Source organism: Chryseobacterium suipulveris, from assembly GCF_022811685.1.
Lineage (GTDB): Bacteria > Bacteroidota > Bacteroidia > Flavobacteriales > Weeksellaceae > Kaistella > Kaistella suipulveris.
Genome location: NZ_CP094532.1, coordinates 1,896,630 through 1,954,300 on the forward strand (window position 1 = coordinate 1,896,630; position 57,671 = coordinate 1,954,300).

The 57,671-nt window shown below is 40.1% G+C and carries 51 protein-coding genes (1 of these 51 only partly in view); 35 read left to right on the plus strand and 16 right to left on the minus strand.

The window, feature by feature from the left end; all coding sequences use genetic code 11:
- The 6 genes from MTP09_RS08930 to lysS all read right to left on the minus strand — a co-directional run.
- On the minus strand, positions 1 to 832 hold the 5' portion of the coding sequence (locus tag MTP09_RS08930; protein WP_243548047.1) for a diacylglycerol/lipid kinase family protein. The gene continues 20 nt to the left of window position 1, outside the view; only the first 832 of its 852 coding nucleotides appear in the window; it begins with the start codon at positions 830 to 832; its stop codon lies off the left edge, out of view.
- Between the two features lie 50 nt (positions 833 to 882).
- Positions 883 to 1,551, minus strand: a complete 669-nt coding sequence (locus tag MTP09_RS08935; RefSeq protein ID WP_243548049.1) for an RsiV family protein — start codon at positions 1,549 to 1,551, stop codon at positions 883 to 885.
- Between the two features lie 392 nt (positions 1,552 to 1,943).
- Positions 1,944 to 3,878 (minus strand): DNA topoisomerase (ATP-hydrolyzing) subunit B, encoded by a 1,935-nt coding sequence (gene gyrB / locus MTP09_RS08940; RefSeq protein ID WP_243548050.1) that lies wholly within the window; start codon positions 3,876 to 3,878, stop codon positions 1,944 to 1,946.
- A gap of 351 nt (positions 3,879 to 4,229) precedes the next feature.
- Positions 4,230 to 4,595 carry a helix-turn-helix domain-containing protein gene (locus MTP09_RS08945; protein ID WP_243548052.1) on the minus strand — a complete coding sequence of 122 codons (366 nt, stop codon included), beginning with the start codon at positions 4,593 to 4,595 and terminating at the stop codon, positions 4,230 to 4,232.
- 8 nt (positions 4,596 to 4,603) lie between these two features.
- Positions 4,604 to 4,900 (minus strand): type II toxin-antitoxin system HigB family toxin, encoded by a 297-nt coding sequence (locus tag MTP09_RS08950; RefSeq protein WP_243548053.1) that lies wholly within the window; start codon positions 4,898 to 4,900, stop codon positions 4,604 to 4,606.
- Positions 4,901 to 4,973: 73 nt separating this feature from the next.
- A complete protein-coding gene (gene lysS / locus MTP09_RS08955) occupies positions 4,974 to 6,701 on the minus strand; it encodes a lysine--tRNA ligase (RefSeq protein ID WP_243548055.1) in 1,728 nt (575 codons plus the stop codon).
- Positions 6,702 to 7,225: 524 nt separating this feature from the next.
- On the opposite strand from lysS, the gene MTP09_RS08960 reads away from it, so the two are divergent.
- The 11 genes from MTP09_RS08960 to lipB all read left to right on the plus strand — a co-directional run bounded on the left by MTP09_RS08960 (position 7,226) and on the right by lipB (position 20,091).
- Entirely contained in the window at positions 7,226 to 7,609 is a 384-nt protein-coding gene (locus tag MTP09_RS08960; RefSeq protein ID WP_243548057.1) for a hypothetical protein, read from the plus strand.
- A gap of 134 nt (positions 7,610 to 7,743) precedes the next feature.
- Positions 7,744 to 8,253, plus strand: coding sequence for a hypothetical protein (locus MTP09_RS08965; RefSeq protein WP_243548059.1), 510 nt, complete (start codon positions 7,744 to 7,746; stop codon positions 8,251 to 8,253).
- Positions 8,254 to 8,618: 365 nt separating this feature from the next.
- Complete coding sequence (locus tag MTP09_RS08970) at positions 8,619 to 11,789, plus strand: efflux RND transporter permease subunit (RefSeq protein ID WP_243548061.1); 3,171 nt, start codon at positions 8,619 to 8,621, stop codon at positions 11,787 to 11,789.
- A 172-nt stretch (positions 11,790 to 11,961) separates the two neighbouring features.
- On the plus strand, positions 11,962 to 13,200 hold the full coding sequence (locus MTP09_RS08975) for a TolC family protein (protein ID WP_243548063.1): 1,239 nt from the start codon (positions 11,962 to 11,964) through the stop codon (positions 13,198 to 13,200).
- Positions 13,201 to 13,245: 45 nt separating this feature from the next.
- Positions 13,246 to 14,376: an efflux RND transporter periplasmic adaptor subunit gene (locus MTP09_RS08980; protein WP_243548065.1), complete on the plus strand. Its 1,131-nt coding sequence runs from the start codon at positions 13,246 to 13,248 to the stop codon at positions 14,374 to 14,376.
- A 551-nt stretch (positions 14,377 to 14,927) separates the two neighbouring features.
- Complete coding sequence (locus MTP09_RS08985) at positions 14,928 to 15,848, plus strand: FAD:protein FMN transferase (RefSeq protein WP_243548067.1); 921 nt, start codon at positions 14,928 to 14,930, stop codon at positions 15,846 to 15,848.
- A 434-nt stretch (positions 15,849 to 16,282) separates the two neighbouring features.
- On the plus strand, positions 16,283 to 16,672 hold the full coding sequence (locus MTP09_RS08990; RefSeq protein ID WP_243548069.1) for a hypothetical protein: 390 nt from the start codon (positions 16,283 to 16,285) through the stop codon (positions 16,670 to 16,672).
- An 88-nt stretch (positions 16,673 to 16,760) separates the two neighbouring features.
- A complete protein-coding gene (locus MTP09_RS08995; RefSeq protein ID WP_243548070.1) occupies positions 16,761 to 17,762 on the plus strand; it encodes a cytochrome b/b6 domain-containing protein in 1,002 nt (333 codons plus the stop codon).
- 122 nt (positions 17,763 to 17,884) lie between these two features.
- Positions 17,885 to 18,598: a VIT1/CCC1 transporter family protein gene (locus MTP09_RS09000; RefSeq protein ID WP_243548072.1), complete on the plus strand. Its 714-nt coding sequence runs from the start codon at positions 17,885 to 17,887 to the stop codon at positions 18,596 to 18,598.
- A gap of 108 nt (positions 18,599 to 18,706) precedes the next feature.
- Positions 18,707 to 19,273 carry an anthranilate synthase component II gene (locus MTP09_RS09005; RefSeq protein WP_243548074.1) on the plus strand — a complete coding sequence of 189 codons (567 nt, stop codon included), beginning with the start codon at positions 18,707 to 18,709 and terminating at the stop codon, positions 19,271 to 19,273.
- 95 nt (positions 19,274 to 19,368) lie between these two features.
- On the plus strand, positions 19,369 to 20,091 hold the full coding sequence (gene lipB, locus MTP09_RS09010) for a lipoyl(octanoyl) transferase LipB (RefSeq protein WP_243548076.1): 723 nt from the start codon (positions 19,369 to 19,371) through the stop codon (positions 20,089 to 20,091).
- 1 nt (position 20,092) lies between these two features.
- Here the strand turns inward: lipB and MTP09_RS09015 are convergent, their stop codons facing one another.
- Positions 20,093 to 20,935 (minus strand): aminoglycoside 6-adenylyltransferase, encoded by an 843-nt coding sequence (locus tag MTP09_RS09015; RefSeq protein WP_243548077.1) that lies wholly within the window; start codon positions 20,933 to 20,935, stop codon positions 20,093 to 20,095.
- Between the two features lie 352 nt (positions 20,936 to 21,287).
- Here MTP09_RS09015 and MTP09_RS09020 point away from each other — a divergent pair, with 352 nt between their 5' ends.
- From MTP09_RS09020 to MTP09_RS09075, 12 genes are all read left to right on the plus strand, one after another.
- Positions 21,288 to 22,670, plus strand: coding sequence for a dihydrolipoamide acetyltransferase family protein (locus tag MTP09_RS09020; protein ID WP_243548078.1), 1,383 nt, complete (start codon positions 21,288 to 21,290; stop codon positions 22,668 to 22,670).
- Between the two features lie 240 nt (positions 22,671 to 22,910).
- Complete coding sequence (locus MTP09_RS09025) at positions 22,911 to 23,765, plus strand: carboxypeptidase-like regulatory domain-containing protein (protein WP_243548079.1); 855 nt, start codon at positions 22,911 to 22,913, stop codon at positions 23,763 to 23,765.
- Positions 23,766 to 24,290: 525 nt separating this feature from the next.
- Positions 24,291 to 24,764: a GNAT family N-acetyltransferase gene (locus MTP09_RS09030; protein WP_243548080.1), complete on the plus strand. Its 474-nt coding sequence runs from the start codon at positions 24,291 to 24,293 to the stop codon at positions 24,762 to 24,764.
- 52 nt (positions 24,765 to 24,816) lie between these two features.
- The gene (locus MTP09_RS09035) at positions 24,817 to 25,782 is read left to right on the plus strand and encodes an NAD-dependent epimerase/dehydratase family protein (RefSeq protein ID WP_243548081.1); all 966 of its coding nucleotides are present in this window, start codon (positions 24,817 to 24,819) and stop codon (positions 25,780 to 25,782) included.
- 6 nt (positions 25,783 to 25,788) lie between these two features.
- On the plus strand, positions 25,789 to 26,541 hold the full coding sequence (locus MTP09_RS09040) for a polysaccharide deacetylase family protein (protein WP_243548082.1): 753 nt from the start codon (positions 25,789 to 25,791) through the stop codon (positions 26,539 to 26,541).
- 153 nt (positions 26,542 to 26,694) lie between these two features.
- On the plus strand, positions 26,695 to 27,474 hold the full coding sequence (locus tag MTP09_RS09045) for a hypothetical protein (protein WP_243548083.1): 780 nt from the start codon (positions 26,695 to 26,697) through the stop codon (positions 27,472 to 27,474).
- A complete protein-coding gene (locus MTP09_RS09050; protein ID WP_243548085.1) occupies positions 27,471 to 29,093 on the plus strand; it encodes a T9SS type A sorting domain-containing protein in 1,623 nt (540 codons plus the stop codon). Before MTP09_RS09045 ends, MTP09_RS09050 begins: the two co-directional genes overlap by 4 nt.
- Positions 29,094 to 29,438: 345 nt before the next feature.
- Entirely contained in the window at positions 29,439 to 31,256 is a 1,818-nt protein-coding gene (locus tag MTP09_RS09055; RefSeq protein ID WP_243548087.1) for a GEVED domain-containing protein, read from the plus strand.
- 136 nt (positions 31,257 to 31,392) lie between these two features.
- Positions 31,393 to 31,734, plus strand: a complete 342-nt coding sequence (rpsF, locus tag MTP09_RS09060) for a 30S ribosomal protein S6 (protein WP_243548088.1) — start codon at positions 31,393 to 31,395, stop codon at positions 31,732 to 31,734.
- A 28-nt stretch (positions 31,735 to 31,762) separates the two neighbouring features.
- Positions 31,763 to 32,065, plus strand: a complete 303-nt coding sequence (gene rpsR, locus MTP09_RS09065) for a 30S ribosomal protein S18 (protein WP_034675795.1) — start codon at positions 31,763 to 31,765, stop codon at positions 32,063 to 32,065.
- A 157-nt stretch (positions 32,066 to 32,222) separates the two neighbouring features.
- Positions 32,223 to 32,750, plus strand: coding sequence for a 50S ribosomal protein L9 (gene rplI, locus MTP09_RS09070; RefSeq protein ID WP_243548090.1), 528 nt, complete (start codon positions 32,223 to 32,225; stop codon positions 32,748 to 32,750).
- A gap of 247 nt (positions 32,751 to 32,997) precedes the next feature.
- Positions 32,998 to 34,356, plus strand: a complete 1,359-nt coding sequence (locus MTP09_RS09075; protein ID WP_243548092.1) for a chloride channel protein — start codon at positions 32,998 to 33,000, stop codon at positions 34,354 to 34,356.
- Positions 34,357 to 34,407: 51 nt separating this feature from the next.
- On the opposite strand, the gene MTP09_RS09080 is transcribed toward MTP09_RS09075, so the two are convergent.
- Complete coding sequence (locus MTP09_RS09080) at positions 34,408 to 35,928, minus strand: FMN-binding glutamate synthase family protein (protein ID WP_243548094.1); 1,521 nt, start codon at positions 35,926 to 35,928, stop codon at positions 34,408 to 34,410.
- A gap of 262 nt (positions 35,929 to 36,190) precedes the next feature.
- On the opposite strand from MTP09_RS09080, the gene MTP09_RS09085 reads away from it, so the two are divergent.
- Both MTP09_RS09085 and MTP09_RS09090 read left to right on the plus strand, forming a co-directional pair.
- Entirely contained in the window at positions 36,191 to 36,883 is a 693-nt protein-coding gene (locus tag MTP09_RS09085; RefSeq protein ID WP_243548096.1) for a DUF4197 family protein, read from the plus strand.
- A gap of 70 nt (positions 36,884 to 36,953) precedes the next feature.
- The gene (locus MTP09_RS09090; protein WP_243548098.1) at positions 36,954 to 37,259 is read left to right on the plus strand and encodes a DUF493 domain-containing protein; all 306 of its coding nucleotides are present in this window, start codon (positions 36,954 to 36,956) and stop codon (positions 37,257 to 37,259) included.
- Between the two features lie 23 nt (positions 37,260 to 37,282).
- Here the strand turns inward: MTP09_RS09090 and MTP09_RS09095 are convergent, their stop codons facing one another.
- The 4 genes from MTP09_RS09095 to MTP09_RS09110 all read right to left on the minus strand — a co-directional run bounded on the left by MTP09_RS09095 (position 37,283) and on the right by MTP09_RS09110 (position 40,647).
- Positions 37,283 to 37,630, minus strand: a complete 348-nt coding sequence (locus MTP09_RS09095) for an arsenate reductase family protein (protein ID WP_243548099.1) — start codon at positions 37,628 to 37,630, stop codon at positions 37,283 to 37,285.
- Positions 37,631 to 37,734: 104 nt separating this feature from the next.
- Positions 37,735 to 38,349 (minus strand): deoxynucleoside kinase, encoded by a 615-nt coding sequence (locus MTP09_RS09100; RefSeq protein WP_243548100.1) that lies wholly within the window; start codon positions 38,347 to 38,349, stop codon positions 37,735 to 37,737.
- Between the two features lie 75 nt (positions 38,350 to 38,424).
- Entirely contained in the window at positions 38,425 to 39,198 is a 774-nt protein-coding gene (locus MTP09_RS09105) for a hypothetical protein (protein WP_243548101.1), read from the minus strand.
- 426 nt (positions 39,199 to 39,624) lie between these two features.
- Positions 39,625 to 40,647 (minus strand): glutaminyl-peptide cyclotransferase, encoded by a 1,023-nt coding sequence (locus MTP09_RS09110; RefSeq protein ID WP_243548103.1) that lies wholly within the window; start codon positions 40,645 to 40,647, stop codon positions 39,625 to 39,627.
- A gap of 534 nt (positions 40,648 to 41,181) precedes the next feature.
- Here MTP09_RS09110 and MTP09_RS09115 point away from each other — a divergent pair.
- Positions 41,182 to 42,792 (plus strand): M1 family metallopeptidase, encoded by a 1,611-nt coding sequence (locus tag MTP09_RS09115; protein ID WP_243548105.1) that lies wholly within the window; start codon positions 41,182 to 41,184, stop codon positions 42,790 to 42,792.
- 384 nt (positions 42,793 to 43,176) lie between these two features.
- On the opposite strand, the gene MTP09_RS09120 is transcribed toward MTP09_RS09115, so the two are convergent.
- Positions 43,177 to 44,346, minus strand: coding sequence for a sensor histidine kinase (locus tag MTP09_RS09120; RefSeq protein WP_243548107.1), 1,170 nt, complete (start codon positions 44,344 to 44,346; stop codon positions 43,177 to 43,179).
- A complete protein-coding gene (gene dacB, locus MTP09_RS09125; RefSeq protein WP_396022216.1) occupies positions 44,347 to 45,750 on the minus strand; it encodes a D-alanyl-D-alanine carboxypeptidase/D-alanyl-D-alanine endopeptidase in 1,404 nt (467 codons plus the stop codon). It lies immediately after the preceding gene.
- A 405-nt stretch (positions 45,751 to 46,155) separates the two neighbouring features.
- Here dacB and MTP09_RS09130 point away from each other — a divergent pair, with 405 nt between their 5' ends.
- From MTP09_RS09130 to nhaA, 3 genes are all read left to right on the plus strand, one after another.
- Positions 46,156 to 46,590 carry a DUF5312 domain-containing protein gene (locus MTP09_RS09130; protein ID WP_243548108.1) on the plus strand — a complete coding sequence of 145 codons (435 nt, stop codon included), beginning with the start codon at positions 46,156 to 46,158 and terminating at the stop codon, positions 46,588 to 46,590.
- A gap of 102 nt (positions 46,591 to 46,692) precedes the next feature.
- The gene (locus MTP09_RS09135) at positions 46,693 to 48,897 is read left to right on the plus strand and encodes a RelA/SpoT family protein (RefSeq protein WP_243548109.1); all 2,205 of its coding nucleotides are present in this window, start codon (positions 46,693 to 46,695) and stop codon (positions 48,895 to 48,897) included.
- 550 nt (positions 48,898 to 49,447) lie between these two features.
- Entirely contained in the window at positions 49,448 to 50,626 is a 1,179-nt protein-coding gene (nhaA, locus tag MTP09_RS09140; protein ID WP_243548110.1) for a Na+/H+ antiporter NhaA, read from the plus strand.
- A gap of 333 nt (positions 50,627 to 50,959) precedes the next feature.
- Here nhaA and MTP09_RS09145 read toward each other — a convergent pair whose 3' ends face one another.
- Entirely contained in the window at positions 50,960 to 51,958 is a 999-nt protein-coding gene (locus MTP09_RS09145) for a YihY/virulence factor BrkB family protein (RefSeq protein ID WP_243548111.1), read from the minus strand.
- 30 nt (positions 51,959 to 51,988) lie between these two features.
- Here MTP09_RS09145 and rlmH point away from each other — a divergent pair, with 30 nt between their 5' ends.
- The 4 genes from rlmH to MTP09_RS09165 all read left to right on the plus strand — a co-directional run bounded on the left by rlmH (position 51,989) and on the right by MTP09_RS09165 (position 53,856).
- The gene (rlmH, locus tag MTP09_RS09150) at positions 51,989 to 52,462 is read left to right on the plus strand and encodes a 23S rRNA (pseudouridine(1915)-N(3))-methyltransferase RlmH (RefSeq protein WP_243548112.1); all 474 of its coding nucleotides are present in this window, start codon (positions 51,989 to 51,991) and stop codon (positions 52,460 to 52,462) included.
- Positions 52,463 to 52,767: 305 nt separating this feature from the next.
- Positions 52,768 to 53,061, plus strand: coding sequence for a type II toxin-antitoxin system HigB family toxin (locus MTP09_RS09155; protein ID WP_243548113.1), 294 nt, complete (start codon positions 52,768 to 52,770; stop codon positions 53,059 to 53,061).
- Between the two features lie 5 nt (positions 53,062 to 53,066).
- Entirely contained in the window at positions 53,067 to 53,423 is a 357-nt protein-coding gene (locus MTP09_RS09160; protein WP_243548114.1) for a helix-turn-helix domain-containing protein, read from the plus strand.
- A 205-nt stretch (positions 53,424 to 53,628) separates the two neighbouring features.
- Positions 53,629 to 53,856, plus strand: coding sequence for a hypothetical protein (locus MTP09_RS09165; protein ID WP_243548115.1), 228 nt, complete (start codon positions 53,629 to 53,631; stop codon positions 53,854 to 53,856).
- Between the two features lie 492 nt (positions 53,857 to 54,348).
- Here MTP09_RS09165 and MTP09_RS09170 read toward each other — a convergent pair whose 3' ends face one another.
- Positions 54,349 to 56,007, minus strand: coding sequence for an ABC1 kinase family protein (locus tag MTP09_RS09170; protein ID WP_243548116.1), 1,659 nt, complete (start codon positions 56,005 to 56,007; stop codon positions 54,349 to 54,351).
- A 143-nt stretch (positions 56,008 to 56,150) separates the two neighbouring features.
- Between MTP09_RS09170 and MTP09_RS09175 the strand changes: the two genes are divergently transcribed.
- Entirely contained in the window at positions 56,151 to 56,927 is a 777-nt protein-coding gene (locus tag MTP09_RS09175) for a HipA family kinase (protein ID WP_243548117.1), read from the plus strand.
- Complete coding sequence (locus MTP09_RS09180; RefSeq protein ID WP_243548118.1) at positions 56,914 to 57,297, plus strand: DUF3037 domain-containing protein; 384 nt, start codon at positions 56,914 to 56,916, stop codon at positions 57,295 to 57,297. The genes MTP09_RS09175 and MTP09_RS09180 overlap by 14 nt, the downstream gene beginning before the upstream one ends.
- Positions 57,298 to 57,671: the final 374 nt, after the last annotated feature.

Below are 57,671 nucleotides of genomic sequence, written 5' to 3' on the forward strand. Positions count from 1 at the left end.
TTTTCGGGAGCACTTTTACCTGGATCGGCGACTTTATTTTATTGAATTCCCCGTCAAGGTGCCAGTTTTTTGTGGAAACCTTAAACTCGATTTCCGAAACCGGGAGGTAAGTTACATAGTCGTCGTCCTTTAGTTTTTTGGTAAACATCCTGAACGCGAAAAGTGCAGAATAGTGCAGCGGAAACTTCTTCACCAGAACCAGGTCAACCAGTCCGTCGCTTTTGCTTGCCTTAGGTGCGATATACGCGTTGTTGCCGAATTGGCGCGTGTTGGCGATGTTCAGCATCAGGTATTTTCCGTTGTGCTGCTGGTAATTCTCAGTGATGAATTTCACCTTGATCGGCTTGTAATTGAAGAAAGTCTGGATTGAAACCTTGATATAATTTTTGAAACCACGGTTGGTTTTTTCAAACTCTTTGACCACTTTTCCGTCGAAACCCGTTCCCGAAACATTGATGGACAGCTTTCCGTTAACGGTAAACGTATCGATTTGGCGTGAGTTTCTGGTTTTGATTTTCTGCAGAAGCTCGTCCAGGTTTTTGTGGAAGTTGGTCTCGTTGGAAAATCCGTTTCCTGAACCGGCGGGAAAAATCGCGAGGATTTTCTCGGTATTGATAATTTTTTGCGCCACCGACGAAATCGTGCCATCGCCGCCGATTGCCACAAAAATTTCGGTGTTGTCGAAATGTTCGTCGATGAACTGTTCCGTTCCTTCCACGGAATCCGAAATGTAGTAGGTGGGATTTTCGACCTTTTTCATCAGCGAATCGAGAAACGGCTGATAATTGCGTTTCGCTGAAAAAGGATTGATGATGAATACGACTTTGTCCATGTGGTGCAAAAATAAGAAAAGCAGACCAACCGACCTGCTTTTTGTAGACTTTACTTGATGCCCATTCTTTTCAGCCATTCGGAGTTCAACATCATCTTCACATCCGAAATTGGAATCTTAATGAGGATCGGTCCCGCTGCATACGCTGCAATCTCGTACTGGTTGTAGAGGAAATAGATATTTTCTTGGTCAAAATAAAAGTTGCGGTTTGGCGAAATTTCCTTTACCAGTAGCATTTGGCTCTGATCTTTCCCTAAATCGTTTTTCAGGAAATTGTCCATCAAGGCACGTTTCCAAATACTGGATTCGGGAGTCATTAGAATATCCGAAAGCTGCAATGTTTTGTTATTTTTAAGGTCGAAAACTTTATAATATTCATAATAATAACCATGAGCTCCACCTGAAAATCCATCGCCGGTATATTTTAGCGTGAGGAAATCGTTTTCCCGAGAAAACACGTCCATTTCAGCATGTTCGTTCCAGGTTTGTTCCAGATCGGACGGGAAATCTTTGGTGTTTTCTTTATTCTTGCTGAAGTAATCCTTCATCTTGCTGTTCAGCGCCGATTTCAAGCTTTCTTTGCTGTAATTTTCAAGATGTATGTCGTTGACGCTGTAAATACTGTCGAGCAAAGACTTTTTGGTGATCGTCGGAAATTCCAATATCTTCCATGAGAACTGTGCCGAAATATTCTTATTGAGCTTTGTGGAATCGCTCACTTTAACAGAATCCACGGCAAATACAGCACTCGTTTTAACAGAATCAATAGATTTTTCAACTGAAGAAACTTCGGAGTTCTCATGCTTTTTACAAGAGTAAACCACAATAAATGAGCAAAGTAAGAAAAGGATATTTTTTTTCATTCCTAAAAATAATAAAAATTTGGGTGCAAACAAAAAAACCATCCAAGAAAATTGAATGGTTTTGTCTATTATGAAACTATCTAAATTTTGTTCGAAAAAATATTGTGTCAGAAATTTTCTTTACCCCATCCCTAAAGGGAGGAAAATTTCCTACAAAATAAACCTAAATTTGCACCTTTTAGGGTCGGGATAATCAAATTTAGGTTTTTTTTTGAAATTTAGATAGTATTATCTATGATTTTCTGTTTTTAAACGTCAATCTTTGCATAAATCGCATTTTTCTCTATAAACTCTCTTCGTGGTGGAACTTCGTCACCCATCAACATTGAGAAAGTATTGTCAGCTTCCACCAAACTTTCAATTGTTACCTGCTTCAGGATTCTGTTTTCCGGATTCAGGGTGGTTTCCCAAAGTTGTTCCGGATTCATTTCACCGAGACCTTTGTAGCGCTGCACTTCAACACCTTTTCCGTCCGGAGACATTTCGAGGGTTTTTTCCTCACGCTCTTTCTCGTTGTAGGCGTAGATTTTTCTGTTTCCTTTTTTCAATAAATATAAAGGAGGTTGCGCGATGTAGATGTAACCGTTCTCGATCAGTTCCTTCATATATCTGAAGAAGAAGGTGAGAATCAGTGTTGAAATGTGGGAACCGTCGATATCCGCATCGGTCATGATTACGATTTTGTGGTATCTGAGTTTTGTTAAATTCAACGCTTTGGAATCTTCATCAGTTCCTACAGAAACGCCAAGTGCGGTGTAGATGTTCCGGATTTCCTCGTTGTCGTACACTTTGTGGAGCATCGATTTTTCCACGTTCAGGATTTTACCTCTCAACGGAAGGATCGCCTGGAAGTGTCGGTCACGTCCCTGTTTTGCGGTTCCACCTGCGGAATCTCCCTCTACCAAAAAGATTTCTGAAATTTCAGGGTCTTTTGACGAGCAGTCGGAAAGTTTTCCGGGAAGTCCGCTTCCTCCCATCGGAGATTTTCTCTGAACGAGTTCGCGCGCTTTTTTCGCTGCCTGTCTTGCTTTCGCCGCCAAAACAACTTTTTGTACAATCAGTTTTGCTTCATTTGGGTTTTCCTCCAGAAAGTTCGTCAGCATTTCGCCCACGATTTTATCCACCGCTCCCGAAACTTCGGAGTTTCCGAGTTTGGTTTTGGTTTGCCCTTCAAACTGTGGCTCCATTACTTTTACAGAAATCACGGCAGTCAATCCTTCACGGAAATCGTCGCCGGTTACTTCCACTTTTTCTTTTTGAGGAAGACCAAGCTCGTCTGCAAATTTCTTTAAGGTTCTGGTTAAAGCTCGTCTGAAACCGGCAAGGTGAGTTCCTCCTTCGTGAGTATTGATATTGTTGACGTAGGAATGCAGGTTTTCGTTGTAGGAAGTGTTGTAGCGCATCGCCACTTCTACAGGAATGTCGTCCTTGTTTCCTTCCATGAAGATCACGTTCTGCATGATGCTTTCGCGGTTGCCGTCGATATACTCAACGAATTCCTTCAACCCTCCTTCGGAATGGAAGGTTTCGGTTTTGAAGTTTCCGTTCTCGTCCTTTTGTCTTTGGTCGGTCAAAGTGATCGTGATCCCTTTGTTAAGGAAAGCCAACTCTCTCAATCGTGCCGCCAAAGTATCGTAGTTGTACACCAGCTCCTGGAAAATGCTGTTGTCTGGTTGGAAGAAAACCTTTGTGCCTCGATCCGTCGTTGTTCCGATTTCTGAAACATCGGCTAAAGCGACACCTTTGGAATATTTCTGCTCATACACTTTTCCGTCGCGGTACACGTTTGCGATGAGCGAGGTTGAAAGCGCGTTCACACAGGAAACCCCAACTCCGTGAAGACCACCAGAAACTTTATAGGAATCTTTATCGAATTTTCCCCCTGCTCCGATTTTAGTCATTACTACTTCCAGTGCGGATTTTTTTTCTTTTTCGTGGAAGTCAACCGGGATTCCCCTTCCGTTATCTTTTACAGAAATTCCGTCGCCTTCGTAAATGGTTACATTAATCGTGTCGCAGTGTCCAGCCAATGCCTCGTCAATCGAGTTATCCACCACTTCATAAACCAGGTGGTGAAGACCTCTTGCTCCCACATCACCGATGTACATTGACGGTCTTAACCTAACGTGTTCGATTCCTTCAAGCGCTTGAATGCTGCTCGCTGTATATTGTTTTTGACTCATAATTATTGCTTTCTGCTGTCAGCTTTCCGCATTCAGCAAACTTTAAATTTACGTTTAAAAATTGATTGTTTTTGCGAAATGCAAAGACCAACAAAAATACGGAAAATTGACGAGATATGAAAGTTAAAATGTGTTAGGGATCGGGAAAAGTTATCAACAGAAAACATTACGAATTTTTGTTAAAGCCAATGAATTCCAGAAATCAAAAAAAGCGGGATAAGACCCACTCCTGTGGAATTTTCTGTATTTTTGTCTTTAAAGAATCTCATCAGCAAAACGCCAAGACTTTCTCTACCTTCATCAAATTATTTTTTGTTAAATCTTTCGTCGCCTTGTCTTTTTTGCGTTAAATTATTTTAAGGTATAATTTGCAATCAGCACGTTTGCAGAAATATTCAGTCTTTCAGCAAGGTTGCGAATCATTTCTACGGAAAGTTTTTTCTTTCTGTTCAGTACTTCCGAAGTTTTACTTTTGGAACCAATCATTGGAATTAAATCTTTCTGTTTCAAATCCATTTCTTCCATTCTAATTCTTATGGCTTCAATTGGGTCCGGAGCTTCAATTTTGTAATGCTCATTTTCAAAATTATCTATCAATAATGATAAAATCTCAGCTTCTTCTCCTTCGGCTGAGTTTTCGGGAGCATCAAAAATTTCATCCAACCTGCTCAAAGCTTCATAATATTGCTCGTCGGTTTTTATAGGTTTTATTTTCATTTTTTTTATTAAATTTCGTCAGCATTTATCTTGTCGTAATCAGTATGAGTACCTATAAAACGGATAAACGCCCACTGTTTTTCATAATTAAATTTCACCACCAAACGATAAGAATTTCCCTTAATGTTGAAAACAACTCTGCTGTTTTTCAAAATATTTGCATTAGCAAAAGATTGCTTTACATCATTAGGCGATTGCCAATTAGAATTTTTAGCGATATCACACCAGGTTTTCAAATATTGTTCCGCATCAGAATGGAGTTCCCAAAACTCTTTCAGCGTTCGCTTTGCGATCATTCTTTTCATTCAGTACAAATATAAAAAAAGTTCCCGAATTAGGAACTTTTTAATAACATTTTTTAAATAACAATTTCTTATTTTACACCAACTTCATCATCAAATTCTCGCCAATTTTTTCAACCCTCATCATATTATTCTTCGATAAATTTTTCGTCGCCTTATCCCATTTTTTCCCGGAAAGTTGGCTGCGTTCTTTCACTTCTGACAAACCCATCGGCTCTTCCTGGGAATTCAGAATTTCCAAAATGATTTTTTCGTCTTCTGTCAAATCTGCGATAGCAATGACATCTTCGGACTTCAGACCTCGGACTTCCGACTTCTCCGGTTTCATCTGCGGAAAGAAAAGCACTTCCTGAATCGACGCATTATCCGTTAAAAACATGATCAGACGATCCATTCCGATTCCTAATCCTGAAGTTGGCGGCATTCCGTATTCCAAAGCGCGAAGAAAATCGTTATCGATGAACATCGCCTCGTCATCACCTCTTTCCGAAAGTGCCAACTGCGCCTCGAAACGCTCTCTTTGGTCAATCGGGTCGTTCAGTTCCGAATAAGCGTTGGCGATTTCTTTACCGCAAACCATCAGTTCGAAACGTTCGGTGAGGCCTTCTTTGCTTCTGTGTTTCTTGGTTAATGGCGACATCTCGATCGGATAATCCGTGATGAAAGTCGGCTGAATGAAGTTTCCTTCACATTTTTCGCCAAAAATTTCGTCGATGAGTTTTCCTTTGCCCATCGTGTCATCTACTTCAATACCGATGGATTTAGCAAAATCAAACAATTCCTGTTCAGTTTTTCCTGTAATATCAAATCCCGTAAATTTCTGAATCGCTTCTGTCATCGAAACTCGTGGATACGGCGCTTTCCAGTTGATGGTATGTTCGCCGAATTTGGATTCTGTGGTTCCATTCACCTGAATCGCTGTGAATTCCAAAAGTTTTTCAGTGAAATCCATCATCCAGTTGTAGTCTTTGTAGGCAACATAGATTTCCATTGCCGTAAATTCAGGATTATGGGTTCTGTCCATCCCTTCGTTTCTGAAGTTTTTCGAGAATTCATAAACCCCGTCGAAACCGCCTACAATTAGCCTTTTCAGATAAAGCTCGTTGGCAATTCTTAAATATAAAGGAATGTCCAAAGCATTGTGATGGGTGATGAAAGGTCTCGCTGCTGCACCTCCCGGAATCGACTGAAGGATCGGAGTTTCTACCTCAAAATATCCCGCATCATTGAAGAAAGTACGCATCGCGTTGAACATTTTGGTTCTTTTCACAAAAACTTCCTTCACCTGCGGATTTACGGTTAAATCTACATAACGCTGTCTGTATCGCAATTCTGGGTCGGTAAATCCATCGAAGATATTTCCGTCGGCATCCACTTTTGGTAACGGGAGTGGACGGAGCGTTTTAGTTAAGAGTGTGAAATTCTTAACCATCACCGTCATTTCACCAACCTGGGTTTTAAACAGTTCGCCTTCAACACCGATGATGTCGCCGATGTCTAAAAGGTGTTTGTAAACTTCGTTGTAGAGCTCTTTGTCGTCGTCGGGACAGATTTCATCTCGGTTAAAATAAACCTGGATCTTACCTTCGGAATCCTGCAGTTCGGCAAAACTTGCCTTTCCCTGAATTCTTCTCGACATAAGTCGTCCTGCGATCTGCACCTTTTTATTTTCCTCAAAATTTTCTTTGATGGTTTTGGTGGTATCGGTGATTTTATATTCTGCAGCGGGGAATGCGTCGATTCCCATTGCGGTAAGTTTCTGTAATTTTTCGCGGCGGATCAATTCCTGTTCTGATAACGACATTTTTCGTGTTCTTTTTAGAATGTGCAAAAATAGTGAATTTTTGAGAAATTTTTATTTCCGGTTTTTTTACTTTTTAGGAGTTTACCCTTTTACTTTTTAGGAGTTTAACTATTTACTTTTTAGGAATTTGATTCCTTTTTAGGTAAAAAATAAAACTATCTTTGTAAAAAATTTTAAAGACTATTCCCGCACAAATTTTCTACTGGCGAAGCATCAGCGGAATTGAGATCGGTCTCATCACGGAAGAAAATTTCACCAATACCGGTATCGAAATAAAGTCGGGGAAAACTTACCATCAAACCTGGTGGAAAAACATTTTGAAGTGGAAGGAGTTTAGCGCTCAAAACAGCAACGGTGCAGTTGTATATGCTGGAAACGAAGAGATGAAATACAGCGACAACCGCTATTTGATTTCCGTCAATAACCTGTTTAGTAAATTCTCATAAAAAACTCTCTTTATTTATAATTAATATAAATTTTAAACAGTTGATTAAGCAAAGGAATTTTCTTCATAATTTTGTATTGTGAAAAAGTGGATTTCATATTTGCTCATCTGCACCTATCTTCTGACATTCCCGGAAGCAAGGCAGATTTTGAAATTCCCGACCTTCGTGGAGCATTTCATCTCGCACAAGCTTACCGATCCCGCAACCACGATTTATTCCTTCATCAAAATGCATTATCTGGATGCGCCGGTGAAAGATGCGGATTACGCGCAGGATCAGAAACTGCCTTTCAAAACCCACGATATTTCGGTGTCTGCTTTCAGTATTACCACGCCACCGAAAAAAGTCGAATTTAATTTCGAACACAAGTGTCCTAATATAGAGGAGCAGCATACCTTTGCTTACTCCGAAAGTTTCTACCCATCTGTTTTCCAGAAAATTTGGCAACCGCCTAAGATTTAATTTTCAAAAATTTCAAAGACTAAATCATGTCGATTCCGTAATGGTATGGACTTCATTTACAATTAGGTTGTGTGAAATAAACACAGGTATTCACGCAGTTTAACAAGTCTAATTTTTTTTAAAGTTAAATCAAAATGAACAACGCACATCTGCATTTGGTAGTCAACCATTGGCCAATCATATTTCCCGTTGTGGGAGTCATCGTCCTGTTAATCGGTATTTTCACAAAATCCGAAGTTTCCAAGCGAAATGCATACATCATCTTCATACTCGGAGCTTTGAGCTCTGTTCTTGCAATGGCGACCGGCGAAGGCGCTGAAGAAGCCGTGGAAAACCTTCCCGGAGTTGCAGAAAGTTTAATTAAAACACACGAGGAAGCCGCAGAACTGTTTGCCGGATTGTCTTATGTTCTGGGTGGTGCAGCGCTTTTGTCGCTTGTTTCAAGTTTTCGGGAGTTTGCCATCAACAAATTCATGCCTTTCGTAGTATTGATCATTGCTGCGGGAGCTTTGTATTTTGCGACTGAAGCCGGAAGAACCGGTGGTGAAATCCGACATACCGAAATCCGCAGCGGAGCAACAATCCAAAATGGCAACAACAGCGGTGATTCTGAAAACACAAAAAATGGAGAAAGCGACGACTGATTTTCCTGAGAAATGACAGTTGTCAACAAACAGCAAATGCCCAGCTTCAATATTGTTTCCAGGTATTTTACTTCGTAACTTTATGGTAGTGGAGTTTACGCTGTGACCATTACACACGATGAAAAAATTTACAAAACTTTGCAGGATCCCATTTCGCAAATCACCAGATTAATGACAGTCTCTTTTATGACCGGTTTTCTGAAATTAGTAACGATCATTGTTAATTTCAATGAAATCATATCGGAAACTGTCAACAAAGTAGGTATTGCTTCAACAATCAATTGGTGGGGAATTAAATTCCGTTTAAATTTATGAGCTGAGTTCCGAAAGGGATTTCGCTTCAAACTAATGAACCTTTAATTATTATGCTAAATAAGATCATAGAATTTTCTATTAAGAACAAACTGATCATCATCTTGATGACGCTCGGTTTGGTAATTTACGGACTATTTGAACTCAAAAAACTGCCGATCGACGCAGTACCCGATATTACCGACAATCAGGTGCAGATCATCACCGTTTCCCCAAGTTTGGGCGCGACCGATGTGGAGCGTTTCATCACGTTTCCGTTGGAGCAGGTCAATAACAATATTCAGGGAATCAAGCAGATGCGGAGTTTCTCGCGTTTCGGTTTGTCGGTGATTACCATTGTTTTCAAAGAAGATGTCAATCTGTATCTTGCCCGTCAACAAGTTGCGGAACGTTTGCAGCAAGTCGATATTCCGACCAGTTTGGGAACTCCCGCGATGGCGCCGATTTCTACTGGTTTGGGCGAAATTTACCAATACATTCTCCGTCCGAAAAAAGGATACGAACACCGTTACAATGCGATGCAGTTGCGAACAATTCAGGATTGGGTGGTTCGACGACAGCTCCTCGGAACCGAAGGTGTTGCAGATGTTGCCAGTTTTGGCGGCGATCTGAAACAGTATGAAGTAGCGATAAATCCAGCAACACTCAAATCGATGGGTGTTACGATGACTGAGGTTTTCGACGCGCTCCAGAAAAATAACCAGAACACCGGTGGTGCCTATATCGAAAAAGGACCGAGCGTTCTTTTCATCAGAACAGAAGGTTTGATGGGGAAAATTCCGGACATCGAAAATACGGTCGTGAAAAATCTTCCCGACGGAACACCGATTCTTGTTAAAAACATCGGAACAGTACAGTACGGAAAAGCAATCCGTTACGGAGCTATGACTTACAACGGTGAAGGCGAAGTTGCGGGAGCTGTTGTAATGATGATGAAAGGCGCAAACTCGAACCAGGTCACCGCGAAAGTAAAAGACAGAATCGCCGAAATCGAGAAAACCTTACCAGAAGGCGTGAAACTTGATCCGTTCCTTGACCGGACAAAAATGGTAAACAACGCCATTTCCACCGTTTCTAAAAACCTGATTGAAGGTGCACTGATCGTGATTTTCGTATTGGTTTTATTCCTCGGAAATATGCGCGCCGGATTTTTGGTGGCGTCTGTAATTCCGCTCTCCATGCTGTTTGCGATCATTATGATGAATATTTTCGGGGTCTCCGGAAACCTCATGAGTTTGGGGGCGCTCGATTTCGGGCTGATTGTGGATGGTGCGGTGATTATTGTGGAAGCGGTTCTGCACCGGATTCCTCACTTGAAAAACTTCCAAAGCAAGAAGGTTTCCCAGTCGTTTATGGATGATGAAGTTTATACTTCCGCGAGCAAAATGATGAACTCCGCAGTTTTCGGACAAATCATCATCCTCATCGTTTACCTTCCGATTTTATCGTTGCAGGGTGTGGAAGGAAAAATGTTCAAACCAATGGCGCAGACTGTGATCTTTGCACTTTTGGGAGCATTCATCCTTTCATTGACCTATATTCCGATGATGAGTTCGTTGGTGCTTTCTAAAAAAATTGAAAACAAGAAAACCTTCTCCGAGAAAATGATGGAGAAGCTCGAAAATTTCTACGACAAGACTTTGACTCAGGTTATCAAAATCCACAACCTTGCGTTTTTCAGTGTGGTCGCGTTATTCTTTTTTGCCATGTTTATCATGTCGAGATTGGGTGGCGAGTTTATCCCGTCACTTCCGGAAGGCGACTTCGCGGTCGATACAAGAGTTTTGCCGGGAAGTAACCTGAAAACATCAACCGACGCGGTACTAAAATCTCAACAGATTTTATTAAAAAAATTCCCGGAAATTGAAAAAATCGTTGGGAAAACCGGTAGTTCAGAAATCCCTACCGATCCGATGCCGATTGATGCAAGTGATATGATGATTATCCTAAAACCCCGTAAAGAATGGACTTCCGCAAAAACTTACGACGACCTCGCTGAAAAAATGTCAGCCGAACTGAAGAAAAACATCATCGGTGTGACTTATTCTTTCCAATATCCGGTGGCGATGCGTTTTAATGAATTAATGACGGGAGCAAGACAGGATGTGGTGATTAAAATCTTTGGCGAAAACCTCGATACACTTAAAGTTTATGCCGAAAAAATGGGCGAAATTTCCAAGAAAATCCAAGGAGCGCAAAATATCTATGTGGAACCTGTTTCGGGAATGCCACAGATTATCATCACTTATCATCGGGAAGCGCTTTCGCAATATGGTTTGAATGTGAATGATGTGAACAATATCGTGAATACGGCATTTGCAGGACAAGCGACAGGTTCCGTTTTTGAGGGTGAGAAAAAATTCGATTTGGTAGTTCGTTTAAGCGGCGATAAAAGAAAAAATGTGGAAGACGTAAACAACCTCTTAATCCCTACACCAATCGGGGTCGAAATTCCGCTAAGTGCGGTCGCAAGTGTGGAACTGAAAGAAAGTGTAAACCAGATTCAGCGTGAAAATGCACAGCGAAGGATTATCGTAGGTTTCAACGTTCGTGAACGCGACATCCAGTCAACCGTGGAAGATTTGCAGGCGAAAGTTGAGAAGGAAATGAAACTTCCAGCCGGCTATTCTGTGAAGTATGGCGGAACTTTTGAAAATCTTCAGCAGGCAAAATCTCGACTTGCCATCGCGGTACCGGTCAGTTTACTTTTGATCTTGCTGATGCTCTATTTTGCGTTCAATTCCGTGAAGTATGGTTTGCTTATTTTCTCGGCAATTCCACTTTCAGCGATTGGGGGAATTCTCTCGCTTTGGATGCGGGATATGAATTTCAGTATTTCTGCAGGTGTCGGTTTTATCGCATTATTCGGGGTTGCTGTATTAAATGGTATCGTGCTCGTCGCAGAATTCAACCGGCAAAAACATACCCATTCCGATTTGCGTGAAGTGGTAAAAATTGGTGGGAAAACCAGATTACGACCGGTTCTGATGACTGCTTTCGTGGCATCTTTAGGTTTCTTACCGATGGCGACTTCCACAGGTGAAGGCGCAGAAGTTCAAAGACCTTTGGCAACGGTAGTAATCGGCGGATTACTCTTGGCAACGCTGCTTACGCTTTATTTATTGCCGATTATGTACATGTGGTTTGAAAAACATTTGCCAGACAGAAGACGAAAACTTCATAAAATGCAGGATAGTGAGGATGGTTATGAGTTGGAAGCGTGAGTGTTGGAGAGTTGGTGTGTTGGAGAGTGAACTCTAAACAGTCCTATTTAATTTAAGAATTAATAAAAACTTTTGTGTAACCTTTTGTGGTTAATTTTAAAGAAGTAAAAAAACCAGAAGTATTTAATGTTAATAGCCGTTGTTGAAACCATCGGAACCAAAATTTGAAACAATGAATAAATTAAGAACCATAATAATTTCAATTGCAATTTGCCCCTTTTTCATTCTTTTTGGAATGGGAGGAATTTTTGCGCAAACTCCAATTTCGCTGGAAACGGCTCTTCAGAAAGCGGCGGATAAGAATTTGAATTTGAAGTCGGGCCAGCTTCGGATTGACTATTACGACAAAATGCAAAAATCCTACGCTACAATCGATCCGCTGAACATTACCGGTGAAATCGGACAAATGAATTCAACCTATGTTGACAATGCGATCGGAGTAAATCAAACGTTGCGGCTTCCCGCTTTTTACAGGGCACAGAAACAGGTTTTGATTGAGGAATGGAAAAATTCCGTCCTGAACCTCGATGTTCAAAAATGGCAGCTGAAAAGGGAAATGTCACTTCTTTACAACAAACTGAATTATTTGGATGAGAAACAGAAACTTCTGAAAAAAACAGACAGCATTTATTCCAATTATTACAAAAGAGCGGAGCTGCGGCTGAAAGCGGGAGAAAGCAATATCCTGGAAAAAACTACCGCCGAAAACTACCGAAGTCAAGCAGAAATTCAGCTTCAAAGTTTATTAAAAGATCGCGACATCACACTGTACCAGTTCAATTATTTGATCAACGATTCCGAGATTTATACCAATCAGAAAGATGGGTTTTTTAATACTGAACTTCTCGGCGATGAAAGTTTTTCGGGGAATACCATTGTTTTAAAACAACTCGAGCAACAGCGAAATATCGAAAATGCACGATTGGAATCCGAAAAAAAGAAACTGTTGCCAAGCTTCAATGTTGGGATTCGTTCGATGACGATGAAAGGAATGGGTGCCGATGACAAAACTTACGACGGGTTGCACCGTTTTCAGCAAGGAAGTGTCGGTGTGGGTTTACCGATTTTTAATACCGCACAAAAATCGGTGATCGAAGGTCAGAAAGTTAACCAAATGATTGCCGAGAACAATTACCAATTGGGTTTGCGCAATATGAAAAACCTGTATGCAAAAACCTACGGCGAATACCAGAAACTGAAATCCGAAATTGATTATTACAAAACAACGGGTCTTAAAAACGCAGACAAAATCCTCTTCACCGCAAATCTTTTACTGAAGGAAGGTGAAATGAATTACCTTGAATATACGCTGCTCGTCAATCAGTCGCTGGAAATTCAGAACAAATATATCGAGGCACAAAAACTGTTAAACGAAAAAATCATCGAGCTGAATAATTTGAGAAGTGAATAGCGAATTTTTAAAAAAGTATTTGAATACAAAATGATAAAAATAAATATGAAAAAATCAATCATCATAATTGTTTCCGGGGTTTTGATGTTTTCCTGCTCAAAGAAAGAGGAAAACACCGCAACCGAACATTTCGCAACTTCCGGAGACCAGATTACGCTCACCGATCTGCAGAAAAAAAATGCCGGCGTTGAAACTGCAATGCTTGGAAGCGAAAACATTGCCAACAAGATTATGCTAACCGGACAAATCGATGTGCCACCAACGGGAATGGCGGGAGTTTCTTCGTCATCTGGCGGAATTATCAAGGTTGCGCGTTTCCTTCCGGGAAATTATGTTTCGCGCGGACAAACTTTAGCGGTTGTTGAAAACCCCCAAATGTCGCGGCTTCAGCAGGAATATCTTCAGGCAAAATCCAACCTCGGTTATGCGCAGAAAGATTACGAAAGACAAAAATATCTTAACAAGTTTCAGGCAAGCTCCGACAAAGTGACGCAGAGAGCAGCTAATGAAGCTCAGTCTCAAAGCGCCGCAGTACGCGGAATCGAATCCCAACTCCGAACCTACGGAATCAGTCCGGGAAGTGTGAGTACCGGAAATATCCAAAAGTCAATTTCGGTGATCGCGCCGATTTCGGGCTATATTTCAAGGGTAAACGCAACTATAGGTCAACACGTGTCTCCTGCTGATGTACTTTATGAAATTGTCAATAACGGTCAGGTTCATCTCGCGCTGAAAGTTTTTGAAAAAGACTTGAGCAAAATTTCTCTCGGACAGCCGGTTTATGCATACACCAACCAGAATCCGCAGAAGAAATATTCCGCGGTAGTAAAGCTCATCGGAAAAGATTTCGGACCCGACAGAAGCGTGATGATCCATTGCGAACTAATCGATAAAGATGAGTCGCTCATCCCCGGAACTTTCATGAACGCGGAAGTGGAGATCAATATGAACCAGGGATTCACCATTCCCGACGACGCGATTGTAACCTGGGATCACAAACAGTACATTTTTGAAGAAGTAAAACCTAAAACCTACAAGATGTTTCCGGTGGCAATCGGTAATTCAGAAAACGGTTTGACAGAAATTGTCAATAATACAAGCGACTTCCAAAATAAGAAGTTTGTAACCAAAGGCGCTTATCACTTGTTGATGGCTTTGAAAAACGTGGAAGAATAAAGAGTTTGAAGTCGGGAGACCGAAATCTGAAGATTAAAAAATCTCAAAAACTCTCAAACACTACCACTCTCAAACAATAATTTGGAGCCGGGAACCTGCTTTTGCTACTCGCTTTTTTTCGGCGGCGGCTTTGCCGCCGCCGAAAAAAGAGCTCAAACACGCCGCTCAATCAGGGCTAGTTACGAGCAGGAATTTTTAGAAAAGTTTGTCATAAAAAAACGAAGTTTTTTTCCAACGACCTAGGAGTTTTTTGCGTTAAGAAATTTGAAAATGTTTTCGTAAAAAATTTCCACTGTTTGAGCGAGGCAAAAAATTAGTTTGAAGAACAAATCTCGTTTCCGAGCGAGTTTGGAAATTTTAGAAAACATTTTTCAAATTTTAGCAAAAAAATCCAAGTCTTGAACTTTTGGTTCTTTTGTTTCAAGACAAAAGAACAAATAACAAATATTAATGGAGATTAGAAAAAAAATAAGGTTTTGAAATTTTAGTTCTTTTGTTTGGCTACGCACAATCTTCGATTTCAAGACAAAAGAACAGAAAAAAATAAAAAAATGCAGAAAAAAACAACCCAACTCTTAATGGGAAACCGCTTTGAGATTACTTTAGAAGCAAAAACAGAAAAAGAAGTCGATTTTTTTCTAAAACATGCGGTGGAAGAAATTCAAAGAATTGAAGAATTGCTTTCAACCTTTAAACCAAACAGCCAAACCAATCTCATCAATGAAAATGCAGGAGTAAAACCCGTAAAAGTAAGCGATGAAACCTTTTCTTTGATTGAAAGAAGCAAGAAAATTTCAAAAATAACTGATGGATATTTTGATATTACTTATGGTTCTATCGACAAGAAATTTTGGAATTTCGATACTTCAATGACGGAACTTCCCGATGAAGATTTGGCGCGAAAAAGCATTGCTTTAATCAATTACAAAAACATGGAATTGGATGCCGAAAAGAAAACCGTTTTCCTGAAAAATAAAGGAATGAGAATTGGTTTTGGCGGAATTGGAAAAGGTTATGCCGCCGAAAAAACCAAAATATTAATGAAAAGTTTGGGCGTAAAAGCAGGGATTATCAATGCTTCGGGAGATATGTCTTGTTGGGGAATTCCCGAAAACGGAAAACCTTGGACGATAGGAATTGCGCATCCCGATTTCGCAGATATGCCTTTTTCAACTTTAGAAACCACGGATTTGGCAGTCGCAACTTCAGGAAATTATGAAAAATTTGTAATGATTGGCGGTAAAAAATATTCGCACACCATCAATCCAAAAACGGGTTTTCCGATTACAGGTCTCAAAAGCGTCACGATTTTAAGTCCGAACGCGGAAATTTCTGATGCACTTGCAACACCGATTTCCATTATGGGAATTCAGGACGGACTTGCTTTAATAAACAAATTGAAAGACATTGAATGCATTATTATCGATGATGAAAATGCGGTTCATTATTCTGATAATATCAATTTTGAATAATAGTTTATTTCTCGCAGATTTAGCAAATAGCGCAGATTTCCTAAAATGAAATCTGCTACATCCGCAAAATCAGCGAGATGGTATAAAAATTAAAATTATGAACTTAAAAAAAACCAAATCATCAATACATAAGCCTTTGTTTATCGCTATTTGGACTAATTACAAATCACATAAAACGATTAACTTTTGAACAATTTTTGTATCTAATTATTAAACAAAATCGTTTTAAATATAGACAATAAAATTAACCACAAAAGACACAAAAATTATGTCATCTAAAATCTGTGTAATCAGTATATTAGAAGAACACAAAAATGAAAATCAAAGATTTTCAACTTTTGTGCGCTAAAAAGTTTAAGATTTTGAAATTAAGCATTTTAACCTAAAGAAATTCTTTTGTGCTTTTTGTGGTTTAAATTTAGAAAGTTTTTAAAGTGAAAAAATACATTTCCATATTGCTTCTTACCGTTTATCTGTTTTCTTTTCAGGAATTCAGACAGGTTTTGAAGTTGCCGACTTTGGTGGAACATTTTGTAAAACACACTTTAACAGACCCTAATTTTTCTGTTACAAATTTTATTGAGCACCATTATTTAAGTGGAAATGTTGTAGATAACGACTTTGAACAGGATATGAAATTACCATTTAAAACAATGGATTTCAGCACTTCATCTTCTATTTTTATTTTAAACAAACCCATTATCGAAAATATTGAACAGCCCAAAAAACTGTTCACCGAAAGAAAATCGAATTTTTCCTATAAAAAAGATTTCATCTCCGAATTTCAATTTTCCATTTTTCAGCCTCCTGAATTTTTAATGTAATTAATCGGTTCTAAAAAATTGTTTAATCAAAAACGATTTGATTTACAATGCTTTATCAATTAAAATTTACATTAAAAATTTCTTTAAAATGAAAACAAAAGTTTGGTCTTTAGCGACCCGAATCTCACATTGGCTTTTGGCTTTGGGGTTCACAATTGCCTATACTACAGGTGAAAATGAGTGGCAAATGAATTTGCATTACGCTTTCGGAGCGTTGGTTGGCGGAATTTTGCTGATGAGAATTATTTACGGATTTATCGGTCCAAAATATTCCAATTTCCGAGATTTCCCGATGGGAATTTCAAGTCAAATTAGTTTTATCAAAAATTATTTTTCTAAAAATACCTACGTTGGACACAATCCTATGGCTTCTCTAGTGATGTTTTCGATGATGATTGTCGGGATTTTAACGGCTTTGACAGGGTATTTTTGGGCAAATGAAACTTCCCAATTTTTAGGATTTACCTTAACTGAAGATTTTGTAGAGGAAAGTCACGAAATTTTGGCAAAATTGTTCCTGATTTTGGTATTCTCACATTTGGCAGGAATATTTTTCGATACTATTTTCCACGGAAAAATGGGAACTTTGAAATCTATTTTTTCAGGTTATAAAAATGTTCAGGCTGAAGAAATAAAACCCAATATTTTTCAAAATATTTTCTCTATTTTTTGGATTGGAATTCCGCTCGTTTTGTTTTATTTGGCGTTTGGACTTCCTGTAAGAGAAGGCGGAAACGAAAATGAAAGCGAGGAAGACGAATGGGAAACACTGCTTTATCCGAACGGAAATTCTAAAAAAGAATGGTTAAGTTTCAACCTAAAATCTACAAAGAACAATAGTGGAAATTCTTCTATTGATGGATTAAGCAACGCGTCAAACCGCCGAAAAATTCAACAAAATGCAGTTTTACCCGAAATTCTAGAAACGCCGCAATATGAGCCAACTGTGAATGCAATAAGCAGTTCAAGCACTTCTAGAATTGTTGAAAACCCAAAAAGTTTAAAAAGAAATTATCGTCAAGAATATCGTGAAAACAACCACGAAAGGGAACGTGAACACGATGATGAACATGAGGAAGATGATGATTAAAATTCAATGCTAATAATAGAAATAAAGACTTTAGTATGCTTTATTAAAGTCTTTATTATTAACAATTTTATAACATTGAAAAAAGTAGAAAAATAAATATTAAATTGCATTAAATTAATAAAATGGAAAATAAACTAACGATTGACAATTACATGAACAACCATTACATCCACCGCAGCAATTGGCTTCGAGCCGCTGTTTTGGGTGCAAATGACGGCATTATTTCAATCTCGAGTTTGGCGATTGGTGTTGCAGCGGCAAGTTCAACACGGGAACCGATACTTTTAGCGACCGTTGCAGGTTTGGTTGCAGGTGCATTGTCGATGGCTGCAGGCGAATATGTTTCCGTAAGTTCACAAACCGACATTGAAAAAGCCGATATCGAACGCGAAAAAATAGAACTGAAAGAAATGCCGGAAGAAGAACTCAGTATTTTGGCACAAATTTATGAAAACCGTGGACTGAAAAAAGAAACGGCACTGCTTGTTGCCAAAGAACTCACCGAAACTGATGCTTTAGCAGCTCATGTTCGCGACGAATTGGGCATCAACGAAATCAGTCAGGCAAATCCTTTACAGGCGGCTCTGGCTTCGGGAGCGGCTTTCACTGTTGGAGGTGTTCTTCCACTTTTGGTCGCATTATTTTTGCCGGTACAAAATATGGAATATTGGCTTTATGGATTTACCATTGTTTTTCTAGGAATTCTAGGAACGGTTTCAGCAAAAGTTGGCGGATCCAGTGTAATGAAGGCTGTTTTGCGGATAATCATTTGGGGAACAATTGCGATGGTTTTATCTGCATTAGTAGGATATCTTTTTGGGGTAAACGTTGCCTGATTTTTTTTAGCGATCATTCTAAATAAGATTTTTTTTGCCACGAATGCTCTAATTTTATTATTCTAGCTTTCGTGGCTTTTTTGCAGCATTTTATAGTATTTTTGCGGCATGAAAATTTTGGTTTTCGATAATTATGACAGTTTTACTTACAATTTGGTTCAGATGATGGAGCAGATTGTCGGCAAAACCGTTTCCGTTGCCAAAAACGATGAAATTTCCCTCGAAGAAATTGAAAAATTCGACAAAATCGTACTTTCTCCGGGTCCCGGAGTTCCTTCGGAAGCGGGAATTCTTTTAGATGTCATCAAAAATTTTTACGATAAAAAGCCAATTTTGGGTGTTTGTCTTGGTCAACAGGCGATTGCAGAGGCTTTTGGCGGAAGTTTGATTAATCTGAAAGAAATTTATCACGGCGTTGCAACGGAAGCGAAAACCATTAAAAAAAATGCAAAACTTTTAAGGAATCTTCCGGAAATTTTGGAAGTTGGTCGCTATCATTCTTGGGCAGTAAATCCGGAAAATTTTCCTGATGAGTTGGAAGTTACTTCCGTGGATAAAGATGGGATGATTATGTCGGTTCAGCATAAAATTTACGATGTTCACGGAGTGCAATATCATCCGGAAAGTATTTTGACGCCGCTTGGAAATGAGATTTTGAGGAACTTTCTTGTATAGTTTGAAGTCCAATGACCGAAGTCCGAAGATAAAATCCGATTTCTTATTTTTAGCATAGCAATTATTTCCGTAAATTTGAACTTCAAAATTTTGCAATGACAATCACCCAAAATAAAAAGACAGAATTCCGCGAACTTGGTTTAATGGATTATGAACCGGCTTTCGATTATCAGGAAAATCTGATGAAATCCATCATCGATTTGAAACTGAAAAACCGCGACCGATCCGATGAAGAGTATGAGGAAACTCCCAATTATCTTTTGTTTGTCGAGCATCCGCATGTGTACACTTTGGGAAAATCGGGCCATGAGGAAAATATGCTCGCCAATTCTGAAAAACTGAAAGAAATCGACGCAACATTTGTGAAAACCAACCGCGGCGGAGACATTACCTATCACGGTTTTGGGCAGATTGTGGGTTATCCTGTACTGGACTTAGACAATTTCAAATCCGACATTTTTAAATACATGAGGGATTTGGAGGAAGTCATCATTAAAGTCATTGCAGAATACGGACTGAAAGGCGAAAGAAGCGAGGGCGAAACCGGAGTCTGGCTCGATGTGGGAAAACCTTACGCCAGGAAAATCTGCGCGATGGGCGTGAAAACCTCAAAATGGGTCACGATGCACGGATTCGGATTGAATGTAAATACCGACCTGAAATATTTCGAATACATTATTCCTTGTGGAATCAAAGACAAAGCCGTTACTTCCCTGGAGCGCGAACTGGAAAGAAAGTTTTCTGATGACGAAGTTTACGAACTAAAAGAAAAAATCAAAAAGCATTTCTGCGAAGTTTTCGAAGCAGAGCTGGTTTAGGTTATTTAGATTTTTTGACTTTATTTAAATACCCCACTACATTCTCCTCCTCCACCGACAAATATTCGAAACCCATTTCAGCCGCAACAAAACGTGCTGTTTTCGAAAAAATTTCTGTCATCAGGAGAAGTGAATTCCAGATATTTTCGGGATTGGAGTTTGCGTAGGTTTTTAAGAAATCGCTGTAGAAAGTTTCAGATAGATATTTGGGGTAAAACTTCCCGATTTTGCCGCTGGAAATTTCGAAACTGTTTTCGATCCCGATTTTCCATTCGATCATCTGCATCAGCATTGGTCTCAAAATCACTTCGTGATGGTAGATTGCATAAGGGATTTCGTTTCTCGCCAAACCTTTTGCCACATAAGTCGAGACCCACCAAAATTCGTTGCAAACCTCCTGAAACCATTTCTCATTCGGCTTTTTGATCCAGTAATCCTGATCGGAACTTTTCGGTTGATTCTCGAAAATCCCGTCTTTATCCAGCCACACTTTGGTTAAGGAATCTTTAAACTGCGAGATTTTTTCGACGGGAACAATCGCGAAATCAATACGGAATCCCTGTTTGTACATAATGAGGTAGCTGAAGAAGTTTTCCGTTTTCTCACCAAAAGAGAAGGTTTCGGGTTGTTGCTCAATCAGTTTTTCACCGAAAAGATGGGTCCATGAACTGTCTTTAATGAAATCCTCGAAATCATTAACGGCGAAAAGCACATCGTAATCCTGAAAAGAATCTTCTTTTATTAAGTCATTGGCTCTGGAACCGTTCAGTACAACTGCTCTGATTGAGCTATTGGAAGCGGCAAACTGCAAGACTTTGTTTTTTATTTCTTCGGGTGAATACATTTTTTGAAATGGTTTTAAGGTGGGTTAATATTATAGTCGTGTACAATCTCTTAAAATCTTTGTGTATCATTGTTAAACGAAGTGCCATTGTTTAGCTTAAATTACGCGGTAGTTTTTGAGACTTCTCTTTGCGGACTTTGCGAGAAAAAAATTACTCGCAATGCCAAACAAAGCTGAATTAATCTTTTGTACAATTTAGAAGATAAACAAGGGTGCTTTCGCTCATTAAAGATACACAATGATGCAAATGCCAACAGATTAGTTTTACCAAAAAAGCAAAAAACGGGCTGTAAATTTCAGATTTCTCTAATGGTGAAAAATTTTTATCTTTGTGGAAATCCAAAAAAATAAAATGGCAGAATACAAGTTATTGCTTCCCTCGATGGGAGAAGGCGTGATGGAAGCTACGATCATCAGCTGGATGTTTAATGAAGGCGATATGGTGAAGGAAGATGATTCCGTGGTTGAAATCGCGACCGACAAAGTTGATTCCGACGTTCCGACTCCGGTTTCGGGGAAAATCGTAAAAATCCTGAAGCATAAGGACGAGGTAGCAAAAATCGGTGAAGCCATCGCGATTTTGGACACTTCGAGTAACCTCAGTGTGACAGGTGAAGGTGAAACTGTTGCAGAACAACCGCAGGAACCGAAATCCCATGCCGAAGTAAAAACTGAAATTCCGGCACCAACCGCTGAAGAAATCAAAGAACTTGAAAAGCCGCTCCAAAATCAACCTGTCGTAGAATTCTCAGGAGATCTTTATCTGTCGCCATTGGTAAAATCCATCGCTCAGCAGGAAAATATTTCCGAAACCGAACTGAAATCCATTAAAGGAAGCGGTCTCGAAGGCAGAATTACTAAGGAAGATATCCTTGCGTTTGTTTCCAACAGAGGTCAGGTTGAGGTTAAGGATGAGGTTGAGCAAATCACTCCAACTCACCAACTCACCAACACTCCAACTACTTCATCGAGCGAAGCGAAGCAAACCCACCAACTCTCCAACGCATCAACGCCCCCACTCAATAGCGGCGACGAAATCATCCAAATGGATCGCGTGCGAAAAATTATCGCAGATGCGATGGTGAACTCCAAGCGAACTTCACCACACGTAACCTCATTTATCGAAACCGACGTGACCAACGTGGTGAGATGGCGCGCGAAACACAAAGCCACATTCGAGAAACGTGAAGGGGAACGACTCACCTTTATGCCGATCTTTGTAAAGGCAGTGGTAAAAGCGATTCAGGATTATCCGCTCATCAATATTTCGGTGGACGGCGACAAAATCATCAAAAAGAAAAACATCAATATCGGAATGGCGACCGCGCTTCCTGACGGAAACCTGATCGTTCCCGTGATCAAAAACGCGGATCAGCTGTCACTTTCGGGATTGGCAAAAGCGATCAACGATTTGGCGTACCGTGCAAAAAACAAAAAACTCAAACCCGAAGATACACAGGGAGCGACGTACACGATTTCCAACGTCGGAAGTTTTGGAAACCTGATGGGAACGCCGATTATTCCGCAACCGCAAGTGGCAATTCTGGCGATCGGTGCGATTGTGAAAAAACCTGCCGTAGTAGAAACTCCGGAAGGCGATATGATCGGAGTCCGCCAGTTGATGTTTATGTCGCATTCCTACGACCACCGTGTTGTGGACGGTTCGCTCGGCGGAATGTTCCTGAAGCACGTTCACGACTACTTGCAGAACTGGGATTTGGATACTGAAATTTAGGAGTCGGAAGACGGAAGTCGGAAGATGATAGATGAGAGTCGGAAGTCCGAAGATCGAGGTCCGAAGATAGATATGAAACCTATGACCTTCAGAGTTGTTCTGGAGGTTTTTTTGTGGGATGGATCTTTTTAAATTAGATTTTTACAATGCTTTAAATTTCCTGCGGAAATTGAAGAAGTTTTTTCGTGGGAAAACAGTTTATATTTGTTGTTTGTGCGACATCTTAATCAAATAGTACCTATGAAAATAAAATTGATCTTCTTTTCTTTATTCATCTTCGGTTTTTCGAATTCCCAAATCATTTCCGGGAAGATTGTTTCAAACGACAATAACCAGGCGATTCCTTTCGCAAGGATCGGAATTGAAAATGAAAATGTGGGCGCAATTGCCGATGATAACGGGAATTACAAAATTGATTTATCAAACGTTGATAGAAACAAGGTCTTAACTGTGCAACTGGGAGGTTACGAATCTTTTAGCAACAAAGTATATGATTTTATAAATGCTAAGAATCACGATATTATCCTGAAAGAAAAAATCAGCAATATTGCGGAAGTAAAATTAACCCCCAAAACCTTTGAAAATAAGAACTGGGGAATCAATACGAAAGCAAAAAAGCTGGGATTTTGGTTTAACTCAAATAATAGCAGTAATGGAAACTGGAAAGATGAGGTTGCGATTTCGTTTTCAAACAACAAGAAAGTAAAAATTGAAAAGATTAACCTGAATATCAATCAGTTTGAAACCGATAAACCTGTATTGCTGAACTTTAATATTTATTCGAAAGAAGATCGAAGACCCGGAAAATCGATATTGTCGGAAGTGTTGACGGTCGAAGTAACCAAAGATCAAATAATTGACAACACTTTTACCTTTGACATCAGCGATAAATCAATTTGGGTTGATAAGGAAGATTTCTATGTGTCCGCACAAATCGTCAGTGGGTTCAAGGGGAAAATCGGTTTTAGCGCGGCTTTATTGGGGGCGGTTTACATGAGGTCTTATTATGACAAATGGGAAAAAATACCAGTCGCGGCGCCTGCAATCAACATCGATGTAAAAGTTGAGAAAGAAAAACGCGGCACAAAACAGTAATCACAAAACGTGGATCCGCTCTCCGAAGTCTCCTGAATTCGTCGCATCTACAAAATTTCCCGTGGAAATTGAAAAAGCTTTTCTGGCGGTGAAAGTTGTGTATATATGGGAGTTAGCAGAAATTTAAAACCACGTAATCCATTAAATTGAATGACAGCAGAATCTGAATTGAGACAAAATAGACTGAATGCAAGAAAAGCATTGGAAAACTTTGGAGATTGCACATTCTAACCTGAATCGTCTGCTAAATGGATCATTATTGTGAGAAACTGGACAGGAAAACTATCAGTGAAAATTCAACATGATTCTATAAAAAATGTGACTCCAGAAATGATGAAATGGTGGTTCGAAAATCTAGCCGGAACAACAATTTGGAACGGAATTGATTTTAAGGGTCCCGAAATTAGTTTTTATCATTTATGGCATCATAGGGATCACATAAAAATAAGTCCATTAAGTAATAAAGAAACTAATAAAACCTCAACACTTCTCTCCAATTCCCTATTTTTGCCAAAAAAAATAAAGATGTTCCAAATTAGAATTGCCACTGAAAAAGATATCCCCACAATTTTCGACCTGATCAAAAAACTGGCGGTGTACGAGAAACTCGAAAACGATGTGGTAACCTCGGAAGAAGAACTCGCGGAGAATATCTTTGCGAAGAATTTCGCCAAAGTGCTGATCGCGGAAGAAAGTGGAAATCCCGTTGGTTTCGCCCTGTATTTCTATAATTTCTCCACCTTTGTCGGCAAACCCGGGATTTATCTCGAAGACCTCTTCATCGAACCGGAACACCGCGGGAAAGGGTACGGAAAAGCACTCCTGATCGAACTGGCAAAAATTGCCGAAGCCGGAAACTGCGGCAGATTGGAGTGGTCGGTTCTGGACTGGAACATGCCTTCAATCGAATTCTACAAAGCATTGGGCGCAAAACCAATGGATGAGTGGACGGTTTTTCGATTAGATAAAAAAGGAATCAGGGATTTATCGGGACTTTAGTATTTCCGCACTTCCCTATTTTTTTTAAATTTGCTTTAATTAAATTCAATCTATGGAATCCTATACGGAAAAAATTCTTATTACCGGTGCTCTCGGACAGATCGGGACTGAACTCACCAACCGATTGGTTGAAATACACGGCGCAGAAAACGTAATCGCTTCAGGACTCGACCGATGGGACAAAAACCTGACTTCCGCGGGATTTTATGAAAGAATGGACGTGACCAATACGCAGCTGGTGCGACAGGTGATCAAGGATTACGAGATTACCACGGTGTACCACCTCGCTTCCCTACTCTCCGGAACTTCGGAGAAGCAGCCGCTTTTCGCTTGGCGACTGAATATCGAGCCGCTGCTGAATTTCTGCGAAATGGCGAAAGAAGGTTTGATCAAGAAGATTTTCTGGCCGAGTTCAATCGCGGTTTTTGGTAAAGGTATTCCCAAAGAAAATGTTGGGCAGGACGTGGTTCTGAATCCGACCACCGTTTACGGCATCTCGAAAATGGCGGGCGAAAAATGGTGCGAATATTATTTTGACAAATATGGTGTTGATGTACGCAGCATCCGATATCCCGGACTGATTTCCTGGAAAACTCCTGCAGGTGGCGGAACAACCGACTACGCCGTGGAAATCTTCTACGAAGCCGTAGAAAATGGGAAATACACCAGTTTTATTTCCGAAAATACGGCGATGCCGATGCTTTATATGGACGATGCGATCAATGCCACCTTAAAGCTGATGGCGTCGCCAAAGGAAAATCTCACCGTGCGCTCTTCGTACAATTTGGGGGGAATGTCTTTTACCCCGAAACAACTTTCGGAGGAGATCAAAAAGGAAATGCCTGATTTTACCATAGACTACAAACCCGATTTCCGGCAGCAGATCGCCGATTCTTGGCCTGCCTCGATTGATGATTCGGTCGCAAAGAATGATTGGGGACTGACCTACGATTTCGATATTTCGGAAATGACGAAGGACATGCTGAAAAACCTGAAGGTGAAACTCTCTGGAAAATAAGCCGCGATGATTCTGCTGAGCTTCAACATTATCAATAACGGTAAAGATTTCAAAAGCGGCTTCACTATTGATGACGCTGAAATCCTGAACATCACGCAGCGAAACACGGAATCCATTTTGCGCATCCTGGAAAGCCACAATGTTCTGGCAACTTTTTTTGTGGAAGTATCGATCGTGCAGAAGCTTTTCCCGTTAATAAAGAAAATCATTTCGCAGAATCACGAGATTGCCTTCTACAATGCTAACTCTAGTATTTCGGAAATTGAAAACGCAAAAGTCGAAACCGAAAAATTTACCGGGAAAATCATCCGCGGAATTCGGCAGAAAGACCATCTCTTCTCTACAGAGGAACTGAAAGCACAGGAGTTCAACTATATCTCGAATATCGAAAATTCCAACATCCTCTTCCCCTTCAAAAGGTTGGAACGCAGCACTGAAATCGTCGAGCAGAACGGGATCAGCATTGTTCCGGAAAGCATTTCGCCGTATTCGCAGATTCCGTACAATGATTTTGTTTTTCAGGTGCTTCCGCTTCAGTACTATAAAAATATGGCGTTCGAAACGATCAAGAGCGATGATTTCGTAGTGATCTACCTTGATTCCCGCCAATTCACCGATTTCGACAGGTACAGGTTTAAAGTTCCGTTTTACAGAAAGTTCAATTCCGGAAAGAAGATGGGCGACAAACTCGAAGCGTTCTTGTCGTGGGTGAATGAAAACGAACTCGCCACTTCACGGATGAAAGACTTTATTTTTTAAAGTGAAATCTTCTTCAGTAATACGATTTTCCTGAATATATCGCATTTATTTGCTATTAATCTTATCACATTCTGAAAAAATAGTTTTTTTATTGCATATTTCATTTTTTATGTTTAACTTTAGCAAAGTTTAACCAAATTAAATTACTACGTTATGAAAAAAATCACTATTTTATTGGGAATCCTTCTAGGATTAAGCATCCAAGCACAAAGTTGGAATTTGACAGGTAATTCGGGAACAAATTCGCTAACAAATTACATTGGCACATCTGATAACTCGGATTTGATTTTTCGTACAAATAGTACTGAAGGTTTCAGGTTAACGAATGATGGGAAGTTTCATTTGGCTAGTCTTATAAGCAGATCCGCATATCCAATGGATTTAAATTTTCGTTTTATTTCACCTGGCTCCTCTGCTTTTTATGTAGTAGCAAATCAACCAGATTATTTTTTGATAAAAGATCTTAGAACTAATTTCAATTATTTTAGAATATCAACTGCAAGTAATATTAATGCAAACTCTACAATTTTTTTACAAGAAAACAGCGGAAAAGTTGTAATTGGTACTACAACAATACCCAATTGTAGCACTTGCTCAGATTATAATCTCTTTGTAAAAAAAGGAATTAAAACAGAGAAAGTCAAAGTTGAATTCGCAAACGCAAATGGTTGGGCGGACTATGTATTTGAAAACGACTACAAATTAATGCCACTTGAAGAGCTGAAAACCTTCATTAAGAAAAATAAACATTTACCGGAAGTTCCAACAGCAACCGAGGTGGTAGAAAACGGGCTTGAATTGAAAGAGTTTAATGCTTTACTACTCAAAAAGGTTGAAGAATTAACCCTTCATCTTATTCAATTGAACGAAAAATTGCAAGACCAGAATGATCGAATAAAGGAATTAGAAACAAGAAAAGGGACCGAGCTATGAAAACAATTTTAAAATGGTTTTTTTTCTGTTTTGGAGTTTTTATTCATGCACAAAACAGTCCATTTGGCATACAATGTATATCGACTCCCCAAACCTCAAATCAAACCGCCGAAATTCTATTTGGTAATTGTGGGAACTCAACTCCATACTACAGTAACCAATATCTGTATTCACCCCAATTATCAGACGATATTATTTATTTAAAGCTCAATTTTATTTTCCCCACAAAACCAGATGGAACTGGAAATTTTGAGCAAAATAATCCTGAACACATCCAAGCTATTGACGATGTTATAACCAGTTTAAATCTCAGACTTCTTAATTTACAACAACCTTCTTCATCTGCGTGCATAGGGTATGGAAATAATAATATCCCGACAACAAAGATACAATTTATAGTAAATAAAGTTTGGAAGGTAGATCCTGGTTGGAATTATCTTTACACGGGATTTGTACCTTGTACTCTGCAATACGCACCTACTACATGTCCCAACTTTAGCACTTTAAATCCGGCATCTCCAGATTATTATTATAAACTCTTTGATAACGATCCAACGATTCCGTCAGGAATAAATATAGTTTTCGCAAATAATGGCTATGTCTATGATCAAATTATAAATAATCAAAATTATACCGCACCTGGTGGGCAAGGATGGGCAATATCCATGACTCCCAATAGTACAGATTTTACACAAAAGTTGAGACAATTCTTTCCCGATTCTTTTAATGATTATTTAATTAAAAAATATTACATAGCAGACAATCCGGATCCAAACAGCCCTTATCCTAATACACCTTGGTCAACGGTTTATGGTTGGTTTTACTATTCTTTAGCGGGAGGTCTATTACACGAAACTGGACATAATTTTGGATTAGGCCATCAAAATGGCTGCCATAACAATATCATGAACCAATGTGGGGTTTGTCCCAGAGACTACTTGAGTGATTTTGAAACTTCTAAAATGCATTTCGCAGCTTCTACAACAAGCTTACGGCAATATTTCACAGATAACTCATTTAAAAACAGTAACATTCTTTCTGATAGTGACCAAATGTGGGACTTGAATTTTAGGATTTATTCTAACGTGAAAGTTGATAATAATTCAAGTTTGAAGGCAACCTGCAAGATTATTATGTCTCCTGAAAGCAGAATAATTGTTAAGCCAGGAAGTAATTTTATAATTGAAGGTGCCGACATTTCTTCAGCAAATAATACTTCTTGGAACGGAATCAAAATTGAAGGAAATGCTTACGGTTTAATACTTCCGGACACCAAAATTGACAATGGTTATTTCTATATGTATACTGACAACTCGGTTTCACCAGAAGGAAGAGATAGAAATGATGAGCATGCTTATACCATCAGTGACATACATGCAAATTTGAACATTAATTATGATAAATTAAACATATATCCTAATCCTACAGGTGATTTCATCAATATCCAAACGAATGAAGTAATATATGGAGTCAAAATATTTGATTTTAAGGGAGAGAAAGTTAGAAATTTTAGACATAATTTTAACAAAATTGATGTTCAATCTCTTGGAAGCGGTCACTATATCTTATCCATTGAATTGGAGAACAAAATTATTACGAAGAGGTTTATTAAGAAATAATTCAAATAACTGTTTTTTCACTATGAGGTCTGCTAATTGCGGACCTCTTTATTTTTATATTTAGACTAAACAGGGAAAAACTTTCTGGAATAATTATGTAATCAAAGATATGTGACACTTATAATTTATTAATTCCATGTCAATCTGAAGATAAATTTATCAATGTATTAAGAAAATAAGTTTTTTGTTGCTCATCTAATTTTTGTTTATTAACTTTGAAAGCAAGTTTAACCAAATTAATTTATTAACATTATGAAAAAACTTTTACTCATTGCCTCGATGATGGCAATTCCGTTCTTCGGAACAGGACAGACGTATTTTTCGGACAACTTCAATGATGAAGACGTGTCGGATTGGACTCGCTACGATGTTGACGGAGATGGACTAAATTGGGCTGACTATTTTACCGTTAATGATAATGGTGGAAATCCGGTAACCCCCGTTTCCCTAATCTCGAGATCTTGGCAGGGTTCCCCCAAAACCCCAAACAATTGGATTATTTCGCCCGCTATCAGTTTAGCATCCGCGTCAGGACAGGTATTTTTATACTGGAAAGTTCAGTGCGCAGCTGCAGAATGGGATCAAGAACATTATTCTGTGTATGTTGGGACGAGCAGTGACATGGCTTCATTACAAGCTTCACCCGTAACCTTTTCTGAGACTTATAATGATCCCAACAACGCTGGAACTCAATATTCGAGGACGCTAGACGTGAGCAGCTTTGTAGGACAGACAATTTATGTTGCTTTCAGGCATCACAATGTAACAGACATGGACTTTATTTCTATTGACGATGTAGAAGTAAAGGCACCGCCAACAACAGCACCTGCTTGTGTAACTCAAGTTTCGCCTGCAAACGCTGCAACTGGAATTAACTACAAAGCACCTGTGGCTCTTTCATGGACTGCTGCCACAACAGGACCTTCAGCTTCAAGTTATGACGTATTCTTTGGAAACACCCCTAATCCAACTACTCTTCTTGCTAACGTAACAGGACTGACAACAAATGTCCCAGTAACACAGCTGACCTCAGCCACAACTTATTATTGGAGGGTAGTAGCAAAGAATGAAGTCGGTTCGGCAACAGGATGTTCCGAGTTCTCATTCACAACTGCAAATCCACCTGCTTCGGCACCAAATTGCGCAACATTGAATCTACCTGCTAACGGTGCTACAGAAGTAAGTTATGATGCAGCTATAAATCTTACATGGACAGCACCAACTACAGGAACCGTAGTTGATAGTTACGATCTATATCTTGACACCAATCCAGATCCGACCACATTGTTGGCAAATAAAACTACTACATCACACAGTATCCCTTCAATGACATTGGCAGGAAACACAACCTATTACTGGAAGGTTGTCCCTAAAAATGATACTGGAGCCGCAACTGGATGTACCGTATTCTCGTTTACAACAAAACCAAATCCATTTGCTCCATATTGCGGACCGCTTGCAATTACCTCTACCGTGGAACCGATCACGCTTGTAAATTTCGCAGGAATAAATAACGTAACACCTGCACCAACAGGAAGCCCATCTACTGTTCCTTCCCATGAAAATTTCACTACGATTATAGGAAATGTTGTGAAGGGAGAAACCCAAACCATTACACTGCAAGGAAATACTGGAGGCAACTGGGTCAACAGATTTGCAGTGTTTATTGACTGGAACCAAAATGGGGTTTTAAACGATCCAGGCGAAGTATATGAAGTGACTACAACATTGTCAAACTCTACAGGAACAGATGGCAAACAAGTTACCCACCCAATAGCCGTACCTGCAACCGCAATGTCTGGAGATACCAGAATGAGAGTTAAGAAAATCTTCGGAACCACCAATTATCTTGATCCATGTGCAGGAGCATCGTTCGGTCAAGTAGAAGATTATACTGTAAATGTTGCGACACTTGCTGTAGCAGATGCATCTAAAAATCAAGCAAGAGTTTATCCTAATCCAATCGTTGATATAGTAAATATTGACTCCAACTCTAAAGTAAGTTCAGTTCAGGTTTATGACCTTTCAGGTAAAGTAGTTTCTACCCATACCATGAATGCGGTGAAGAACCAGATCAACCTCGGCAAACTGACTCCTGGAGTTTACATGCTGAAAATCAACACTGAAAGCGGAACACAAACCGTGAAAGTGGTGAAGAAGTAAATCATTATTAAAATAAACTTCGAAGAAGGGACCTGTATTGTACAGGTCTCTTTTTTTATTTCGCTGAAACATTGTGAGTTCAGAAAATAATAACTAATTTTGCACCTCGAAATAATTAACAAATTTAATTAACATTATGAACAACTACGAAACTGTTTTCATTTTAACTCCCGTTCTATCTGACGCACAGGTGGAGGAAGCAGTGAAAAAATTTGAAGATCTGTTGACTTCAAACAATTGCGAAATCGTTGCCAAAGAAAATTGGGGACTGAAGAAATTAGCTTATCCGATCCAGCTGAAAAAGAACGGATTCTACACTTTGATCGAATTCAAAGGTGAAGGAACTGTAGTAGCAGATTTAGAAACTGCCTACAAACGTGACGAGAGAGTGATCCGTTACCTGACTACCAAGTTAGACAAGCACGCGGTAGACTACGCAGTAACCAGAAGAAGCAAACTGAAAACTGCAAAAGCTTAATTTTTAACCCACAAAAAAAGACAAAGACATGGCAATAGACGATATGGCAAAACAGGCATCTGCCGGTGGAGAATCCGAAGTAAAATTCCTTACTCCGCTTGATATCAATACAAAATCAGAAAAAAAATACTGCCGATTCAAAAAATACGGAATCAAGCATGTGGACTACAAAGATGCTGACTTCCTTCTTCAGTTTGTAAACGAGCAGGGAAAAATCCTTCCAAGAAGATACACAGGAACTTCTTTGAAATACCAGAGAAAAGTTTCTTCGGCAATCAAAAGAGCAAGACATTTGGCGTTGATGCCGTATGTGGCGGATTTGCTTAAATAAGACAAAAGACCAATAGACAAGAGATTAGAGACTTTTGATATTCAAAATTTTAAAATCTTGTTGCTGATTTAATTAAATTAATCTAACTATTTGGATATTAAGTGAAGAGTCTCATATCTCCAATCTCTTAATCTCCAATCTAAAAAGGACAACAACAATGGACATTATTCTAAAAAAAGACGTAGAAAACTTAGGACTTGAGTTCGATACAGTAAGCGTGAAGCCAGGATACGCAAGAAACTTCCTGATCCCACAAGGTTTGGCAGTTTTGGCAACCCCAAAAAACAAGGCAACGCTGGAAGCTACACTTGAAGCAAGAAAAGAAGAGGAAGCTAAACTGATTGCAAGTGCAAACGCAATCGTTGAACAACTGAAGAAAACTGCAATCACCATCGAAGCGAAAGTGGGCACCGGTGATAAACTTTTCGGATCGATCAACAATGCAAACCTTGCTGAAGAACTGGCAAAAGCTGGTGTGGAAGTTGACAAAAAATACATCAAAATTCCAGGAAGCACCATCAAGAGAACTGGTAAATTCTCTGCTTTGATCAGACTTCACAGAGATGTAGAGCACAACTATGAGTTCGACGTAGTTTCTGACGCTCCGGTTGAAGTGGCTCCAAAAGCTGCTCCTGCTCCGAAGAAAGTAGAAGAAACAACTGAAACGACTACAGAAGAAGCTTAAGAGCTACCCAACAATTATAAGAATCCGGTGAATTTTTTCATCGGATTTTTTTGTTTTTGAATTGTGGGAAAGCATTCTAAAGAAATAAACCAAAATTTGTTACCCCGTCCTAAAGGGAGCAAATTTGGGTTTATTTCTAAGGAAATTTTCCTCCCTTTAGGGTTGTGGTAAAGAAAATTTCCGACCTAATATTTTTTGAATAAGATTTAGACGGTCTATAATAAAAAATAAATGATATTTTTGTCTTATGCTGAAAATCCCACGGTTCATCCGCAAAGGACTGAAAAATTCATTCGACAACCTAAGAAACGAAAAACTGAAGCACAACCTGCTTCAGGCGATTCCGTTCTGGATCGGTTCCGTAATTACGGGGATTATCGCAGTGATGTATGCCAAACTTTTTGTGTGGGGCGAAAACCTGATGAACTATATCCTCGACTGGAATGCGTGGATGATCTTCATTATCGCACCTGTAGGATTTGTGCTTTCGTGGTGGTTGGTTAAGGAATTTGCACCCTACTCAAAAGGCAGCGGAATTCCGCAGGTGATGGCTGCAGTAGAACTGGCCAATCCAAAGGAACATACCAAAATCAGACATCTCTTGAGTTTGAAAATACTTGTGTTCAAAATACTCTCAAGTTTGGCGTTGATTATAGGCGGTGGCGCAATCGGACGTGAAGGTCCTACGATTCAGATTGCGGGTTCAGTTTTCAGGAAAGTCAATGAATATTTACCGGAATGGTGGCCGAAAATCTCCAAGAAGAATATGATCATGACCGGAGCTGCAGCCGGACTTTCAGCGGCGTTCAACACTCCTTTAGGAGGAATCGTTTTCGCCGTCGAGGAACTTTCGAAAACACACATCAATTACTTTAAGACTGCACTGTTCACAGCAGTAATTATTGCGGGTCTTACTGCGCAGACTTTAGCGGGATCCTACCTTTATTTGGGTTATCCGAAAACCGCCGATGTTGCTTTAACGGTGATGTTTCCTGTGATTCTGGTTTCGGGAATTGCGGGAATTTTGGCAAGTCAGCTTTCGGTAATCATGCTCAGCATCAGCAAATGGAAAAGGCGGCTGAAAACCGACAGAGCCAATATCATCTTCCTCATCGTTTCCGCATTGATTATCGCGTCGCTTGCTTTTTTTGTGAACCGCGAAATTTTGGGTTCTGGAAAGGAAATCATGAACCGAACCCTCTTTAGCGACAACAAACACGAAGACTGGTACGTTCCGTTTTTCAGGATGATCGGGCCTGCTTTTGCTTTCACCTCCGGAGGAGCGGGCGGAATTTTCGCACCTGCACTTTCTGCGGGAGCAAGCGTGGGTTCGGTAATTTCGGGGTGGATTCAACTCACTCCGAACGAAACCAATGTGGTAATTTTAGCCGGAATGGTCGCATTTCTTACAGGAATTACACGGGCTCCATTTACCTCCGCAATCATCGTTCTGGAAATGACCGACCGACACTCCCTCATCTTCCACCTGATGCTCGCTGGAATGGTTTCATCGCTGATTTCAATTATCATCAGCAGAAATTCTTTGTATGACATGCTGAAAGTTTCCTACCTCCAGGAATTGAGAAAGGATGATGAACCGAATTAAAAAACCTTTCAAAAAAACTGAAAGGTTTTATATTACTCTAAAGAAGACAACTTAATACTTCGTCATCTGGTTTCGCACGTTTCCTAAGATATCCGGGAAGTATACGTCTGCAAGGTGCTCAAATTCGTCACCTCGCATAAACATACTCGCGTCGACATCCTGGTAAGAATCGCGTCCTGCCGCAGCAATCAATTCGTTGCAAGTGTGAAGCGTGTTCTTGTGGAAATGATAAACTCTTTCACTTTTGTCGGTTACATCCAAACCTTTAATGAGCATTTTGTCCTGGGTAGCAACTCCGGTCGGACAAGTGTTGGTATTACAACGCAGCGCCTGAATACAGCCCAAAGCAAACATAAATCCTCTCGCGTTGTTACACAAATCTGCACCCATCGCAACCGCACGAAGAATGTCGAGCGACGTCAGTACTTTACCGCTCGCAATAATTCTCACTTTATCGCGAAGGTTGAAGTTTTTCAAAGTTCTGTTCACAAAAATCAGCGCAGGTTCCAGCGGCATTCCTACTCCATCGGAAAATTCTGGCGGTGCAGCTCCTGTTCCACCTTCTGCTCCATCGATGGTGATGAAGTCGGGGTAGATCTTCAACACATTCATTTGAACACAAATATCCTCAAACTCTTTGGTATCGCCAATACACAGTTTAAAACCGATCGGTTTCCCACCAGAAAGTTCGCGAAGCTGCTGCACGAAATGCAATAATCCTGCAGCATCAGAAAACGCTGAATGCGACGGTGGCGAAATAATTGTGATTCCTGGTTGCACGTGGCGGATTGCGGCAATTTCAGGAGTGTTTTTAGAGCCCGGCAAAACTCCGCCGTGTCCAGGTTTTGCTCCCTGCGAAAGTTTGATTTCCACCATTTTCACGTTGGGAATCGAAGATTTTTCCTTGAAAAGTTCAGGAGAAAATTTACCCTGTTCATCACGACAACCAAAATATCCGGTACCGATTTGCCAGCATAAATCCCCGCCTTCCAAATGATATGGCGAAATTCCACCTTCTCCGGTGTTGTGGTAAAATCCACCTTTTTTCGCTCCACGGTTCAGGGAAATCTGGGCGCGGTCACTCAACGAACCGAAACTCATCGCAGAAATATTGAAAAGTGACGCGCTATATTTTTGGGTACACTGTTCACCTCCTACCAAAACTCGTGGCAATTCCTCTTTCGGCGATTTCGCGTAAATGGAATGTTTTATTCCTTCGTATTTTCTGTTGTTAATGTCGAGCTGCGTTCCGAAAGGCACGGTATCGCTCAGGTTTTTAGCACGTCGGTAAGCTGCAGAACGTTCGTTTCTTGGGAAAGGTTTTCCGTCGGTTTCTCTCTCAATAAAATACTGCTGCATTTCGGGCGAGATGCTCTCAAAGAAGTAGCGGAAATACCCTAAAACCGGGAAGTTTCTAAGAATCGCATGCTTGGTTTGGAAACTGTTATACAATCCCAAAGCATAAATACAGGTTAATAAAATCGGGATCCAGTAATGCGCTTTGATCAGCAGCGAAATCGCCCAGATCACAACCAGAATTATTATTCCCCAACGGATGAACTTGTCTCTCATTATCAATAAATTTTAACAATTCTGTAAAATTAACAATAATATACCGAGAAAAAAAACAAATATCTCAGCAAAACCCCATAACCATCAACAATGATTTGAGGAAAATTTCTTTATTCCAAATAAAACAGAAATTAAAATCTACACCTTAATTCTTATCATCAATTTTCATTAAAGAAAACCGAGAAACATTAAAGAAAATAATTTCCCATCTTTGGCTTAATATTTGGAAAAATAAAACATTAACTTTATAAAAAATATCGAAATGAGACGATATACGATTTTAGTGGCAACGATGGCGGTTGCAACATTAGGTACGACAACTCAGTCATGTATGACCCTTGCAACTTCAAGTGTTGGGTTGTCAATCCTTAAACAGATTCTTCTCGGAGGAATTACGAAAGGACTTAATATTTTCAGCGACAAAAACAGTTTCCTTGCCAACCAATTGATTGAGGCAGCTTTACCGCAGCAACTGAAGGACATTAACAATACTTTGCAAAATCTCGGACTCGGAAATCTCGTCCAGAAAGAAAAAGAATACATCGCGCAAGCTGCAGCTTTTACCGTTGATGTATCGAGACCAATCCTAACAAATGCGGTAAATTCATTAACCGCCGAAGATGCGGCAAGAATCGTGCAGGGAGGAAGCGGCGCTGCAACAATGATTCTGAAAGAAAGAACTTCGCAACAGTTGATGGCAGCAATCGCTCCGAAAGTGGATGCTAAACTGAACGAGTTCGGAATCGTGAAATCACTGAACACTGCTTTAGCGGGAACCAATATTCTTGGAGGTCTTTTCGGTGGACAAAACAATACAGGTTCTGTAACTGGCGGAATCAGCAGATTTGCGTCTGAACAAATGGTGAACGGACTTTTCAACATCATACAAAACCACGAGCAGCAGAACTCCTCGCAAATCCTAAACTCTCTAGGAGGATTGGGAACTGCGAGATAAGACAATAATTTTCTTTAACTTTGAAATTCCGGAACTTTCCGGAATTTTTTATCATTAATACAAAACATCAATGAACATCCTTGAAAATAACGGCAACAAAAATCCCGACGAATTCTACTCTTCTTTAAAGGAAAAACTCGAAGCGACACACGATTTCCCCGAAGATTATCTCTTCAAATTCATCATCACCAACGACGAAGCGAAGCTTACGGAAATCTACCGCGTTTTCGACAATATGAAATTCACGATGAGTTCCAAGGAAAGCAAGAACGGAAAATATACCTCACTGAATATGAATGCTTTCGTCCTCGATGCGGAACAGGTCATCAACATCTATAAAGAAGTTGGGAAAATTGAGGGTGTAATTATGCTATAGGTGATTAATGATGATCTATAACTTTATTTCTCAATAAAATATTTCACATTTTCGAGAGGTCGGCCAATCATCGCTACAGAACTTTTAATTAAAATTGGTCGCTGAATTAGTTCCGGATTTTCGGTAAGAATCTTCACCCATTCCTCGTCGGAAAAATTTTGGTCGGCGAACTTTTCCTTATAAAGCGTTTCATTTTTTCGGATGATCTCGTGAACTCCCATATTGAGTTTTTTCAGCACGGCATTAAGCTCATTCACGGAAAGCGGATCGTTTACGAAATCGATCACTTCGAATGGAACACCGTTTTCATCGAGATATTCCAGGATACCGCGAGATTTCGAGCAGGAATTGTTGTGGAGAACTTTAATCATTTGCAGAGTGTTTGAAGTTTGAGGTTTGAGGTTTTAGCTCTTCGAAATTAGTTTTTCGTAATTCTTACTTCGTATTTCGTATTTTGTACTTCGTATTTCGCACTTTAGAAAAGTCCGTGCAATTCCGTTTCAATTCTTTCAAGAATATAGCCGAAATCTTCGGGGCGCTCCACGAAATCCAGGTCATCAACTTCGATCACGAGGAGTTTTCCTTCTTTATAGTTCGAAATCCACTTCTCGTATTTCTGGTTCAGCTTCGAAAGGTACTCGATCGAGATCGTTGCTTCGTAATCGCGGCCTCTTTTATAGATTTTCTTCACCAAATTCGGCACGTCAGATTTTAGGTAAATCAGTAAATCCGGTGCGGAAACAAAACTTTTCATCAGATTGAAAACCGACGAGTAGTTGTTGAAATCGCGGTCGGTCATCAGTTCCATATCGTTCAGGTTTTCCGCAAAAATATGGGCGTCCTCATAAATCGTTCGATCCTGAATAATATTTTTTCCACTCTCACGGATTTCTTTCACCTGCCGGAAACGGCTTCCCAGGAAATAAATCTGAAGCGCGAAGCTCCACTTTCCCATATCGGCATAAAAATCTTCGAGGTAAGGATTGTGGTCCACGTCTTCAAATTGTGCATCCCACCCGTAATGTTTCGCCAACATTGTGGTTAATGTAGTTTTTCCTGCGCCGATATTTCCGGTGATTGCGATATGCATCTGCAAAAATTTAATTAAAGGTTAGGTAATTTGAGCAACCGCTCCAAAGTTTAAGCACAGAAATTCGGGTTGAATTTACCGCGCTTTTTCAAGTTGGTAAAGATAAAGTTTGTTGGCGCTGACTTCAAAATATGTGGCGGAGTTTTTATCCACAATTGCAGAATTTGCGGCTTTGAAAATTGTTTTCAGCTCGCCATTCTCTATGCTTTGAATTTGATTCTGACCGATAACGAGGATGTTTTCGTTTTCGCGGCGCAGCTTTCTTCCATTTTCCAATGTTAGCTGAAACGATTTGCCCGTACGCATTTCGAAGACCGTAAGGTTTTCTTTTTTGAGGAGATAAAGTCTGTTTTCAAAAACCAGCATATCGACGATCTCATCAAAACTAAAATTCAACGCGAAGGAATTGCTGACCGCATCCTGCCTGAAATTATACTGGATGAGCCGTTTCGTACTCTCGTCAAGCAACCAGATTTGTTGCAGATCTTCCGCATAAACCATTTTGATGAACCCAAATTTCTGGCGGAAGTTTACAGTTTGAATGAGGTTCAGGTTTTGGTCATAGAATTTCAGTTCCTGCGCATTTTCCGAAAACAGCGGAATGTTGAGCGGATTCTGCACCGACTGTATTTTGAAAGGCAGCGTCAACAACAGTTTCCCCGTTTGTTTTCCAAGGGAATCATATTTGGTCAATGAAAAATCTTTGTTTTTGTAGAGGTATAGATTCCCATAATCGTCGGCGAAGAGGTCGTTTGCATCTTTTAGTTTCAGCGAATCCATTGGGAAAACCCGCTGCGCAGAAATTGTGCAGAAAACGAGAAAAGCGAGGATGGAGATCAATTTTTTCAACCGAAATTTTGGTGTTTTACACCTTTTTTATTGATGACCTTTAGACATCATTCTTTGTTGTGTGTAGTATTATTTCTCGCAACGCACGCAAAGCAATTTTTACTAAAGTACTTCAAATTTCAAGAGCGCAAAGGCATTTCATTTAGCAAAGACAGACCAAGACTTTAATTTTTTGTACAAATATCTTGAGTTCGACTTGCCCTCTTTGTGTAGCTTTAATAAGCTATAGCGCCTTTGTTTAGCTTAAAAGAGTGATAACAAATTAATAATTCTTTGTGTGGCTTTGCGAGTATTTTTTATCGCAACGCACGCAAAGAAATTTTTACTAAAATACTTCAAATTTCAAGAGCGCAATGGCATTTCATTTAGCAACAGGATGTATTCTAACTTTAGGTTTGTGTTAAACTCAATTTCTCTGGACTTAAATTAATCGATCGAAACCTCGTAAATTTTCGGCCAGTTTTTCCCTGTAACGAGCATATTCTCACCTTTGAACGCGATTCCGTTCAGCACATCGTCGCTTCCTGTGGTGTGCAGTTTCGCAATTTCAGTGAAATCGAATTTCCCGACCACTTCTCCATTTTTGGGATTGATTTTCAGGATGATCGGTTTCTGCCAAACGTTGGCGTAAATAAATCCTTTGTGGTATTCCAGTTCATTGAGTTGGTCATAAGCTTCGGTATTTCCCGCAACAGAAATAAAACGCACGAGTTTCGAAGGATCAGCTACGTCGAGGAAATAAATATTCTTCGTCCCGTCTGAAGCGATCAGGTTTTTGCCGTCGTACGTTAAACCCCATCCTTCTCCCATCACGTTTGGATAAGGAAATTCGCCCAAAAGTTTCAGCGAGGTTTTATCGTAGATAAATCCCTTTTTATTTTGCCAAGTCAGCTGGTAAACCTTATCGCCAATAATCGTCGCACCTTCGGAGAACACGTCGTCTGGTTGCGCAGTTTCCGCAATCGGAGTTGTTGCACCTAAATTATATTTCAATATTCGAGACGAGCCGTTTTGTCCGTCGGACTCATAAATCGTGTTTCCGTCGAGCTGAAAACCCTGCACAAAATTTTCTGTAGAGTGTGGATATTCTTTAACAATTTTATAGTTGAGTATTGCTTCGGGATTTTTCGCAAAAACATTGATGGTTGCGTCCTGATTCAGGACTTCGCCATTTTTCTTTTTGATGTTGAACGTTACCGCATTGTCGCCCAAAGTAAAAAACTCGGGGTCCACCACCAACTTCGAAGTTTCCTTGTCGCCAAAACTGATGGAGATGCTTTCCGCATTGTCGGTCACTTCTTTAGGTAAAGTCAGCACGTCGCCGAAATGGTAACCTTTGCTTTCCATCGACATATTGTAGTCGTTCAGCGTATTGAGAATTTCCTTGTCATTGTTGCAGGAAACTAAAAAGGTGAAAACCAGGGCGGCTAAAAGAATCCTATTCTTCATTAAAAATAATTTTTCCAAAAATACTGAATTTTAGCAACACAAAAAAAGAGACAAGAACCAAGTAAAAAGAGCCAAGAGACAAGGAAAAAGAGCCAAGAAGAAAGAACCAAGAACCAAGAACCAAGAATCAAGAATCAAGGAAAAAGAAAAAGGGGAAAGAGCAACGTAACAATTTAAGTGAATAATTAAACCAAATTAATAAAGTCATTAAAATCTGCCTGTAGTGCATAATCAGTTGAAGAATAAGCTACTAAACATCAGAACATTGATGCTTGACCACGAAATTCAAGATTCGACGGGGTCAAGCGAATTTGATTAAGCGAAAGCTTCAAAACCAATTTATTGGTCACCTTTGCTATCTTAATCATTAGTTAAACCATTGAAAATCTTTACGTGTATTTTATTTCTCGCAAGTTTTGACAAAAGTCCGCACATTCTTAAGACAAACCAAGGCACTAAAGTTTAACAATGACATACAAAGTTCTACCAATCTAAGCCATGGTTAATTATCTTTGTCAATTAACTCCAAATACAATGAAGAATTACGCAATACTTTTCCTGCTGGTTTCCGCGATGTTCAATGCGCAGCAATTCACCAAAAAAGATACACTGAAAGGTTCCGATACGCAGTTCAGGGATTTCTGGGACGTGAAAAAATATGAGCTTACCGTGGAACCTGATTTTGAGAAAAAGTTGGTTTCGGGAACAAACACCATCAGTTTCGAGATTACCAAAGATGTGGTGAATCCCGTGTTCCAGATCGATCTGCAGCAGCCGATGAACTACAAAATCATCGCGACCGACGAGAAACTGTGTTCCTCAAAACGCGACGGCGACTTCATCTTCATCGAAACCAAAAAAGCGTACAAGAAAGGCGAAAAGCATTCCTTCACCATCCAATATTGGGGGAATCCGACGATTGCGAAAAACGCACCTTGGGACGGCGGTTGGGTTTTTACCACAGATCAGAACGGCAATCCGTGGATTTCTGTCGCGCAGGAAGGAATCGGTTCCTCGGTTTGGCTCCCCACGAAAGACATCTGGAGCGACGAACCCGACAACGGAATCCTGATGAAAATTATCACACCCAAAGATTTGGTGGGCGTCGGAAACGGACGGCTGATTTCCACCACCGAAGAAAAGGGCAAAAAAATATTTACCTGGGAAGTGAAAAATCCCATCAACAATTACTCGATCATTCCCAATGTCGGGAAATATGTGAATTTCAAAGAAACCTACGACGGCGAAAAAGGAAAACTCGACCTGGATTACTGGGTTTTGGATTACAATCTCGACCGCGCCAAAAGACAGTTCCTACAGGTAAAACCGATGATGAACGCGTTTGAATTTTGGTTTGGACCTTATCCGTTTTACGAGGATTCCTACAAATTGGTTGAAAGTCCGTATCTCGGGATGGAGCACCAAAGTTCGGTGGCGTACGGAAATCACTATATCAACGGATATCTGGGAAGGGATTTGTCGCGAACGGGAGTCGGTTTGAACTGGGATTTCATCATCATCCACGAAAGCGGACACGAGTGGTTTGCCAACAACATCACCGCGAAAGACCAAGCCGATATGTGGATCCACGAAGGTTTCACCTGTTATTCCGAAACGCTTTTCACGGAAAAGTTTATGGACAAAAAATCTGCGGAAACCTATATTCAGGGACTTCGCTACAATATCCGAAACGACAAGCCGATCATCGGGAAATACGGCGTCGGAAACGAGGGAAGCAGCGATATGTACTACAAAGGTGCGAATATGCTCCACACGATTCGGCAAGTCATTAACGACGACGAGAAATTCAGGCAGATTCTGAGAGGACTCAACAAGGATTTCTACCACCAAACCGTGACCACTAAACAGGTTGAAGATTATATCAACCAAAAATCGGGAATAGACTTCACTTCCGTTTTCAACCAATATCTAAGGACGGCGAAAATCCCCGTTCTCGAATACTCGCAAAAAGGAAAAACCCTGAAATTCCGCTACAGCAACACGGTTCCGAATTTCAAACTCCCAATCAGAATCAATGGAAACCAAACCATTTCGCCCACAGAAAAATGGCAGTCGGTACAACTGAAATCTAAAAACCCCGTGGAATTTGACAGGAATTATTATGTGGAGTTGATGGGGAGTTGATTGAGGGAAGTTGTGTACATTTGGGTGTTACCTACATTATTAGTCAAACAGCACATTAGATAGGAAGAGAATCATTATTACTTCACTAATAAAATCAGACATTGATGATTTTCTAAAAGAAAACCTAAATGGTGTTTATTTTGAGCGTGATTTTAACAACTTCCTCTAATATGAAAAAAAACCTGCTGCGCAAAGTCTCCCAACTTTGAGCCGCTCCGAAACACAAAACAGCTTGCTTTTTTTCTTTATTTTTTTGCTGAATTCCTGGTAGCTTGTTTCTTGGAATTTTTGTTTACAAATATTGTAATTTGTAATGTTACGTTGCTCAAAGTCGGGAGACTTTGCGCAGCGAGAACTCGAAACTCGAAACCCGAAACCCGAAACTCACCCATTCCTCATCGTAATCCTGAACGTCGTGCCTTTTCCGACCTCGGTTTGCGCAATGCGGATGTCGCCGCGGTGGTATTCCTTGATCACCCGTTTTGCGAGCGACAAACCTAATCCCCAACCTCGCTTTTTGGTGGAATAGCCGGCTTTAAAAGCATTTCTCGCCTGGAAACTGGTCATTCCTGATCCGGTGTCTTTAAAGTCGATCACCACATTTTTGTTTTTTTCGTACAGTTCGATTTCGAGTCGGCCCTCTCCTTTCATCGCGTCCACCGCGTTTTTCACAATATTTTCGATGACCCAGCTGAGCAGGATTCTGTTGTGCGGAATCAGGATTTCTCCGTGCGGAAGTACGAGCATAAATGCCACTTTTTTAGAGATCCGCGATTTCAGGTAGTCGTAGTTCTGTTGAAGGGTTTCGTTGATATTCAGATCGTTGAGTTCGGGAACGGAACCAATTTTCGAGAAACGCTCGGAAATGGTTTTCAGTCGGTTGATGTCGTTTTCGATTTCCTTCACGCCCTCGCTGTTTTCGTTTTCCATGCGGAGAATCTCGATCCAGCCGATCATCGATGAAAGTGGAGTACCGATCTGGTGCGCAGTTTCCTTTGCCAATCCTGCCCAAACGTAACCTTCGTCGGTTTTCTTGATCGTGCGCAAAAACCACAGCGAAAAGAAAATATAAGCCAAAATAAACAGTCCCAATAAGTATGGAAAATATCGTAGATTATTCAATAATTGAGAGTTATCGTAAAACACGTACTGTTTCTGGTCGTTCGAAATTTTCAACTCAAACGGTTGGTAACGGCTTCCCATATCTTTAATTAAATGGTCAAGTCTTTTTTCGTCGTTCACAACCTCTTCAGGAATATTTCTGTAAAAGCCCTCGTCAATAATCGCTTTACGATTCTGATCTGTCACGATAATCGGTAATTTTTCATTTTCGCGGAAAATGGTAAGGAGAAGATTTTGCGTATCAGAATCCAAAGTTTGGTTGGCTTGCTGGATCTTCATGGCCTCCGCAAAAACGCTGATTCTGTTGGTTTCGCGCTGTCTCAGCTCATTAATCAACGCTACGGAATAAATTGCAACACCAAAAACAATCACGGAAAACAGTCCGTAAACAACCCAAATATTGATCTTCGAAAAAAAGTTCTCTTTCTTCATCTATTTTAACATGTTCAGGACTTTATACAGCGCGTCGCTCAGATTCGAACTCTGGAAATTGTTGAGAATAATGGCGAAAACATATTTTTTTCCATCTTTGGAGGTGTGGTAACCTGCGAAAGATTTGGTGTCCTTCATCGTGCCGCTTTTCATTTTCATGCCATTTCCCTGCGTCGGAAAACCGTCGAAAAATTCGTTGAACCAGGGTTGCTTTCTGCTCCAAAGTAACGCCTGAACTTCAGCTCTTGCGGAAACATAATTCTGCGGCGAAAGTCCGCTTCCGTCGGCAAAATTAATCATCGCGGAGTTGATTCCCTTCCCTTTCCAAAATTCCTTTAAATAAGAAATTCCGTCATCGAAACTTCCCGAATTTTTCTTTTCTCTGGCCAAAGTTTTTATTAAAGTTTCTCCGTACAGATTCACGCTTTTCCGCATAAACCAGTAGATTATTTTATCTAAAGTCGGCGACTGGTATTCGAGTAAAGTATTTCCTTTCGAGGCAGCAGAAACCGCTTCACCATTGATTTTCTGTAGAGAAGTCGTGGTAATTTTTCCATTCAACTCAACACCGGATTCTTTCAGCCAATTCTTGATTTCATTGGCTAAAGTCAAAGGCGGATTTGGCATCGAACCCGAAACGGTGATTGCTTTTCCCGGCAATGTTCCGTTGATATAGGCGACATCAGAAAAAGGTGCGGTGAAAATCAAGCTTTGATCGGAGCTTCCTGCGGTTTTCACTTCATTAATCCATTTTACATTCGGCAGTTCCACGTTGGATGATTTCATTTCCCGACCGTTCATATTCAGGTCGAACTGGTTTTCGCGCCAGTTTACGCCCCAAACTCCAGCTCCGTAATAATTCCCCGAATCGTTCCACGGCCAACCTCCGGGAATCGTCTGGAAATCAAAGTAAGAATCGTCAACTACTACATCTCCTGAGATTTTAGAAATCCCTTTTTGTTTAATGGCATCGATGAGTTTTTGTTTAAAGTTTTCGGGTTTATAACCGTCATAGCGCCAACTTCCAAGAGTCGGATCACCGTTGGATGTCACGATCAGATTTCCTGAAAGATTTCCCGACGACAGCGTTCCAGAATAAGAAACCGTCGTTGTGTACCGATAATTTTTGCCTAAAGTTTCCAGAGCAGCAGCTGCGGTAAAAATCTTTTGCGTGGAAGCGGTCGAAAGTCCCTGATTGCCTTTATACTCATAAACGAAATTTCCTGATTCATCTGCAACATACACCGAAAGGTTTGCCGAATAAGCGGGGGCAGAATTCATGAGTGCTTTCACAGCTCCGTCCAATTTCTGGGCAACGTTTTGTGCAAAAAAAAACTGGGTGCTGAAGAGCAGGATCGGCAACAGTTTCATACGGATTTTTATTTTCAAATAAGTGTTGTGCATTTAGGGCAAAAATTATATTCAATTAATAATCAATTTCCTATAGAACTTTGTCTGTCATTGTTAAACTTAGTGCCTTGGTTTGTCTTAAAAATATGCGGTCTTTTGTCAAAAAAAATCCCTTGCGAACTTTGCGAGAAAAAATATTCGCAAAGCCAAACAAAGCTAAATTAATTTTTTTGCTCCAGTTAAAAGATAAACGAAGGCGCTATCGCTCATTAATAAATACACAAAGATACAAATGCAGAACAGGTTATCAAATATAAAGAAATAACTTTTTCCCCGAAAAACAGAATTCTTCAAGCATATTCAAGAATCAGAAAATTATCGTAAAATATCCGTATAAAAATTTGCTTATTCCATATAAATTTCGTAAACTTTGTACCAACCAATCAAAAATATGAAATTATGACTTCAATTGTTACCGGCTTATTTCCGAGCCAACTTCAGGCGGGGAAAATCTCCCAAGATTTAGAAGATGCAGGTTTCAGAAATTCTGATTATATCATGTATCTGCATGACAGAGGAATCACCAAAGAAGTGAAGACCTCGATTTGGCAATATTTTTTCGGCGACAACAGAAAACTCGAAGACGAAAGTTTGGTGATCAGTGTGAGAGTTAACGGACCTGTAAGCACCGAAATCGTTGAGCGGATCTTTAAACAAAACGATTCCATCCACCAAAATTATTACGAAAATATTAAGTTTGAAGACGCAAAATCGTTGGATTATCTGCGAAGAATCGCATCACTGAGAGCAAGAGCGGAAATCCGATCCTCACCAGAAATCAGAACGAGAGAGCAATCCAGAGGAATCAACGCCGAAGTTGCTTTCGGAAGATAAAAATCAGAAATCCGTTTCCGTTGTGAAGCGGATTTTTTCAATCATTCATGCCCGAAAATTGTCCGCTTTTTCTTACTTTCGTGTTCTAATTGTCATTGGTAAATGGTTTACGATTTAGAACAGGAAAACAAGGAAATCCTTGCACGATATAAAGACTTAATTTCGAATACGTACCGAGCTCTGGATGAGGAACAAAACAAACTCATCCGGAAAGCGTTCGATATTGCGCTGGATGCACATAAAGACCAACGCCGAAAAACCGGCGAACCCTACATTTACCATCCCATCGAAGTGGCGAAGATCGTGGCCAACGAAATCGGTTTGGGAGCAACTTCCATCGCTTGTGCGCTTCTGCACGACGTGATCGAGGATTCCGATTACACCTACGACGACATCAAGAAAATCTTTGGCGAAAAGATTGCGAATATCGTGAACGGACTCACCAAGATTTCGGTGATGAACCACCAGAATATCTCGATCCAAAGTGAGAATTACCGTAAACTCCTGCTTACACTTTCCGAAGATTTCCGCGTCATCCTGATCAAAATTGCGGATCGGCTTCACAATATGCGCACGCTCGAAAGTATGGCGCCCGACAAACAGAAAAAGATCGCTTCGGAAACCGTTTACATTTACGCTCCTTTGGCGCACCGACTTGGTTTATACAACATCAAATCCGAGCTTGAGGACTTGTCGTTAAAGTTCAACAATCCCGATGTATATTTCGACATTTCCGAAAAACTCGAACTCGCAAAAGTAAACCGCGAAAAATACATCGAGGAGTTCCGTAAAGAAGTAATGGAACAGTTGGAGGAAGAAGGGCTGAATGTTTCCATTAAAGGTCGCGCAAAAGCCATTTCGTCCATCTACAGGAAAATGCTGAAGCAGGGTGTGACTTTCGAGGAAGTATTCGACAATTACGCGATCCGAATCATCTACAAATCCGACGCGAAAAACGAAAAATTTCTCGCCTGGAAAATCTACTCCATTGTCACAGACCTTTACCACAGCAATCCGCAGCGAATGCGCGACTGGATTTCGCAGCCAAGATCGACGGGTTACGAAAGTTTGCACCTCACCATTTTAGGTCCCGATAAAAAGTGGATCGAAGTACAGATCCGCTCCGAGAGAATGGACGATATCGCCGAAAAAGGTGTTGCCGCCCATTACAAATACAAGGAAGGTTTCCGCGCAAACAGTGACGAGAAAAACTTTGAAACCTGGGTTACCGAAATCCGCGAAGTTCTGGAAAACCAGCAATCGCTTTCTACGACGGAACTTTTAGATAATATTAAACTCAATCTTTATTCCAAGGAAGTTTTCGTTTTCACGCCGAGAGGCGAGATTAAGATTCTTCCGATTGGTTCCACTGCGCTGGATTTTGCGTTTTCAGTACACTCCGATTTGGGGATGAAATGTCTCGGCGCAAAAGTGAACGGCAAACTGGTCCCGATTTCGTACATCCTGCAAAACGGCGATCAGGTCGATATTCTTTCCTCGCAAAACCAAAAACCGAAAGCAGACTGGCTTGATTTTGTGGTGACCTCGAAAGCGAAATCGAAAATCAAAGCGATTCTGAATTCCGAGAAAAACCAGTTGGTGGAAGAAGGCAAGGAAATCCTTCAACGGAAAATGCGCCACGCCAAACTGAACTATAACGACGAGGAAATCAACAAGATGCAGAAGTTTTTCGGACTGAAAACTTCGCAGGAAATGTTCCTGAAATTCCAGAACGGGCAACTCGACACGAGCGACATCAAAAAATATACGGAGGGAAAAGGTTTGCTGAGCAACCTGTTGCAGCGCTTCCGAAAATCTCCGACCAAGAACGAACTGATCCATGATGCTCACGACACGAACCTCGATATGATTGTTTTCGGGAAAGATGAGGAAAAAATGAACTACTCTTTCGCCAAATGCTGCACAGTGATTCCAGGCGACAAAATCTTTGGATTCATCACCATTTCCGATGGAATCAAAGTGCATAATGACAACTGTCCGAATGCGATCAACCTGCGTGCTCAGTACGATTACCGCGTGCTTCCTGCAAAATGGGTGAATGAGGAAAGCTTCAAAAACCGAATCAAGATCGAGATCGAAGGACTTGACAGAATGGGAATGATCAACGACATCACCGCCGTAATCAGCAACAATATGAACATGGATATGAAGAGTATGTCGATCGAGTCCAACAACGGCATCTTCCTCGGAAACATCCTTCTGGAAGTAAAAAACAAAAGCCAGCTCGAGGAAACTTTCAAACAGCTGAAAAACATTAACGGGGTTTCGAGAGTGAAGAGAATATAGGTGATTGGTGATGAGTGATGAGTGATGACCAGGTCAAACTCATTAAAAAGACAATTTGATCAAAACCACAAAAGTCATAAAAGAATTCTTCATAAAAACTGTTTTTTTGGTATTGATAAAGTTTTTTGAAAGAAGACAAAAGAAAAAATCTTCGATTTTTTAAACTTTTGTGTCCTTGCAGTATGTTGATTTTAAATTCATAGTTTCTAAACATATAACTTTTGTCAATCTTTTGTGGTTAAAATCATAATGAGTATTACTTGAAGTTGGGTGATCACTGATTGTCGGTTTTTATATTTTTTCCTATTTTTGTCCGTCGCAACAAAGTTTGGAAGCTAGAGCGTGTTTAAATCTTATTAAAAATGACATTTTGTCGGAAATTTTCTTTTAGCCCGACCCTAAAGGGCGGAAAATTTCCTTCAAAATAAACTTAAATTTGATCGTTTTAGGGTCGGGGTAATCAAATTTAAGTTTATTTTGAAAATTTGAGCACTCTCTGACTGTTAGGACTTTTCGCCTAATCGCTTTCTGAACTTCACAAAAAAAATTCATGCTTATTACCGATTATTTCAAGAAATTTCTCCACAGTTCGCAATCGTCAGGAATTATTCTCATCCTATGTGTCGCCATCTCGCTGTTAATTGCCAACTCATCATTAGGAGCTTCATTCCAAAATCTTCTTGACACCAAAATCGGGACAGAAATTTTTCACCTCAATTATCCTTTAAGCATTTGGATTAATGATGGTTTGATGGCAATCTTCTTCCTTCTTGTGGGGTTGGAAATCAAACGTGAAATCGTCGAAGGCGAACTTTCTTCCTTTAAAAGCGCGTCATTGCCGATTATCGCAGCAGTGGGCGGAATGGCTGTTCCCGCAGGAATTTTCTACCTTTTCAACCAGGGAACGGATTATGTGAAAGGTTGGGCAATCCCGATGGCGACGGATATTGCGTTTTCTTTGGCGATTATTTCGATGCTGGGAAAAAGGGTTCCGCTGTCGTTAAAAATCTTTTTGGCGGCACTCGCAATTGTCGACGATTTAGGAGCGATTGTGGTGATCGCGATTTTCTACACAGAGCAGCTGCATTGGGATTATCTCGGTTTATCGGCTTTGATGGTGGTGATTCTGATTGCTTTGAATTTCTTTAAATTCACCAAGCATATTTTCTACATTATCCCAGGAATTTTTCTGTGGTACTTTATGCACCATTCGGGAATTCACGCGACGATTGCGGGAGTTTTACTCGCATTCACGATTCCCACCAACGTTTCTACCACCGAAATTTCACCATTAGAAAAACTCGAACAGAAACTTCACCTTCCCGTGAACTTCCTGATTATGCCTGTTTTTGCTTTGGCAAATACCAATATCACCTTTAAAGACGGGATGGTCGATGGACTTTTCACGAACTTTGGTTATGGAATTATTCTCGGATTATTTTGGGGTAAAGTCTTGGGAATCACTACTTTCTCATGGCTTTTCATCAAACTGAAAATCAGCTCGTTACCCGACAGAAGTTCGTGGACTCAAATGATCGGCGCAGGTTTACTGGCAGGAATCGGATTTACGATGTCGATTTTCATCGCGCTACTTTCATTCAAAGGACATCCCGAAATTCAGGACGAGGCGAAATTTGCGGTTTTGGTTGCATCGGTAATTTCTGGATTTGCGGGGTACTCGTTGTTGAAGTTTGTGGGGAAAAAGAAGGCGGGAAATTTGGAAATGTGATAATTTGGAAATGGAGCAATGTAGAAATTTAACAATGTAGCAATGTAGCAATCGGCAATCGGCAATCGGCGATTTGAGGTGGTTGCAATTGTTGCAGTGGTTGCAGTGGTTTCAAGTTTCAAGTTTCAAGTTTCAAGTTTACTCACAATTTTCTTTATTTTTTTTATTTGAGTTCGTGAATGCTTCGCATTTCAAGTTTCAGGTCTCAAGTTTCAAGATCATTCCTGAAAAAAGAAATTCACTCAAAGAAATTCACTCGAAGAAATTCACCGCGCAGCGAATTCACCATTTACATTTTTCACTCTCCAACTCACCCACTCACCCACACAAAACCTACTCCACCTTCACCGTATGCGAATCGCTGTTTTCTTCCATATCGGGAAGGATTTTGGGGTTGAAGTTTTCTGCGGAAGCCGCGATTTCATCAGCCATCATTTTTTCGACGCGCACTTTCTTGATGGCAATATTGAGTTCATTACCCAAAAGAATGAGGATAATGTTGATATTCACCCAAACCATTACCAGAATAATCGAGCCGATCGAACCATAAAGTACGTTGTAGCGGGCAAAATCCTTTACATAAATCGCAAAAAAATACGTTACCAAGACGAACAGTAAAGTGGTGAGAATTGCTCCGGGAATCGCCTGTTTGAAGGTCGTAATTTTCAGGCAACCCACCCAATAGAAAAGCGTGAGCAGGATGAAGTAAAAAACAGGAAACGAAATAAACCCGATAATCGCCGACATATTGTTGACTAACCACGAAATATTGATTTCCGGGGTGAAGAGTTTCAGCACGACCTCGCTGTAATACACTCCTAAAAGTGAAGCGATAATCAACAGCACGAACGCAATGGTAATCACAAATGCGACAAGATATTCCTTCACTACTCCGCGTTGCAGGTTGGTATTGAGGTTGAAACCGTTGATCAGGGAATGGGTTCCGTTCACCGCAAAAATCATCGCAAAAACTATCGTGAGATTGCTGATGTTTTTCATATTCGGAATAATGAAATTGGTGATGTAGCCCGAAACGTCTTTCTGGATGTGCGCAGGAAAAATATTTGGCATCAGCACCTCAAAAATATAGAACTGAAGCTTGTCGTAGTGCGGAAGATAAGGCAACAGCGAAAGCAAAAAGAGGATGAACGGGAACAAGCTAAGAAAAAAGCTCCACGAGATGCTTGCCGCGATTCGCCCAATCTGCATCCTGAAAACTCCCTGTCCGTAAACCTCGAACATTTTCCATAGAGAAATGCCCAAAAAAGGAATATGGATGCCGTCCAGAAAATCGCGGATTTTGATCAGGAACTGCGGGGTTTTAATGCTCATTCATCTATATTTGCAGAACAAAGATAATAAATGCGAATCAATTTAATCTGCATCGGAAAGACCGACGACAAGGAAATTTCACGGCTGATCCAGTATTACCAAAACCGCTTGCCAAAGCACTGGAATTTCGAGGTCACGGAGATTCCCGATGTGAAAAACGCCAAAAACCTTTCGCCCGAACTTCTGAAAAAAGAGGAAGGAAAACTCTTCCTGATGCTTACCGAAAATTCAGACCACGTCGTACTTCTCGACGAAAAAGGAAAACAGTTTACCAGCAGAGAATTCGCCGCCAAGATCGACAACTGGATGAATTCCTCCCTCAAGAAAATTTCGTTTTTCATCGGCGGAGCGTATGGATTTTCAGAAGAAATTTATCAAAGAGCCAACGAGAAAATGTCGCTTTCAAAGATGACTTTCACCCACCAGATGATCCGCTTATTTTTTGTGGAACAGATTTACCGAGCCGACCAGATTTTGCAGGGAAAACCGTATCACAACGACTGAGAGAAATTTGAGGGTTTCTTGCCTGCTGCAAGCAGGGAGGTTTGGAGTTTGAGGTTTGAGGTTTGATATTGTTTCAAGTTTCAGGTTTCATCCCGCATTCGCGGGACAGGAGTTTCAAGTTTGATTACGCCGAAATTTGTTGTATCAAATGATTGCGATGATGTTTTTAAATTGGTGTGGCAGGAAAAGATGTGTAAATTTACGTGTTGTCTGTAACGTAATGCCAAAAATAATTCCGTCAAAAAAATCAAATTAATGTTCCCAATTTGGGAATTTTTGCGTTATATTTGCTTAAAATTAATTGAGTGAGAGTTATAGCAAAGAAAATATTGCGAGAATTTTGGGAAAAACATTCAGATTGTGAGCAACAACTTAAATCTTGGTATAAGGAAGCGAGTAAAGCGGAATGGAATAATCCTAATGAAATTAAAGCGGAATATCCGAGCGCAAGTATTTTGGAAGATAATCGGATTTGTTTCAATATAAAAGGAAACCATTATCGATTAATTGTGAAGATAAATTATGATTATCAAATGGTTTGGATACGATTTATTGGAACGCATAGTGAATATGACAAAATTGATGCAAACGAAATTTAGAAAAAATGAAAATTAAACCTATAAAAACAGAGAAAGATTACAATCAAGCATTGGAAAGACTTGAGGAAATCTTTGACGCAAAAAAAGGAACTGAGGAAGGCGATGAATTAGAAATTTTAGGAATTTTGCTTGAAAGATACGAGGAAGAACACTTCCCGATTGATTTGCCAGATCCAATAGAAGCAATAAAATTTAGAATGGAGCAATTAAACTATTCCCAAAATGATCTTGCGAATGTGATCGGCCTTAAAAGCAGAGCGAGTGAAATTCTAAATAAAAAAAGAAAACTTTCTTTGGAAATGATTAGAAATCTTCACGAAAGACTAAAAATTCCAACCGAGGTCCTAATACAAGCATATTAAATGCACTGCAAATGTTTGAGGGTTTGAAGGTTTGAGGTTTGAGGTTTGTTTCGGGTTTCATCCCGCATTCGCGGGACAGGAGTTTAAAGTTTGGATTGTTTAGAAAATTATGTGATTAAATTATTGAGGTGGTATTTTGTCAATTTGTGTGGTTGGAAAAGTTGCATATATTTGGGGGTATCAGCAAATGCTCCCAAACCCCACTATGAAAATCAAATATCTAATACTAATTTTACTGACAATAACCTTAAATAGTTGTCAAGGCCAAAAACCTGATAAGAAAATCCATATTTTTGATAGAAATACTGGATTAACTATGAATTTACCAGAAGGATTTGAGGAATTAAACGAAAACGAATCTGAAAAAATTTTGAGTAAGGGTAAAAAAGTATTGATAAAATTTATGATGCAAATATTAATATTAGCGACTTAAAACCGAAACTATTCAAAATTGATGAAACAATTATTTTCTTATAAATATTCGAGAATATGATCCAAAAATTGATGGAGATTATGATCATGCTGTAAATCAATCAAATGGATTACTTTACAGAACAAATCTAAAAAGTTTTGCAAACACACAAATAGATACTCTTAACCAACAAAAAATAATTGACAATACCGAATTCACTAAATATTTGATTTCTGTAAAAGTTTCACCCAATACGGAAATGAAAGTTATAAATTACACAAGTTTTGTGAAGAATAATGATTTAAGAATTGCTGTTGTTTATATAGATGATAATATTGGGAATAAGGTTATACAAGAAATCGAAAACGCAAAATTTGAAAAATAGCACAGCAGATAAAGAAATTCTACGTAACAAGGTGCCTTTTTAATCAATCAAAGTATCGCAAACTTTCACCCACAAAAAGACATTTCCTGCTCTCTTCCTTCTTTTGTCTTTTGCCTTTTCTCTTTTCTCTAAAACGAATTCCTGTCCTTAAACAAAATATTGTACACCAAGAAAAGTCCCAATCCAATCGCGATCAGCAGAAAGATGGAGGGTAGAATTCCGTAGCCGAGAAAAGTGTAGGTGGTCGGAATCCGCATCAGAAGCGACGCGCCGATAATCATTGCCGCAATGATGAGTCCCGAAGTGATTCGGTTTGCTACTTTCTGGAAACCGTCGGTGAGGCGGTCTTCATCAATTGCGTTGATCTTGAGTTCGAGTTCGTTGTTGGCAAGGTTTTCGGTGATTTTGTTAAGGCGTGACGGAAGGTTTTCCACCAGTTTCTTATTGTCGAGCAAAAATCCGTAAGCATTTTCGGGTTTCAGTTCCTGCTTCATTTTTTTGCTCACCATTTCGTCCATAAACCTGCGGATTGCTTGCTGCAGATCGTATTTCGGAGTAAGCACCGCGACAATCTGATCGAGGTTGAGTAGGATTTTTCCGAGGATATTGAGTTCCACCGCGAGTTTGATGCCTTCTTCGGCGGCGATGCGGTTCATCTGCAGAAGCACTTTTCCCGTTTCCATATCTTCGGCATTGGTGCTTGTGCTGTTCATCACCAATCGGTTGATGTTTCGGCGGAAACTTTTCAGGTCGGTTTTGTGTGGATCGTAATCGCTTATTTCAAGGAGTGCCTCGGTAATTTCGTCGCTGTCTTTTTTGCTCATTCCGATCAGGAGCATCATGATTTTTTCCTGAAGTTTCGGACTGAACTTCGCGACCATTCCCAAATCCATCAATGCGATTTTGTCGTCGGAAGTAAGGTGGATATTTCCCGGATGCGGATCGGCGTGCGCGAAACCATCGACAATAATCTGCTTCATATACGATTCCACCAACTCGTCGATCACGGGATTGAAATCGGTCTCGATCTTTTTGAGTTTTCCCAACGAGGTGATTTTTTTGCCCTCGATGAAATCCATCGTCAGAACTTTGGAGGAAGAGTATTCCGCAACAGGCGACGGAATTTCCAGCAGCTTGTATTTCTTAAGGTTTTCCTTTAAAGTCAGGAGGTTTTGCTGCTCTTTCTGATAATCCAGTTCGTTGAGAAGGATGTAGCGCAGTTCCTCGATGATTTGGTCTAAAGAATAATTCTTTGCGGCGGTAGAATGTTTCACCGCGAGTTCCGCCATTTTCTTCAGAGTATCCAAATCTTCGATGATCGCTTTGCGGATTCCCGGGCGCTGGATTTTTACGGCAACAACTCTTCCTGAATGCAGTAACGCTTTGTGAACCTGCCCAATCGAAGCATTTGCTAACGGAGTTCTGTCGAATTCTACGAACGCTTTTTTCACGGGTACACCGATTTCTTCCTCGAAAATCCTACTGACTTCCTCATAAGGAATCGCTTCCACATCATCCTGGAGGTTCGCGAGTGCATGCAGATAATTTTCTGGCAAAAGGTCGGGTCTCGTCGAGAGAAGCTGCCCAAGTTTGATATAGGCAGGACCCATCTTTTTCAGGTCTTCCACCAGTTCTTCGGGTTTCTGATTGTAGGTATCGTCGCTGGTTTCTTCGTTTTCAAGGTCGCTGAAAGCAGAACCGGTTGTACTTTTTACCACTTCACTGTTGTAATATTTCAGGATGAACCCGAAAAATTTCGCGTAATTGTTGAGTTGATCTAATGCCATAATTTTTTCCTAAGAAAATAGCATACCAAATTCAATTTAGAAATCGTGAAACAACTTCAAACTTCAAACCTTCAAACTCCCAAACCTTCAAACTTCAAACCCTCAAACCCTCAAACTCTCAAGAAAAGTCGTATTTTTGAACAATGGATCTCTCACTCCGCACTGTGACCGTTATGCGATATATTCTGCCTTTGAGGGAAGGTGGAAGTTTGCCTGCATTGGCGGAAGCGGACGACGATTTTAAGTATGTCCTAAAATTCCGTGGCGGTGGTCACGGCGTAAAGATGCTGATTTCTGAACTGTTGGGCGGGAAAATCGCTCAGGTTTTAGGATTGAAAATTCCCGAACTGGTTTTTGCCAATTTGGATGTGGATTTCGGCAGAACTGAAGCCGATGAGGAAATCCAGGATCTGCTGAAGTTTTCCGAAGGGTTGAATATGGGTTTGCATTTTCTGTCGGGCGCGATTGCGTATGATCCTTCGGTGAAAATTGATCCGCTCCTGGCTTCAAAGATTGTTTGGCTCGATGCGTTTATTACCAATATCGACCGTACTTTCAAGAATACCAATCTTTTGATGTGGCACAAGGAACTTTGGGTGATTGATAATGGCGCTTCATTTTACTTCCACCACAACTGGCAGAATTTTGATGCTGCGGCAAAGACACCCTTTAAATATGTAAAAGACCACGTGCTGCTGAAACAGGCGTCCAAGCTCGATGAAGCCGACGCTTTTGCGAAAACGGTTCTGAACGATGAAGTCTTCCGCCAAATTGTGGAACTGATTCCTTTGGAATGGCTGGACTGGAACGATACGGAAATGTCTCCCGATGAAATCAGGGATGTATATTTCAATTTTATGAAAACCCGTTTCGCGAATACCGAAATCTTTGTAAACGAAGCAAAAAATGCAAGAGGATAAACTGTACGAATACGCCGTGATCCGTTTGGTGCCGAAGGTTGAAAGAGAAGAGTTTTTCAACATCGGGCTCGTTTTGTTTTCGAAGAAGGAAAAGTATATCCGCGTGGAATTCCACCTGTGTCCCGACAAGTTCGCTTTCATGCATTCCAAACTAGATTACGAGGACATCCAACAGAATTTGGAGAATTTCAAAGCTGTTGCCAACGGTGAGAACTCAGGCGGCGAAATCGCCAAGCTCGATATTCCCGAAAGATTCCGCTGGTTGACCGCGGTGAGAAGTTCTGTGGTGCAGACTTCGCGACCTCATCCCGGGAAAACAAAGGATCTCGACAAAACTTTTGAGCGGCTGTTTGAGGAGTTGGTGAAATAACCTCATCCGATTTGCTTTTCATTACACAGGGAAATCAGGTTCCCTAAATATTCATTTATTATACGACCAAGAATGCGGTAAAGTCAAAAGAGCTTTACCCATCATTTTCTTCTTTATAAAATCAGAATTGTTAACAATTGTTCGATGTTGAATCTTGGCTATGATATAGTTTTGTAGTGTATTTACAACAACTGTGAAGATATTCACAAATGATGAGAAAAAGCTTAAAAACATAAAGATTACAGGTTTATCAGATGAATAATCCTGTAATCTGTTTTTCATTTTCGCAATCGATTCAATACCTATAAAATAACACAGAGATGAAAAAAACAATCCTTTTTGCGTGTTTACTATTCTTCCACTTAGGATTCTCG

Bases quoted from the DNA above. Each gene is read 5' to 3' on its own strand.
- gyrB (WP_243548050.1), bottom strand. From the start codon at position 3,878: ATGAGTCAAAAACAATATACAGCGAGCAGCATTCAAGCGCTTGAAGGA.
- MTP09_RS08945 (WP_243548052.1), bottom strand. From the start codon at position 4,595: ATGAAAATAAAACCTATAAAAACCGACGAGCAATATTATGAAGCTTTG.
- MTP09_RS08950 (WP_243548053.1), bottom strand. From the start codon at position 4,900: ATGAAAAGAATGATCGCAAAGCGAACGCTGAAAGAGTTTTGGGAACTC.
- lysS (WP_243548055.1), bottom strand. From the start codon at position 6,701: ATGTCGTTATCAGAACAGGAATTGATCCGCCGCGAAAAATTACAGAAA.
- MTP09_RS08965 (WP_243548059.1), top strand. From the start codon at position 7,744: ATGAACAACGCACATCTGCATTTGGTAGTCAACCATTGGCCAATCATA.
- MTP09_RS08970 (WP_243548061.1), top strand. From the start codon at position 8,619: ATGCTAAATAAGATCATAGAATTTTCTATTAAGAACAAACTGATCATC.
- MTP09_RS08975 (WP_243548063.1), top strand. From the start codon at position 11,962: ATGAATAAATTAAGAACCATAATAATTTCAATTGCAATTTGCCCCTTT.
- MTP09_RS08980 (WP_243548065.1), top strand. From the start codon at position 13,246: ATGAAAAAATCAATCATCATAATTGTTTCCGGGGTTTTGATGTTTTCC.
- MTP09_RS08985 (WP_243548067.1), top strand. From the start codon at position 14,928: ATGCAGAAAAAAACAACCCAACTCTTAATGGGAAACCGCTTTGAGATT.
- MTP09_RS08995 (WP_243548070.1), top strand. From the start codon at position 16,761: ATGAAAACAAAAGTTTGGTCTTTAGCGACCCGAATCTCACATTGGCTT.
- MTP09_RS09000 (WP_243548072.1), top strand. From the start codon at position 17,885: ATGGAAAATAAACTAACGATTGACAATTACATGAACAACCATTACATC.
- MTP09_RS09005 (WP_243548074.1), top strand. From the start codon at position 18,707: ATGAAAATTTTGGTTTTCGATAATTATGACAGTTTTACTTACAATTTG.
- lipB (WP_243548076.1), top strand. From the start codon at position 19,369: ATGACAATCACCCAAAATAAAAAGACAGAATTCCGCGAACTTGGTTTA.
- MTP09_RS09015 (WP_243548077.1), bottom strand. From the start codon at position 20,935: ATGTATTCACCCGAAGAAATAAAAAACAAAGTCTTGCAGTTTGCCGCT.
- MTP09_RS09020 (WP_243548078.1), top strand. From the start codon at position 21,288: ATGGCAGAATACAAGTTATTGCTTCCCTCGATGGGAGAAGGCGTGATG.
- MTP09_RS09025 (WP_243548079.1), top strand. From the start codon at position 22,911: ATGAAAATAAAATTGATCTTCTTTTCTTTATTCATCTTCGGTTTTTCG.
- MTP09_RS09030 (WP_243548080.1), top strand. From the start codon at position 24,291: ATGTTCCAAATTAGAATTGCCACTGAAAAAGATATCCCCACAATTTTC.
- MTP09_RS09035 (WP_243548081.1), top strand. From the start codon at position 24,817: ATGGAATCCTATACGGAAAAAATTCTTATTACCGGTGCTCTCGGACAG.
- MTP09_RS09040 (WP_243548082.1), top strand. From the start codon at position 25,789: ATGATTCTGCTGAGCTTCAACATTATCAATAACGGTAAAGATTTCAAA.
- MTP09_RS09045 (WP_243548083.1), top strand. From the start codon at position 26,695: ATGAAAAAAATCACTATTTTATTGGGAATCCTTCTAGGATTAAGCATC.
- MTP09_RS09050 (WP_243548085.1), top strand. From the start codon at position 27,471: ATGAAAACAATTTTAAAATGGTTTTTTTTCTGTTTTGGAGTTTTTATT.
- rpsF (WP_243548088.1), top strand. From the start codon at position 31,393: ATGAACAACTACGAAACTGTTTTCATTTTAACTCCCGTTCTATCTGAC.
- rpsR (WP_034675795.1), top strand. From the start codon at position 31,763: ATGGCAATAGACGATATGGCAAAACAGGCATCTGCCGGTGGAGAATCC.
- rplI (WP_243548090.1), top strand. From the start codon at position 32,223: ATGGACATTATTCTAAAAAAAGACGTAGAAAACTTAGGACTTGAGTTC.
- MTP09_RS09075 (WP_243548092.1), top strand. From the start codon at position 32,998: ATGCTGAAAATCCCACGGTTCATCCGCAAAGGACTGAAAAATTCATTC.
- MTP09_RS09080 (WP_243548094.1), bottom strand. From the start codon at position 35,928: ATGAGAGACAAGTTCATCCGTTGGGGAATAATAATTCTGGTTGTGATC.
- MTP09_RS09085 (WP_243548096.1), top strand. From the start codon at position 36,191: ATGAGACGATATACGATTTTAGTGGCAACGATGGCGGTTGCAACATTA.
- MTP09_RS09090 (WP_243548098.1), top strand. From the start codon at position 36,954: ATGAACATCCTTGAAAATAACGGCAACAAAAATCCCGACGAATTCTAC.
- MTP09_RS09095 (WP_243548099.1), bottom strand. From the start codon at position 37,630: ATGATTAAAGTTCTCCACAACAATTCCTGCTCGAAATCTCGCGGTATC.
- MTP09_RS09100 (WP_243548100.1), bottom strand. From the start codon at position 38,349: ATGCATATCGCAATCACCGGAAATATCGGCGCAGGAAAAACTACATTA.
- MTP09_RS09110 (WP_243548103.1), bottom strand. From the start codon at position 40,647: ATGAAGAATAGGATTCTTTTAGCCGCCCTGGTTTTCACCTTTTTAGTT.
- MTP09_RS09115 (WP_243548105.1), top strand. From the start codon at position 41,182: ATGAAGAATTACGCAATACTTTTCCTGCTGGTTTCCGCGATGTTCAAT.
- MTP09_RS09120 (WP_243548107.1), bottom strand. From the start codon at position 44,346: ATGAAGAAAGAGAACTTTTTTTCGAAGATCAATATTTGGGTTGTTTAC.
- dacB (WP_396022216.1), bottom strand. From the start codon at position 45,750: ATGCACAACACTTATTTGAAAATAAAAATCCGTATGAAACTGTTGCCG.
- MTP09_RS09130 (WP_243548108.1), top strand. From the start codon at position 46,156: ATGACTTCAATTGTTACCGGCTTATTTCCGAGCCAACTTCAGGCGGGG.
- MTP09_RS09135 (WP_243548109.1), top strand. From the start codon at position 46,693: ATGGTTTACGATTTAGAACAGGAAAACAAGGAAATCCTTGCACGATAT.
- nhaA (WP_243548110.1), top strand. From the start codon at position 49,448: ATGCTTATTACCGATTATTTCAAGAAATTTCTCCACAGTTCGCAATCG.
- MTP09_RS09145 (WP_243548111.1), bottom strand. From the start codon at position 51,958: ATGAGCATTAAAACCCCGCAGTTCCTGATCAAAATCCGCGATTTTCTG.
- rlmH (WP_243548112.1), top strand. From the start codon at position 51,989: ATGCGAATCAATTTAATCTGCATCGGAAAGACCGACGACAAGGAAATT.
- MTP09_RS09160 (WP_243548114.1), top strand. From the start codon at position 53,067: ATGAAAATTAAACCTATAAAAACAGAGAAAGATTACAATCAAGCATTG.
- MTP09_RS09165 (WP_243548115.1), top strand. From the start codon at position 53,629: ATGAAAATCAAATATCTAATACTAATTTTACTGACAATAACCTTAAAT.
- MTP09_RS09170 (WP_243548116.1), bottom strand. From the start codon at position 56,007: ATGGCATTAGATCAACTCAACAATTACGCGAAATTTTTCGGGTTCATC.
- MTP09_RS09175 (WP_243548117.1), top strand. From the start codon at position 56,151: ATGGATCTCTCACTCCGCACTGTGACCGTTATGCGATATATTCTGCCT.
- MTP09_RS09180 (WP_243548118.1), top strand. From the start codon at position 56,914: ATGCAAGAGGATAAACTGTACGAATACGCCGTGATCCGTTTGGTGCCG.